44 protein-coding genes, 2 pseudogenes and 1 riboswitch (1 of these 47 cut by a window edge) are annotated in these 57671 nt (G+C 72.7%); of the genes and pseudogenes, 32 read left to right on the top strand and 14 right to left on the bottom strand.

What is annotated here, in order from left to right; all coding sequences use genetic code 11:
• On the top strand, positions 1-26 hold the 3' end of the coding sequence (locus OIE69_RS13495) for a phosphatidate cytidylyltransferase (protein ID WP_326572223.1). It extends 976 nt beyond the left edge of the window; 26 of the gene's 1002 nt are visible here — the last part of the coding sequence; its start codon lies off the left edge, out of view; the stop codon is at positions 24-26.
• A 21-nt stretch (positions 27-47) separates the two neighbouring features.
• Here OIE69_RS13495 and OIE69_RS13490 read toward each other — a convergent pair whose 3' ends face one another.
• Positions 48-887 (bottom strand): sulfurtransferase, encoded by an 840-nt coding sequence (locus OIE69_RS13490; protein ID WP_326572222.1) that lies wholly within the window; start codon positions 885-887, stop codon positions 48-50.
• A gap of 194 nt (positions 888-1081) precedes the next feature.
• On the opposite strand from OIE69_RS13490, the gene OIE69_RS13485 reads away from it, so the two are divergent.
• A complete protein-coding gene (locus OIE69_RS13485) occupies positions 1082-1459 on the top strand; it encodes a DUF6233 domain-containing protein (protein WP_326572221.1) in 378 nt (125 codons plus the stop codon).
• A 54-nt stretch (positions 1460-1513) separates the two neighbouring features.
• Positions 1514-2152, top strand: a pseudogene (locus OIE69_RS13480) (lipase family protein); the annotation flags it as partial.
• 81 nt (positions 2153-2233) lie between these two features.
• Here OIE69_RS13480 and OIE69_RS13475 read toward each other — a convergent pair.
• Together OIE69_RS13475 and OIE69_RS13470 are read right to left on the bottom strand one after the other, a co-directional pair.
• Positions 2234-3628, bottom strand: coding sequence for a vanadium-dependent haloperoxidase (locus OIE69_RS13475; protein ID WP_326572220.1), 1395 nt, complete (start codon positions 3626-3628; stop codon positions 2234-2236).
• A 252-nt stretch (positions 3629-3880) separates the two neighbouring features.
• On the bottom strand, positions 3881-4759 hold the full coding sequence (locus tag OIE69_RS13470; protein WP_326572219.1) for a hypothetical protein: 879 nt from the start codon (positions 4757-4759) through the stop codon (positions 3881-3883).
• 334 nt (positions 4760-5093) lie between these two features.
• On the opposite strand from OIE69_RS13470, the gene OIE69_RS13465 reads away from it, so the two are divergent.
• Positions 5094-6560, top strand: a complete 1467-nt coding sequence (locus OIE69_RS13465) for an APC family permease (RefSeq protein ID WP_326572218.1) — start codon at positions 5094-5096, stop codon at positions 6558-6560.
• 70 nt (positions 6561-6630) lie between these two features.
• Here the strand turns inward: OIE69_RS13465 and OIE69_RS13460 are convergent.
• Positions 6631-6871 (bottom strand): annotated as a pseudogene (locus tag OIE69_RS13460) (tyrosine-type recombinase/integrase); the annotation flags it as partial.
• Positions 6872-7148: 277 nt separating this feature from the next.
• Between OIE69_RS13460 and OIE69_RS13455 the strand changes: the two are divergent.
• The 5 genes from OIE69_RS13455 (at position 7149) to OIE69_RS13435 (ending at position 12669) form a co-directional block, all read left to right on the top strand.
• Positions 7149-7409, top strand: coding sequence for a cold shock domain-containing protein (locus OIE69_RS13455; RefSeq protein WP_326581125.1), 261 nt, complete (start codon positions 7149-7151; stop codon positions 7407-7409).
• A gap of 191 nt (positions 7410-7600) precedes the next feature.
• Entirely contained in the window at positions 7601-8707 is a 1107-nt protein-coding gene (rlmN, locus tag OIE69_RS13450; RefSeq protein ID WP_018561735.1) for a 23S rRNA (adenine(2503)-C(2))-methyltransferase RlmN, read from the top strand.
• Between the two features lie 67 nt (positions 8708-8774).
• Positions 8775-8879, top strand: a riboswitch (TPP riboswitch).
• Complete coding sequence (locus OIE69_RS13445; protein WP_326572217.1) at positions 8871-9962, top strand: thiamine ABC transporter substrate-binding protein; 1092 nt, start codon at positions 8871-8873, stop codon at positions 9960-9962. (Overlaps the previous riboswitch by 9 nt.)
• Before the next feature lie 68 nt (positions 9963-10030).
• On the top strand, positions 10031-11644 hold the full coding sequence (locus OIE69_RS13440; protein WP_326581123.1) for an ABC transporter permease: 1614 nt from the start codon (positions 10031-10033) through the stop codon (positions 11642-11644).
• The gene (locus OIE69_RS13435) at positions 11644-12669 is read left to right on the top strand and encodes an ABC transporter ATP-binding protein (RefSeq protein ID WP_326572216.1); all 1026 of its coding nucleotides are present in this window, start codon (positions 11644-11646) and stop codon (positions 12667-12669) included. The genes OIE69_RS13440 and OIE69_RS13435 overlap by 1 nt, the downstream gene beginning before the upstream one ends.
• A 681-nt stretch (positions 12670-13350) precedes the next feature.
• Here the strand turns inward: OIE69_RS13435 and OIE69_RS13430 are convergent.
• The 5 genes from OIE69_RS13430 to OIE69_RS13410 form a co-directional block, all read right to left on the bottom strand.
• Positions 13351-14472 carry an LOG family protein gene (locus OIE69_RS13430; protein WP_326581121.1) on the bottom strand — a complete coding sequence of 374 codons (1122 nt, stop codon included), beginning with the start codon at positions 14470-14472 and terminating at the stop codon, positions 13351-13353.
• A 46-nt stretch (positions 14473-14518) separates the two neighbouring features.
• Positions 14519-15673: a hypothetical protein gene (locus OIE69_RS13425; RefSeq protein WP_326572215.1), complete on the bottom strand. Its 1155-nt coding sequence runs from the start codon at positions 15671-15673 to the stop codon at positions 14519-14521.
• The gene (locus OIE69_RS13420) at positions 15655-16380 is read right to left on the bottom strand and encodes an ABC transporter ATP-binding protein (protein ID WP_326572214.1); all 726 of its coding nucleotides are present in this window, start codon (positions 16378-16380) and stop codon (positions 15655-15657) included. The genes OIE69_RS13425 and OIE69_RS13420 overlap by 19 nt, the downstream gene beginning before the upstream one ends.
• A gap of 258 nt (positions 16381-16638) precedes the next feature.
• On the bottom strand, positions 16639-18000 hold the full coding sequence (locus OIE69_RS13415) for an aspartate aminotransferase family protein (RefSeq protein ID WP_326572213.1): 1362 nt from the start codon (positions 17998-18000) through the stop codon (positions 16639-16641).
• Positions 18001-18002: 2 nt separating this feature from the next.
• Positions 18003-18446 carry an Lrp/AsnC family transcriptional regulator gene (locus tag OIE69_RS13410; protein ID WP_018561743.1) on the bottom strand — a complete coding sequence of 148 codons (444 nt, stop codon included), beginning with the start codon at positions 18444-18446 and terminating at the stop codon, positions 18003-18005.
• A gap of 225 nt (positions 18447-18671) precedes the next feature.
• On the opposite strand from OIE69_RS13410, the gene OIE69_RS13405 reads away from it, so the two are divergent.
• Positions 18672-20108, top strand: a complete 1437-nt coding sequence (locus OIE69_RS13405; protein ID WP_326572212.1) for a gamma-aminobutyraldehyde dehydrogenase — start codon at positions 18672-18674, stop codon at positions 20106-20108.
• 83 nt (positions 20109-20191) lie between these two features.
• Positions 20192-20692: a hypothetical protein gene (locus tag OIE69_RS13400; RefSeq protein ID WP_326572211.1), complete on the top strand. Its 501-nt coding sequence runs from the start codon at positions 20192-20194 to the stop codon at positions 20690-20692.
• Positions 20693-20758: 66 nt separating this feature from the next.
• Here OIE69_RS13400 and OIE69_RS13395 read toward each other — a convergent pair whose 3' ends face one another.
• Both OIE69_RS13395 and OIE69_RS13390 read right to left on the bottom strand, forming a co-directional pair.
• Positions 20759-21421 carry a glycerophosphodiester phosphodiesterase gene (locus tag OIE69_RS13395; RefSeq protein ID WP_326572210.1) on the bottom strand — a complete coding sequence of 221 codons (663 nt, stop codon included), beginning with the start codon at positions 21419-21421 and terminating at the stop codon, positions 20759-20761.
• Complete coding sequence (locus tag OIE69_RS13390) at positions 21409-22443, bottom strand: adenosine deaminase (RefSeq protein ID WP_326572209.1); 1035 nt, start codon at positions 22441-22443, stop codon at positions 21409-21411. Before OIE69_RS13390 ends, OIE69_RS13395 begins: the two co-directional genes overlap by 13 nt.
• A 114-nt stretch (positions 22444-22557) precedes the next feature.
• Between OIE69_RS13390 and OIE69_RS13385 the strand changes: the two genes are divergently transcribed.
• A complete protein-coding gene (locus tag OIE69_RS13385) occupies positions 22558-24144 on the top strand; it encodes a DUF4190 domain-containing protein (protein WP_326572208.1) in 1587 nt (528 codons plus the stop codon).
• Between the two features lie 21 nt (positions 24145-24165).
• Here OIE69_RS13385 and OIE69_RS13380 read toward each other — a convergent pair whose 3' ends face one another.
• The gene (locus tag OIE69_RS13380) at positions 24166-25863 is read right to left on the bottom strand and encodes a PucR family transcriptional regulator (protein ID WP_326572207.1); all 1698 of its coding nucleotides are present in this window, start codon (positions 25861-25863) and stop codon (positions 24166-24168) included.
• A 282-nt stretch (positions 25864-26145) separates the two neighbouring features.
• Between OIE69_RS13380 and OIE69_RS13375 the strand changes: the two genes are divergently transcribed.
• The 9 genes from OIE69_RS13375 (at position 26146) to OIE69_RS13335 (ending at position 36412) form a co-directional block, all read left to right on the top strand.
• Positions 26146-27663 carry a gamma-aminobutyraldehyde dehydrogenase gene (locus OIE69_RS13375; protein WP_326572206.1) on the top strand — a complete coding sequence of 506 codons (1518 nt, stop codon included), beginning with the start codon at positions 26146-26148 and terminating at the stop codon, positions 27661-27663.
• Positions 27664-27752: 89 nt separating this feature from the next.
• Positions 27753-28982, top strand: coding sequence for a polyamine ABC transporter substrate-binding protein (locus OIE69_RS13370; RefSeq protein WP_326572205.1), 1230 nt, complete (start codon positions 27753-27755; stop codon positions 28980-28982).
• A gap of 29 nt (positions 28983-29011) precedes the next feature.
• On the top strand, positions 29012-30196 hold the full coding sequence (locus OIE69_RS13365; protein ID WP_326572204.1) for an ABC transporter ATP-binding protein: 1185 nt from the start codon (positions 29012-29014) through the stop codon (positions 30194-30196).
• Positions 30196-31131, top strand: a complete 936-nt coding sequence (locus OIE69_RS13360; protein ID WP_018561753.1) for an ABC transporter permease — start codon at positions 30196-30198, stop codon at positions 31129-31131. The genes OIE69_RS13365 and OIE69_RS13360 overlap by 1 nt, the downstream gene beginning before the upstream one ends.
• Positions 31131-31931: an ABC transporter permease gene (locus OIE69_RS13355; RefSeq protein ID WP_089224913.1), complete on the top strand. Its 801-nt coding sequence runs from the start codon at positions 31131-31133 to the stop codon at positions 31929-31931. Before OIE69_RS13360 ends, OIE69_RS13355 begins: the two co-directional genes overlap by 1 nt.
• Before the next feature lie 34 nt (positions 31932-31965).
• Positions 31966-33360 (top strand): NAD(P)/FAD-dependent oxidoreductase, encoded by a 1395-nt coding sequence (locus OIE69_RS13350; RefSeq protein ID WP_326572203.1) that lies wholly within the window; start codon positions 31966-31968, stop codon positions 33358-33360.
• A 139-nt stretch (positions 33361-33499) separates the two neighbouring features.
• Positions 33500-33970 (top strand): hypothetical protein, encoded by a 471-nt coding sequence (locus OIE69_RS13345; RefSeq protein WP_326572202.1) that lies wholly within the window; start codon positions 33500-33502, stop codon positions 33968-33970.
• A 153-nt stretch (positions 33971-34123) separates the two neighbouring features.
• Complete coding sequence (locus tag OIE69_RS13340) at positions 34124-34816, top strand: nucleotidyl transferase AbiEii/AbiGii toxin family protein (RefSeq protein ID WP_326572201.1); 693 nt, start codon at positions 34124-34126, stop codon at positions 34814-34816.
• A 90-nt stretch (positions 34817-34906) separates the two neighbouring features.
• Positions 34907-36412, top strand: coding sequence for a CoA-acylating methylmalonate-semialdehyde dehydrogenase (locus OIE69_RS13335; RefSeq protein ID WP_326572200.1), 1506 nt, complete (start codon positions 34907-34909; stop codon positions 36410-36412).
• Here the strand turns inward: OIE69_RS13335 and OIE69_RS13330 are convergent.
• Positions 36384-37013 (bottom strand): phosphatase PAP2 family protein, encoded by a 630-nt coding sequence (locus tag OIE69_RS13330; protein ID WP_326572199.1) that lies wholly within the window; start codon positions 37011-37013, stop codon positions 36384-36386. The genes OIE69_RS13335 and OIE69_RS13330 overlap by 29 nt on opposite strands.
• A gap of 346 nt (positions 37014-37359) precedes the next feature.
• Positions 37360-38691, bottom strand: a complete 1332-nt coding sequence (gene gabT, locus OIE69_RS13325; RefSeq protein ID WP_326572198.1) for a 4-aminobutyrate--2-oxoglutarate transaminase — start codon at positions 38689-38691, stop codon at positions 37360-37362.
• A 287-nt stretch (positions 38692-38978) separates the two neighbouring features.
• On the opposite strand from gabT, the gene OIE69_RS13320 reads away from it, so the two are divergent.
• From OIE69_RS13320 to OIE69_RS13270, 11 genes are all read left to right on the top strand, one after another.
• Positions 38979-41222, top strand: a complete 2244-nt coding sequence (locus tag OIE69_RS13320) for an ATP-binding protein (protein WP_392567498.1) — start codon at positions 38979-38981, stop codon at positions 41220-41222.
• A 1239-nt stretch (positions 41223-42461) separates the two neighbouring features.
• Positions 42462-44006 (top strand): PucR family transcriptional regulator, encoded by a 1545-nt coding sequence (locus OIE69_RS13315; protein WP_326581119.1) that lies wholly within the window; start codon positions 42462-42464, stop codon positions 44004-44006.
• Positions 44007-44096: 90 nt separating this feature from the next.
• On the top strand, positions 44097-45542 hold the full coding sequence (locus OIE69_RS13310) for an aldehyde dehydrogenase family protein (protein WP_326572196.1): 1446 nt from the start codon (positions 44097-44099) through the stop codon (positions 45540-45542).
• A gap of 148 nt (positions 45543-45690) precedes the next feature.
• Complete coding sequence (locus OIE69_RS13305) at positions 45691-47883, top strand: M48 family metalloprotease (RefSeq protein WP_326572195.1); 2193 nt, start codon at positions 45691-45693, stop codon at positions 47881-47883.
• Between the two features lie 121 nt (positions 47884-48004).
• Entirely contained in the window at positions 48005-49942 is a 1938-nt protein-coding gene (locus OIE69_RS13300) for an acyl-CoA dehydrogenase family protein (protein WP_326572194.1), read from the top strand.
• Between the two features lie 89 nt (positions 49943-50031).
• Entirely contained in the window at positions 50032-51300 is a 1269-nt protein-coding gene (gene dxr, locus OIE69_RS13295) for a 1-deoxy-D-xylulose-5-phosphate reductoisomerase (RefSeq protein ID WP_326572193.1), read from the top strand.
• A complete protein-coding gene (locus OIE69_RS13290; protein WP_089224903.1) occupies positions 51297-52622 on the top strand; it encodes a M50 family metallopeptidase in 1326 nt (441 codons plus the stop codon). Before dxr ends, OIE69_RS13290 begins: the two co-directional genes overlap by 4 nt.
• A gap of 101 nt (positions 52623-52723) precedes the next feature.
• Complete coding sequence (ispG, locus tag OIE69_RS13285) at positions 52724-53878, top strand: flavodoxin-dependent (E)-4-hydroxy-3-methylbut-2-enyl-diphosphate synthase (protein WP_326572192.1); 1155 nt, start codon at positions 52724-52726, stop codon at positions 53876-53878.
• A 131-nt stretch (positions 53879-54009) separates the two neighbouring features.
• Positions 54010-54855, top strand: coding sequence for a GNAT family N-acetyltransferase (locus OIE69_RS13280; protein WP_326572191.1), 846 nt, complete (start codon positions 54010-54012; stop codon positions 54853-54855).
• 14 nt (positions 54856-54869) lie between these two features.
• Complete coding sequence (locus tag OIE69_RS13275) at positions 54870-55403, top strand: GNAT family N-acetyltransferase (protein WP_326572190.1); 534 nt, start codon at positions 54870-54872, stop codon at positions 55401-55403.
• A 71-nt stretch (positions 55404-55474) separates the two neighbouring features.
• Positions 55475-57163, top strand: coding sequence for a proline--tRNA ligase (locus OIE69_RS13270; protein ID WP_326572189.1), 1689 nt, complete (start codon positions 55475-55477; stop codon positions 57161-57163).
• Positions 57164-57671 lie beyond the last annotated feature (508 nt).

Below are 57671 nucleotides of genomic sequence, written 5' to 3'. Positions count from 1 at the left end.
TCGTCGTCTTCGTCGGCTCGGGCTGATCCTCCCGGGCCGCCCGGCGTTCAGCCCGGTTGCGGTCCCGTCGCCACGGGCCGGGTGGGATCGGCGCTCCACTCGCTCCACGAACCGACGTACAGCGCGGCGTCGATCCCGGCGACGGCAAGGGCAAGCACCTGCTGTGCCGCCGAGACGCCCGAGCCGCAGTACACGCCGACCCTGCCGCCGCCCGCGGTGACCCCCACGGCGGCGAAACGGCGGGCCAGTTCGCGGGTGGGACGGAAGATGCCGTCGGCGGTGACGTTCCCGGCGGTGGGAGCCGACACGGCCCCGGGGATGTGGCCGCCCACCGGATCCAGCGGCTCGACATCCCCCCGGTAGCGCTCGGCCGCCCGCGCGTCGAGCAGCACGCCCGTACGGGCCAGCGCCGCCGCGTCGTCGGCGCTCAGCACCGGCAGCGAGCCCGGCACGGCCTCGAAGTCGCCGGGCTCCGGTGCTGCGCCACGCGTGGTCAGTTCGCCTCCGGCAGCCGTCCAGGCGGGCAGTCCGCCGTCCAGCACCCGTACGTCCCCGTGCCCGGCCCAGCGCAGCGTCCACCAGGCCCGTGCCGCGGCCCAGCCCTGGCCGCCGTCGTGGACGACGACCCGGCTGTCCCGGCGCACGCCGGCCCGCCGCATCGCGTCTTCGAACACCCCGGTGTCCGGCAGCGGATGCCGGCCGGCCGGGCCAGGCGGTCCCGCGAGGTCCGCCTCCAGGTCGACATAGACGGCGCCTGAGATGTGGCCCGCCGCGTACGCCGCCCGCCCCGACGGCCCGCCGCGCTCGTAGCGGACGTCGAGGATCACGGGCGAGGCGCCCTGGTGCAGGTCGGCGGCGAGCTCCGGGGCGCTGATGATCGTGTCCACCGGCCCATCCTGGCGCAGCCCCGCCGGGCCGGGAAGCCGACTAGCCGACTGGGCCCACCGTCGCCGCCGCCGAGCGGGAGCGTGGTGGGCGACCTCCCTGACCTGCGCCGTCGAAGTCCGGCGTGACGGTGGTCGCAGGGTGCGGTGGGCCGCGACGCTGGTCGGCGATCCGTCTGCCGCTTACACTCGAACGTGTGTACGAGCTTCCTCCGGATCCGCAGCGCCTGCGGGTGATACGCCTCTATCTGCAGATGCAGATCGCCGCAGTCGACGCCAAGATCCAGGAGGCGGAAACCGGTTCCGCCCCCGCCGTGGCGGGCGTTGCGTCGGAGGCCGGAAGCGGCGCTCAGCGGCGGGCCAAGGGGGACGCTGCGCGCACTCCCGCCCGCGCCTGGCGGCTGCAGAGCGTCCCCGATCCGCGCGGCGCCTCGGGCCGGGGCGTCCTCCATCGCGACGACTGCCGCGTTCCCGGGGGCGGCCGGCTGAACCGGCAGGAGTTCGAGGTGGCCCTCGGCATGCCGGACGTCACGTCGTGCGAGGTCTGCCGTCCGGAAGCGGAGCCCGCCTCCTGAGGCCCGGCGGCACGTCTCGTGGACCCGCATGCGACGGACAGTCAAATTACCGAATCGGCCGAACTCCAGCCCGTCGACGCCCCCGAGATCGAACTCGCCGGCACCTACTCCGGCGCCCCGCCCGCCGAACCGACCTCGGTCACGGCTGCTATCGACGGCAGCGACCTCGCCGGCGCCCTGGGCTGGTCCGTCAACGGCTTCCTCCAGACCGGCCCCGCCCTGGGGCCCATCGCCGAGGCCCGCCTCAACGCCGCCGGAAAGGCCGCGCTCGCCGACCCGTCCACGATGTGCGTCGGCGACGCGCTCTTCGCCTAGGGCTCCGCCCACAGCACCGGCTGGACGAAGGACGGGCGCTCCAGCAACGCCGTCATCCGTGAGGAACCCGCGCTTCGCGCCTTCCTGGACGACCAGCGCATCGGCAGGCTCAAGCCCACAAGCCCCGTCCGCGTGGCGACCGGTGTCAGCGACGACCTCGTCCCGCACGCCCCGGCACGCACCCTCGCCGTCGACTGGTGCCGCAAGGGCGCCGACGTCACCTACAAGCCCGTGGTCCTGCCCGACGCGGGCCGCGCCCTGGTCAACCACTTCGTGCCTCTCCACGCCGACCAGCGCGCGGCCGTCGCCTGGCTTACCGACGGCCTGTCCGGCAGGCCCGCCGCCTCCAACTGCCGTTCGCTGCCCCTGCAGCCCTGACACCGGGCCCCTCGGACGCAAGCACGCCACGGCCCGGATCCCCGGTGCCTCGGCGGGAGGGCGCCCGGTGCTGGGGGAGTGTCAACTCGCCTCCGTCTTCGGGCACGTTCGCCGGAGTGGCGGGGTGGAGGGGGGGTGCGCCGGGCGGAGGGGCCCGAAGTAGTGCGCGAGGGCCCAGCGGGCGACGCGGGCTCCCGCGAGGCAGCCCTCGGTGTCCGCGGTACGGGTGTGGATGCCGGCCCAGACGCGCGCGTCGATCATGTCCTGGTTGAACCGCACGGCGCCGTCGTAGTGGCGGATGGTGCCTGTGGCGTCGGAGGTGAAGGTGAGATCGAGACGGGTCGTGCCGAAGAGACCCGTCAGGGTCTGGGCCACCGCGCCGGCGACCGCGGCGTGGCCGCTGATGTGGTCGGGGTGCGGGGGTGTCACGAGCAGCGGCTGCCACTGCGGATCCGGCTCGGTGGCCGGGTTGCCGTCGGTGCCGGCGAGCCGGACGGCGGTGATGGGCCGCCAGGAGCCGTAGTGGAGCTTGGCGTCCCACGCGGTGATGACGGCGTCGGTCGCCGTCGCGTTCGCCGCGGCGAACAGCCGTGCCGTGTCGGCGATGTCCAGACGGTGTCGGGCGCTGTGGTCGCGGTACGCGGCCTGGAGCTGGACGGCCAGGTTGCCCCCGAAGAACAGGGCGGTCTCGGTCTGCTGCGCGGTGCGGTGCGAACCCGCCGTCGCGCCCATGGCCCGCACCTCGTTCACGTCCCGTGCGTAGCGGGCGGAGGTGAGGGCGGGCGGCGGGCCGGGCCGGAACCGGGAGGGCGAGGTGAGCAGCAGCGGGCGCAGCCGGGCGAGCCAGGTGTCGATGAAGGGCAGGTTCCCCGGCGGGGTGGGTCGCCAGACGCCGGGCGCGGACGGGATGGTGAAGTCCACGGTCGCGAACCGGCCGTCTCCTTCCCGCAGCCGGATGACGTGGTCGGCGGCGCGCGCCCCGAAGGCCACGCCCTGCCGTTTGGCGTCGCCGTCGGGGATCCTCGCCAGGGAGCCCGCGTACGCTGCGTCGAGCAGCGCCCGGGACGCGGGGAAGTCGGAGAGCAGGACGTCGTGCGCGGCGGTTGCGGCCGCCGCTTCCGGCGACGCGCCGGCGGGTCCGCGGGCGTGCCACTTGTAGGGCGCGTAGCGGCCCTCGATGCCGACCACGGCGTTGTAGACGGCGACCGAGACGAACCCGTGCCAGACGACGGCCTGTCCGGAGGGACGGGTCGCGCCGAGGTTGGTGCCGATGACGTCCGTGGCGATGGCGTTCCACTCACGGACGGCGGCCGGATCCGCCGCCGGCCTGTGTTCCCTGCCGGCGGCCTGCGCCGGGACGAGGGCGGCGGCCGCTGTCGCGGTGACGGCGAGGGCTACGGGCACGACCGTGCCGGTGAGCCGTCCGTACCACCGCGATAGCCGCCAGGACGGAGCGGTCCTGTCTGCAGGACTCATGGGGAGACTCCTCGTCGACGTCGGGCCCGAGCCGGACCGGAGGGAATTCCCGCCCGGTTCGGGCCACATCGACGTCGTTCCTACCCATGGTCGGGCGGGGTCGCCGCCCGGTTCGTCAGGTGCGCGGCCGGTTCCCGCCGTCCGCCTCACAGGCGGTACCCGTCCGAGGACGACAGTCCCTCGTACGACCGGCCACACCGGTGCCCGCCGTCCGGCGGGCGACCACTGCGACGGGCCGTCGACTCGGGCGGGTCAGGGGACGGAGATCGGGGGCGGCGGCTGAAGGGGCCCCTGCAGCGGGTACCAGGCACCGCAGACCGGCAGGGCGCCGGCGGTGTTGCAGCGGTTCTCCGCCATGTCGCCGCGGAAGGTGACGACCTTCACCGACAGCTCCGCCGTCGAGGAGGTGCTCACGCTCGCGCCGCACACTCCGGTGACGGGGTATCCGGGGAGCCCGCTGAGGTCCTGCCAGGTGTAGGTTCCGCCGCCCACCGGGGTGGTGTCGCGCTGCCCCACGAACGTCCGGCCGCGGACCACGGCGACGGAGAAGTCGCGGTTGCTCGCATTGGCCACGCCCGCCGAGTCGATGTCGCACCCCGAGAGCCTGCCGGGGCCGGGGAAGGGGGCCACGAAGGGCCCGCGGCCGGGGCCCAGGAGAGGAGCGGCGGGGTCGAGGACAGGACCGGCACCGGTTTCGACGATGGGACTCGTAGCAGGGCCGAGGAGAGGCCCGCGACCGGGGTCGAGGAGGGGGCCGGAACCGGGGTCGAGGAGGGGGCCGGAACCGAGGAGAGGGCCCGAACCGAGGAGGGGCCCGGAACCGAGCAGCGGGCCGAGGCCGAGTCCGGGACCGGTACCGAGTCCGGGACCGCTGTCGAGTGCGGGGTCGGTGCCGAGGTCTCCGCCGGGGTACGGGTACGGGTAGTCGTTGTACGGGTCCGGCCACGGGAAGCTCGACGACGATGCCGCGGGTGTGTCCGCGCCGTCCGTGCCAACGGCCTGAGCTGCCGTCAGGGAGCCCGCGGATATCGCGGTGGCGATCAGGGCCGCCGGCACCACCGTGCGCGCGAGTCGTCCGAACCGTCGGAGGGACCGCCCGCAGGGCGGCGGGGTCCTGTCTGCAGGACGCATGGAGACACTCCTCGTCGATTTCTGGCCGGCACCGAACCGGAGGGCTTCCGGCACGGCTGGGGCCCCTGTGGACGGGATCCGTACCCGCGCCCACCGGCGTCCGGCGCCAAGGTCATCCCAGTGGCGCAGCCCGTTCCCTCCTGCCGGGCCGCACTCACCCGATCGACGCCCCGTGCCTCGACAGACCTGACCCCCCGTGAGCCGTACAGCGCTGGCCAACGTTCGCGGAGTGCGGGTGGCGCGCCCAAGGTGCAGGCAGGGCAGCATTCGTGACATACAGATGGAAAACGGAAGAGGCCCGGGCCGGGCCCCGAGCGGCGAAGAGGTGGCTGAGGTGGCGGAAGCCTCCACGGACGAGTCGGCCGGCGAGAGGTCCGTCGAGGAGGGGGGATACCGGCAGGAGCTGAAACGCACCCTGGGCTCCTTCCAGGTCTTCGCGATCTCCTTCGCGTTCATCTCCGTGGCCGTCGGCATCTTCTCGACCTACGACGACGTGCTGCAGAACGCGGGCCCCGTCGGCATCTGGCTCTGGATCCTCGTCGCGGTCGGGCAGTCCCTGGTGGCCCTGGTGGTCGCGCAGCTCGCGGGGCGCATCGCCCTCAGCGGCTCCTCGTACCAGTGGGCCTCGCGACTCGCCGACCCGAAGGTCGGCTGGGGATTCGGCTGGTTGACGTTCTGCTACCTGGCGATCGCCGTGGTCGCGATCGACAACGCCCTCGCGAGTCAGGCCTTTATGCCGCTCGCCGGCATCAGGCCGGACGAGGACACGGCGCGCGTCATCACGCTCGTGGTGCTGTTCGTCCAGGCCGTGCTCGCCGTGGCCTCGACCCGCCTCGTCAGCCTGATCAACACCGCGGCGGTCGGCCTGGAACTCGCGCTCGTCGTGGTCATGGCGGTCGCCCTGATCATCGCCGCGGCGGTCACGGGCAACGGCTCGGTCGGCAACCTCACCTCACGTGGCATCACCGAAGGCGCCCCGCACTACTTCGCCGTCGGAGGAGGGCTCATGATCGCGATGATCATGGGCCTGGCCACGCTCGTCGGCTTCGACTCCGCCGCGAACCTCGCCGAGGAGGCCAAGGACCCCTACCGCAGCGTCCCCCGCGCGATCGTCGGCTCGGTCGTGGCCGCGGGACTGCTGGGCCTGCTCTTCCTGATCACGCTCACCGTCGCCATCGAGGACGTCCCCCGCATCAGCCGCGACGGCTCCCCGGTCGCCACGATCATGCGGGACCAGCTCGGGCCGGTGACGGAACGCACGCTGCTGATCGCGATCACCTTCGCCTTCTTCGGCGCGGGGATGGTGGTGATGGTCGCGTGCTCGCGGATCATCTTCGCGATGTCGCGCGACGGGCGCTTCCCCGCGCACCGGCTGATGCGCCGGGTCAACCCGCACACGCGGACCCCGATCCCGGCCACCGTGCTGATCCTCGCCATGGGCGTGATCCTGATGGTGGCGCTGCCGGGTGCCGCACTGCTGGAGCTCATCACGGCGTCGACGATCCTCCCGGCGCTCATCTACGGCTCGACGATCGTCCTCTACCTGGCGGTCCGCCGGCGCCTGGGCCGCCGCAAGGGCGCCTTCGACCTGGGACGCCTCGAACTGCCGGTCGCGCTCGGCGCCCTGGTGTGGACGGTCGTCGCGCTCGTCGCCCTGGTGACACCGCAGGAGGCACTGGTGCCCCTGGTGATCGTGGTGGGGCTGCTCGTCGTCGGCGGGCTGTTCTTCCTCGGCATGCTGATCTTCGACCGCCGGTGCCTGGAGGCCGAGCCCGGGGACGTGGACGTCTTCAAGCACTGAGCCGCGGCGAACGCGGCGCTCCGACGGGACGCTCACCGGACCGGCGGTCAGGCGACCCATCGGGTCGGCAGGTCGCCCGGCGGAACGGCTTGCCCTTCTTCCCCACGAACAGCAGCCCGTCGGCGCCCTTCTCGGCGTACCGGTCGAGATGCCGCCGCAGCTCGATACGCATGAAGGCCGGCAGGACCACAAGCCGCCTGTCCGCTTCGGACTTGACGGGCCCCCCGGCACGCTTGCCGGTCGTCAACTCGGGGAGCGGCCTGCCGAACCCGGACCGTCAGGGTGTCGAGGTCGACGTCTCCGCGGCGGAGCGGGCGAGGGATCGGGGCCAGTAAGCTGAGGGCGATTCGGGCGGTCTGTGGACCTGACCGTGGTGCCCTGACTGACGGGGTTGAACTCAGGCCGCACGAGGAGGACCTCGCCGTACAGCACATGGTCGCCGCCGCACGGGAGTGGCCGGCCCTCGATCATCACGACGCCGCCGCCCTTCGCCGCTACCTCGACCGCCGGCACGAGATCCTCGGTTCGACTGAGGCGGCGAGCGGTCGACCGGCAACCTCGAAATCACCGCAGCAGGGGGAGAGGCAAATGAGTCGCCGCAGAGGGACCCGTAAGGTCGCCGCGGTCGTGACTGCGACTGTGCGTGAGTGGAGGGACGAGGAGGGTTGGGGTGTCCTCGACTCGCCCGAGACTCCCGGAGGGTGCTTCGGCCACTACGCCGACATCCAGGCGCCCGGCTTTCGCACGCTGTCACCAGGGCAACAGGTCGATCTCGTCTGGGAAGCGCCCGGCTTCAAGCAGGACGGGTACGACTACCGGGCGGTGAGCATCGTTCCCCGCGATGTCTGACATCCGCGGCTGACATCGACGGGTCCGCACGGCGGCATACGTCAGCGCCCCCGCACGACCGCCCAACCTGCTGACGACGGCATCCGGGCCGTGGAAGGTGGGCCGACGTTGACAGGGGACACCTGAGGGTGACGGGAGCCTCACCCATCTGACCTGGGCCCGCCTCATCCATCTGCGACACTGGACGCACCATGCCTGCACCCGGAGAACTCACATTCGTCGCGCCGCGCGGAGCCAAGAGGCCGCCGCGGCATCTTGCCGATCTTTCGCCCGAGGAGCGCCGGGAGGCGGTCGCGGAGCTCGGGGAGAAGCCGTTCCGCGCCAAGCAGCTGTCGCAGCACTACTTCGCGCGGTACGCCGACGACCCCGCCGCCTGGACGGACATCCCGGCGGCGGCGCGGGGGAAGCTGGCGGAGGGGCTGCTGCCGGACCTGATGTCCGTGGTGAGGCACAGCAGCACCGACAACGACACCACCCGCAAGACGCTGTGGCGGCTGTTCGACGGGACGCTGGTCGAGTCGGTGCTGATGCGCTACCCGGACCGCGTGACGATGTGCATCAGCTCGCAGGCGGGCTGCGGCATGAACTGCCCGTTCTGCGCCACCGGCCAGGCCGGTCTGGACCGGAACCTGTCGACCGGGGAGATCGTGCACCAGATCGTGGCGGGCATGCGCTCGCTGCGGGACGGGGAGATCCCGGGCGGACCGGCGCGGCTGTCGAACATCGTGTTCATGGGCATGGGCGAGCCGCTCGCGAACTACAAGCGCGTCATCGGCGCCATCCGCCGGCTCACCGACCCGGAGCCGGACGGGCTGGGGCTGTCCCAGCGGGGCATCACCGTGTCGACGGTGGGCCTGGTCCCGGCGATGCTGCGCTTCGCCGACGAGGGCTTCAAGTGCCGGCTCGCGGTGTCGCTGCACGCGCCCGACGACGAGCTGCGCGACACCCTCGTGCCGGTGAACACCCGCTGGAAGGTGCGCGAGGTGCTGGACGCCGCGTGGCACTACGCGGACGTGTCCGGACGCCGGGTATCGATCGAGTACGCGCTGATCCGGGACATCAACGACCAGGGATGGCGGGCCGACCTGCTGGGCCGGCTGCTCAAGGGCCGCCGCGTGCACGTCAACCTGATCCCGCTCAACCCGACCCCCGGCTCGAAGTGGACGGCCTCGCGGCCCGAGGACGAGCGGGCGTTCGTGGCGGCGCTGGAGGCGCACGGCGTGCCGGTGACCGTCCGGGACACCCGGGGGCAGGAGATCGACGGCGCCTGCGGTCAGCTGGCGGCTTCCGAGCGCTGACCAGCGCTTGCTAAGGTGACGGTCGTTTGCGGCTGTTTGCCGCGACGTCGCGCACATCACACAAAAGAACATCCGACAGGGGAGCGCGGAAAGCGCTGAGAGTGCGGCACGGCCGCAGACCCTCGGACCTGATCCGGGTCATACCGGCGTAGGGAGTCACCACATGAGCACCACTCGTCGGCGTGCGGCCGGCACCGCACTGGCCGTCGCGATCGGCGCGACCGCGCTCGCGGCCTGCGGCAGCGACAGCGGGGACACCGCCAAGGGCAAGGGCGGCACCGCCTCCAAGACCGTCACCCTGGTCAGCCACGACTCCTTCGCCGCGTCGAAGGACGTGCTGAAGGCGTTCACGAAGGAGACCGGCTACACCGTCAAGGTGCTGCGCGGCGGCGACGCCGGCGCCGCCGTCAACCAGGCCGTGCTGTCCAAGGGCAACCCGCAGGGCGACGTCTTCTTCGGTGTCGACAACACTCTGCTGTCCCGGGCCCTCGACAACGACCTGTTCGAGCCGTACGAGGCCAAGGACCTCGACAAGGTGCCCGCCGCGCTGCAGCCGGACGCCGCGAAGCACCGCGTCACCCCGATCGACTTCGGCGACGTCTGCGTCAACTACGACCGGAAGTACTTCACCGAGCACAAGCTCCCGGTGCCGGAGAGCCTCGACGACCTCGTCAAGCCCGAGTACAAGGACCTGCTGGTCACCGAGAACGCCGCCACCTCCTCCCCGGGGCTCGCCTTCCTCCTCGCCACCACCGCGAAGTACGGCGACGCGGGCTGGGAGGACTACTGGAAGAAGCTCAAGGCGAACGGCGTCCAGGTCGTCGACGGCTGGGAGCAGGCGTACTACGACAACTTCTCCGGCGCCGGCGGCGGAAAGGGCGACAGGCCGCTGGTCGTCTCGTACGCCTCCAGCCCGCCCGCCGAGGTGCTCGGGCTGAAGACGCAGCCCGAGCAGGGGCCGACCGGTGTCGCGACCGGCACCTGCTTCCGGCAGGTGGAGTACGCCGGCCTGCTGAAGGGCGCGAAGAACCCCGAGGGCGGCAAGGCGCTCGTCGACTTCCTGCTGAGCCGCCCCTTCCAGGAGGACATGCCGCTCAACATGTTCGTCAACCCCGCCCGTGACGACGCGAAGCTGCCCGAGGTCTTCACCAAGTACGCGCCGGTCGTCGCCGACCCGGCCACCGTCGCCCCGGAGAAGATCGCCGAGAACCGGGAGCAGTGGGTCAAGTCGTGGTCCTCGCTCGTGCTGAAGTAACGAAGACCGCCGGGGGAAGGCGCGCCCGGGCGGCGGCCGTCCGGCCGCTCGCCGTACGGCTCGGCCTGATGGCCGTGCCGGTCGCGTTCTTCGGGCTGTTCTTCGGGTACCCGGTCGCCGCCATCGTCGCCCGCGGGCTCCGCGAGGGCGGGCGGTGGCGGTTCGGCCGGTTCGCGGACGTCCTGGGCGAGCCCGACGTCCTGCACGTGCTGTGGTTCACCTGCTGGCAGGCGGCCGCCTCCACCGCGCTCACCCTGGCGATCGCGCTGCCCGGCGCCTACGTCTTCGCCCGCTTCGACTTCCCCGGCAAGCAGGTGCTGCGCGCGGTGGTGACCGTGCCCTTCGTGCTGCCGACGGTGGTCGTCGGCTCGGCCTTCCTCGCGCTGCTGGGGCGTGGCGGGCTCCTCGACGAACTGTGGGGGGTGCGCCTGGACACCACGGTCTGGGCGATCCTCCTCGCGCACGTCTTCTTCAACTACGCCGTGGTCGTACGCACCGTGGGCGGGCTGTGGGCGCAGCTCGACCCCCGTCAGGAGGAGGCCGCGCGGGTCCTGGGCGCGGGGCGCCTCGCGGCCTGGCGCAGGGTGACGCTGCCCGCCCTCGCCCCCGCGGTCGCCGCGGCCGCGCTGATGGTCTTCCTCTTCACCTTCACCTCCTTCGGCGTGATCCAGATCCTCGGCGGCCCCACCTTCTCCACCCTGGAGGTGGAGATCTACCGGGAGACCGCGCAGTTGCTGGACCTCCCGACGGCGGCCGTGCTGACGACCGTCCAGTTCGCCGCCGTCGCGGCGATCCTCGCCGTGCACGCCGGGACGGTACGGCGCAGGGAGAGCGCACTGCGGCTGGTGGACCCGGCCCGCACCGCGCGGCGGCCGCGCGGCGCCGGCGAGTGGGGGCTGCTGGCGGGCGTGCTCGGCGTGGCCGCGCTGCTGATCCTGCTGCCGCTGGGTGTGCTGGCCGAGCGTTCGCTGCACGGACCGGACGGCTACGGCCTCGGCTACTACCGGGCGCTGGGCTCGGTGGCCGGAAGCGGCGGGACCTTCCTGGTGGCGCCGGTCGCCGCGGTCTGGAACTCGCTCCAGTACGCGGCCGCCGCCACCGCGATCGCGCTGGTCGTCGGCGGGCTGGCCGCGGCCGCCCTCACCCGGCGGGCCGGGCGCCTCGTACGGGGCTTCGACGCCCTGCTGATGCTGCCGCTCGGCACCTCGGCGGTGACCATCGGCTTCGGCTTCCTCATCACCCTCGACGAGCCGCCGCTGGACCTGCGCTCCTCGTGGATCCTGGTGCCGCTCGCCCAGGCGCTGGTCGGGGTGCCCTTCGTGGTGCGCACCATGCTGCCGGTGCTGCGCGCAGTGGACGACCGGCTGCGCGAGGCGGCGGCGGTGCTCGGCGCCTCCCCGCTGAGGGTGTGGCGCGAGGTCGACCTGCCGCTGGTGCGGCGGGCGCTGCTGGTGGCGGCGGGCTTCGCCTTCGCCGTGTCCCTGGGCGAGTTCGGCGCCACCGTCTTCATCGCCCGCCCCGACAACCCCACCCTGCCGGTCGCGGTCGCCCGCTTCCTCGGGCGGGCCGGGGAGCTCAACCACGGCCAGGCGATGGCGCTCAGCACCGTGCTGATGCTGGTGTGCGCGGGTGCGCTGCTGGCGCTGGAACGTATCCGCATCGACAGGTCGGGGGAGTTCTGATGACCCTGCTGCGACTGGACGGCGCCACGGTGCGCTTCGGCGGCCACACCGCCCTGGACGCCGTGGGCATGGAGATCGCCGAGCACGAGACGGTCTGCGTGCTCGGGCCCAGCGGCAGCGGGAAGTCCACGCTGCTGCGGGTCGTCGCCGGGCTGCAGCAGTTGGACTCCGGGCGCGTGCTGCTGGCCGGCCGCGACCAGACGGGAGTACCCGCGCACCGGCGCGGTGTGGGTTTGATGTTCCAGGACCACCAGCTCTTCCCACAGCGCGACGTCGCCGGGAACGTCGACTTCGGTCTGCGCATGCGCGGCGCCGCCCGTGCCGAACGCGAGCGCACCGTCGAGGAGTTGCTGGAGCTCGTCGGGCTGCCCGGCGCGCAGCGGCGGGCCGTCGCGTCCCTGTCCGGTGGTGAGCAGCAGAGGGTCGCCCTGGCCCGGGCCCTGGCCCCGGGGCCGCGGCTGCTCATGCTCGACGAGCCGCTCGGCCAGCTCGACCGGGGCCTGCGCGAGCGCCTGGTGGTCGAGTTGCGCGGGCTCTTCCGGCGGCTGGGCACGACGGTGCTGGCCGTCACGCACGACCAGAGCGAGGCCTTCGCGCTGGCCGACCGGGTCGTCGTCATGCGCGAGGGCCGTGTCGAGCAGGCCGGTACCCCGCTGGAGGTGTGGCAGCGGCCCGCCTCCGAGTTCGTCGCGCGCTTCCTCGGCTTCGACAACGTGGTGCCCGCCACCGTCACCGGCGAGGCCGCCGACACCGCCTGGGGCAAGGTCCCCGTCCCCGCGGGCTCGCCGCAGGGCACCGTACGGCTGCTCGTCCGGCCCGCCGGCGTGCGGCTCGTCCCCGCCTCCGACGGGCTGCGCTGCGACGTGCTCGCGCGCACCTTCCGCGGCGACCAGGTCACCCTGCTGCTCCGCCCCGAGGAGGGCCCGCGGCTGGAGGCGGGCTGCGCCCTGCGCGACGCCCCCGCAGAGGGCGACACGGTCGGCGTCTCCTTCACGGCGGACGAGGTCGTGGTGCTGGGCGGGTAGACCCCGTTGAGCACCGGGGGCCTCCGGGGCCGGGCGAGCGGTGGTGCGAGTGGGCGGGTCCGGGGTGAGGCCGTGGTCGGCTGTCCCGCCGTCTCGCGCACTTCGGACGCAAGGATGCTGGCTGCGGAGGGGAGGGTGGGGGTCCGGGGCCGGCCGGCGGTGTGCGGGTGGCTCGGGGCCGGGGTTCAGGCGCCGGAGCGGGGCCGGTTGTCCGCGGGGTTCCGGTCTCGTCGCCGTCCGCTCGTACAGATGGCTGGTTGCCACGCCCACCGTTCGTGGGTGGCGCGCCCGCCGTAAACCCGCGTCTGCGGGTGCTTCCCCGGCATCGGGCCCTGTTCCGCCGAACATGTCGGGGAAAGCGAGCCCGATCTCTCGCCAACGGCTCGACAGCACCTCGAATCAGCCGCAGACGCCGGTCACGGCGGGCGCGCCCACCACACAGCGGAGGCATGGAAGCGGCCATCCGCACCGGCGGACGGCAACGAGAACCAAGGCACCTGAAAGGCATCCCGCTCCCGAGCCTGAACCCCCACCACGCACCTACCTGCACAGCGCCGACCAGCCCCGGACCCCCACCCTCCCCTCCGCAGCCCGCATCCTTGCGCCCGAAGGGCGCGAGACGGCGCGACAGCCGACCACGGTGCATGCCGGCTCCGGCCTGAGCGGACCCCGGAGCACGGCCTAACCCCGCGTCAGGCGCGCAAGGGCCTCCGGGGCGTCCTCGACGGAGTCGACGAGTGCGATGCGCGGCTCCATGGAGCGGCCTTCGGCCAGCGCCTGGAGAAGGGGCCAGGCCGGGAGGCGCCGGGTCCAGTGCTCGCGGTCGACCAGCACCATGGGGCGCGGGGTGCCGTGGGACTCGTAGTAGTTCGGCGTGGTGTTGTCGAAGACCTCCTGGACGGTGCCCGCGGCGCCCGGCAGGAAGACGACCCCGGCGGTGCAGCGGGCCAGCAGCCCGTCCTCGCGGGTCGCGTTGGCGAAGTACTTGGCGATGTGCTCGGCGAAGGCGTTCGGCGGCTCGTGGCCGTAGAACCACGTCGGCACGCCGATGGAGGCCCCACCGCCGGGCCGGCGGTCGCGGACGTCGAAGGCGACGCGCGCCCAGTCCGTGATGGAGGGGCGGAAGGAGGGCACCTTGGCCACTGTCTCCAGGGCCTCGGCGAGCATCGCGTCGTCGAAGGGCGCCGCGTAGGCGCCGAGGTTGGCCGCCTCCATGGCGCCCGGTCCGCCGCCCGTGGCCACGGTCAGGCCCGCGCGGGCCAGCGCCCGGCCGAGGCGGGCGGCGCCCGCGTACGCGTCGGTGCCGCGCTCCATGGCGTGACCGCCCATGACGCCCACGACGCGGGCGTCCGCGACGAGTTCGTCGAAGGCGTCGGAGACCGCGTCGTCGTGGATGCTGCGGAGCATCGACGCGTAGATGTCGCCGCTGCCCCGGGTACGCAGGAACCACTGGTAGGCGCGGGCGTCCGGCGTCGCCTCGTATCCGTCGTCGACGAGGCCCTCGTACAGGGCGTCGGGGCCGTAGAGCGAGCCCCGGTACGGGTCGAAGGGCAGATCAGGCACCGGGGGGAAGACCATGGCGCCGCCGGCGCGGACGTGGGCGGCCGCCTCCGGCTGCATCGGGCAGCCCAGGAAGACGGCCTCGGCGATGTCGGCGGACATCAGGGCGGGCGTACGGGTCGTCAGGTCGACCGACTGGACGCGGTGACCGCGCAGCGAGCCCGACGCGGCGACGCGGTCGAACTCCTCGAGGGTCTCTATCTCGTGATCGTTCGGATCGTTCGGCGACAGCACGCCCGTCACCCTAGCGCCCGCGGCGGGGGCCTCCGCCGCGGGGCTCCGCACGGCGCTACGGCAGTGGCAGCGTGCCCAGGTGGGCGACGAGCAGGGTCAGCGGCAGCACCACACCGAGGACCGCGAGGGCCCGCACGGCGGCCGCGTTGCGCAGCAGGGCGGCGGGTGCGCCGAGCCGGGTGAGGGCGGCGGTGGCCGGACGGCGGGCGCGCTTGGCGTCCACCGTCGCGGTCAGGGCGGTCGCGACCGCCGACAGGACGACCAGGAAGGCACCCAGCGCGGTGAGCGGTCCGACGGGGTGCGCCGCGGCTCCGAGCCGGTCGGTGCCGGCGAGGGCGGTGGCGGCCACCGCGCACAGCGCGCCCAGCGGGCGGCCCACGAGCGCCGCCTCCTCCTGGAGGGCCCGCCCCGCCAGGAGCCGCAGGGCACCTGGCCGGTACGACGCCAGCAGCCGTCCGCACAGGTGGACCAGGCCCGGCATGGCCAGCACCATGCCGGTGGCCGTCAGCAGCCAGCCGCCGACGACGGCCGGGGAGACGTGGCCGAGGCCGCCGGGCAGCAGGAGCGTGCCGCCGGGCGCCGGGGCGCCGGCGTCCCCGGCCGAGGAGATCTGCACGGCCAGGCCGATCGCCACGAGAGCCACGCCCCACGGCAGGCCGGACGGAGTGCGGCCCTCGCGGCCGGTGGGCTCCTCCTGACGGGACCGCCGCGGCCGCAGTACGACCGCGGCCGCGACCGCCGCGGCCAGCGGCAGCGTGGCCGACAGCGTCATCGCGCCCGCGAGCGGGAGCTCCCGGTCCGCGCCCAGCGCCTGCGCGGCACCGGTGAGGTGCGGGCCGGGCAGGTCACCGCGGAGGAAGAGGAAGCCCAGGAGCGCGATCAGGACGCCCAGGCCGCAGTTGAGGGCGGAGCTCGCCGCGGCCAGCAGGGGCAGCCCGTGCCGGCCGAGCCCGGCGGCGGCCAGGCCCGCGTGCAGCCGTCCGCTCGGCTCCGTACGGGCCACGAGCACCGACAGGTGGACGGTGGCGGCGAACGGCGCCGCGCACCACAGGAGCCGGACCAGGCCGTCCGGGGCGTCCGCGGGGTGTGCGAGGGCGTGCCCGAGTACGGCGAGCAGCAGGAACCCGGTGCCTGCGGCCGCGGCGACGACCAGCAGCCGGCGCAGCAGCACCTCCGGCCGGGAGCCGAGGGCTACACGGAGGCTGAGCACGAGTCGGCGTCCTCCCGCTCCTGTTGGGGCACGCCGGCCGTGAAGCGGCCGTCGACGAGGGTGACCACCCGGTCGGCGAGGGCGACGACCTCGGGCTCGTTGGACGCCAGCACCACGGTGATGCCGTGCGAGCGGGCGGCGCTGGTCAGTATCCGCAGCACCTGGGCGCGGTCCGCACGGTGCAGCGGGGCGGTCGGTTCGTCGGCGAAGACCACCGACGGCTGGTTGACCAGGGCGCGGGCGATCGCCACGCGCTGCCGCTCGGCCTGGAGCAGCCGGCCGGGTCGCTTGCGGGCGGCCCCGCCGATGTCCAGCCGGTCCAGCCACTCCTGCGCGTCCGCGCGGGCCGTACGGTACGGGACGCCGCACAACAGGAGCGGCAGCGCGGCGTTCTCCCGGACGGTCAGTTCGGGCAGCAACTGCGGGCTGCTGTCGATCCAGCCGAAGCGCTCACGGCGCAGCCGCTCGCGGGCGGTCGCGCCGAGGGTGTGCACGGGGGAGCTGCTGAACCACACCTCGCCCTGCTCGGGGAGCAGTTCGCCGGACAGACAGCGCAGCAAGGTGGTCTTCCCGGCGCCGTGCGGGCCGAGGACGCCGAGGATCTCGCCCTCGCGCACGCCGAGGGACACGCCGAGCAGAGCGGGTGAGCGGTCGTGCGCGTGGCGCAGGCCGCGGGCCCACAGCACGTCGTTGTCGGGTGGGTTCACGTTGGCCTCTAACGAACGCGGGGAGTCCGGGTCACTGCGGCACCGTACGCGCCCCAGGGCCCCTGCCCGCGGTCACCGGGGCGCGTTTCCCCGCCGCGGCCACTCGTGCGGCGTAGCGCACGGGGCGCGTCGTCCGGGGTTCCCGCCCGCCTCGCCGGGAACGCCGATGGGCCGGGGCACGCGGTGTGCGTGCCCCGGCCCGTGGGTGCGTTCGGCGAGTCCGCCCCGGAGGCGAACCGAGCCTTCACATGGGAAAGCTCAGAGCTTGGTCCAGGCCTCCGTGAGGACGGCGCGCAGGACGCCCTCGATCTCGTCGAACGTCGACTGGTCGGCGATCAGCGGCGGCGCGAGCTGGACGACCGGGTCGCCGCGGTCGTCGGCGCGGCAGTAGAGGCCGTTCTCGAAGAGCGCCTTGCTGAGGAAGCCGTACAGGACGCGCTCGGTCTCCTCGTCGGTGAAGGTCTCCTTGGTGACCTTGTCCTTCACGAGCTCGATGCCGTAGAAGAAGCCGTTACCGCGGATGTCGCCGACGATCGGCAGGTCGTGGAGCTTCTCCAGGGTGGCGCGGAAGGCGCCCTCGTTGTCGAGCACGTGCTGGTTGAGCTGCTCGCGCTCGAAGATGTCGAAGTTGGCCAGGGCGACCGCCGACGACACCGGGTGGCCGCCGAAGGTGTAGCCGTGCAGGAAGGTGTTGTCGCCCTTGTAGAAGGGCTCGGCGATGCGGTCGGAGATGATGCACGCGCCGATGGGGGAGTAGCCCGAGGTCATGCCCTTGGCGCAGGTGATCATGTCCGGCACGTAGCCGAACTTGTCGCAGCCGAACATCGTGCCGAGCCGGCCGAAGGCGCAGATGACCTCGTCGGAGACGAGCAGCACGTCGTACTGGTCGCAGATCTCGCGGACCCGCTGGAAGTACCCGGGCGGGGGCGGGAAGCAGCCGCCGGCGTTCTGCACCGGTTCCAGGAAGACGGCCGCGACGGTGTCGGGGCCCTCGAAGAGGATCTCCTGCTCGATCTGGTCGGCGGCCCAGCGGCCGAAGGCCTCCGGGTCGTCGCCGAAGAGCGGGGCGCGGTAGATGTTGGTGTTGGGCACCTTGTGGGCGCCGGGGACCAGCGGCTCGAAGGGGGCCTTCAGGCCGGGCAGGCCGGTGATGGACAGGGCGCCCTGCGGGGTGCCGTGGTAGGCGACGGCGCGCGAGATGACCTTGTACTTGGTCGGCTTGCCCTTGAGCTTGAAGTACTGCTTGGCGAGCTTCCAGGCGGTCTCGACGGCCTCGCCGCCGCCGGTGGTGAAGAAGACCTTGTTGAGGTCGCCGGGGGCGTAGCCGGCCAGGCGCTCGGCGAGCTCGACGGCCTTGGGGTGGGCGTAGCTCCACACCGGGAAGAAGGCGAGCTCCTGGGCCTGCTTGTAGGCGGTCTCGGCGAGCTCCACGCGGCCGTGGCCGGCGTTGACCACGAACAGCCCCGCGAGGCCGTCGATGTACCGCTTGCCCTTGTCGTCGTAGATGTACGTGCCCTCGCCGCGCACGATGGTCGGCACAGGGGCGTTCTCGTACGACGACATGCGGGTGAAGTGCATCCACAGGTGGTCGTACGCGGTCTTGGAAAGGTCCGCGCTCATGGCTATCTGGTTCCCCAGGTGTAGGTCTGCTTCCGGAGCTTGAGGTAGACGAAGCTCTCGGTGGACCGCACGCCGGGCAGCGTGCGGATCCGCTTGTTGATCGTCTCCAGGAGATGGTCGTCGTCCTCGCAGACGATCTCGATCAGCAGGTCGAAGGAGCCCGCGGTCACGACGACGTACTCGACCTCCGTCATCTCCGCGAGCGCGTCGGCGACGGGTTCGATGTCGCCCTCGACGTTGATGCCGACCATCGCCTGCCGCCGGAACCCCACGGTGAGCGGGTCGGTGACGGCGACGATCTGCATGACGCCCTGGTCGAGCAGCTTCTGGACGCGCTGGCGCACGGCCGCCTCGGACAGGCCCACGGCCTTGCCGATGGCGGCGTACGGACGCCTGCCGTCCTCCTGGAGCTGTTCGATGATCGCCTTGGAGACGGAATCGATCACGAAGGCACCGTTGGCGCCCCTGTGATCCGGAGTACGAGTGGCCACGCACCCCACTCTGCACGAGAGGTCAGCCGTCACGCAAGCCCCGATCGATGAAATCCGTGGTTTCGGGGCTCGAAACTCACGGAATCCATTGTTTCGGAGTTTCGGCTATGTCGAATACGGCAGTGCTGCAGGTAGGCTGGGGTCCGTCTCACACATCGGACAGGAACAGGGAGAGGTGCAGTGAGCGAGCTCCGTACCTTGCGCAACCACATCAACGGAGAATTCCGCGACGCCGCCGACGGGCGCACCACCGACGTGGTGAACCCCGCCAACGGCGAGGTCTACGCGACCGCGCCGCTCTCCGCCGCCGCCGATGTCGACGCGGCCATGGCCGCGGCCGCGGCCGCCTTCCCGGCCTGGCGCGACACGACGCCCTCCGAGCGCCAGAAGGCGCTGCTGAAGATCGCGGACGCCTTCGAGGCGCGCGCGGACGAGCTGGTGGCCGTCGAGAGCGAGAACACCGGCAAGCCGATCGGGCTGACGGCCAGCGAGGAGATCCCTCCGATGGTCGACCAGATCCGCTTCTTCGCGGGTGCCGCCCGCCTGCTCGAGGGGCGCTCGGCCGGCGAGTACATGGAGGGCATGACCTCGATCGTCCGCCGCGAGCCGGTCGGCGTCTGCGCCCAGGTCGCCCCGTGGAACTATCCGATGATGATGGCCGTGTGGAAGTTCGCCCCGGCGATCGCCGCGGGCAACACGGTCGTGCTGAAGCCCTCGGACACCACCCCGGCCTCCACCGTGCTGATCGCCGAGATCATCGGCGGGATCCTGCCCAAGGGCGTCTTCAACGTCGTCTGCGGCGACCGCGAGACGGGCCGGCTGATGGTCGAGCACCCGACCCCGGCGATGGCCTCCATCACCGGCTCGGTCCGCGCCGGCATCCAGGTGGCCGGCAGCGCCGCCAAGGACGTCAAGCGCGTCCACCTCGAACTCGGCGGCAAGGCCCCGGTCGTGGTCTTCCAGGACACCGACATCGCCAAGGCGGTCGAGGACATCGCCGTCGCCGGCTACTTCAACGCCGGCCAGGACTGCACCGCCGCCACCCGCGTCCTGGTCCACGAGTCGATCCACGACGAGTTCGTGGCCCAGCTCGCCAAGACCGCCGCCGACACCAAGACCGGCGCCGCGGACGACGAGGACGTGCTGTACGGCCCGCTGAACAACGCCAACCAGCTCGCCCAGGTCACCGGCTTCGTCGAGCGCCTCCCCGCGCACGCCAAGGTCGAGGCCGGCGGCCACCGCGTCGGCGAGAAGGGCTACTTCTACGCCCCGACCGTCGTGTCCGGCCTCAAGCAGGACGACGAGATCATCCAGAACGAGGTCTTCGGTCCGGTCATCACCGTCCAGTCCTTCTCCGACGAGGACCAGGCCGTCGAGTGGGCGAACGGCGTCGAGTACGCCCTGGCCTCCTCGGTGTGGACCAAGGACCACGCCCGTGCGATGCGCATGTCCAAGCGCCTCGACTTCGGCTGCGTGTGGATCAACACCCACATCCCGCTGGTCGCCGAGATGCCGCACGGCGGCTTCAAGAAGTCCGGCTACGGCAAGGACCTGTCCGCCTACGGCTTCGAGGACTACACCCGCATCAAGCACGTCATGACGTCCCTGGACGGCTGACACCGCAGGGCGCGAGCCCACGCCGCGGCCCCGGAGCGACCCCCGCGTCCGGGGCCGCGGCATGTGCGCGTACGCTCCGGGCCATGGAGGATCGAAGATCTCTTGAACAGCGCATACGTGCCTGGCTCGTTGTCTTCGTGGTGTGCCTGCTGCTGAGCGGCGTGACCGCGTTCCCGCTGGTGCACGAGGTGCGGTGGGTGGACGGCTGGGGTCTGCCCGGAGCCGTCGGCGACTGGATCTCCCACGTGCGGGAGGGGCTTGACGCCACCGATGCGAAGTACCCGTTCATGCTCTACGGCACGGACTGGCTCGCCTTCGCTCACCTGGTGATCGCCGTCGCCTTCTACGGCGTCTGGCGCGACGCGGTGCGCAACGTCTGGGTCGTGGAGTGGGCGATGATCGCCTGCGTCGGGATCATCCCGCTCGCCGCGATCTGCATCCCGCTGCGCGGCCTGCCCCTGTGGTGGATGCCGATCGACATGGCCTTCGGCGTCTTCGGCATCGTGCCGCTGCTGGTGCTGCGGCGGATGATCAAGAGGCTGGAGCACTCCGGCACGGCGTCGGCCGTGCCGGCCGGCGTGTGACGGACCGACGGCCGTCCGGCGGCGGCGCCGCCGGACACCCCGCGCCCGCCACCGAGCCGGAGAGGCTCACCGGCCGCCGAGTTCCGCACGCAGCACGTCGATGCGGTTGCTGGTGACGGCGTCGACGCCCAGCCGCTCCAGCCGCCGCATCGTCCGGCGCAGATCCACCGTCCAGGCGCCGACCAGCAGGCCCTCGCCGCGCGCCCACTCCACCAGGGGCGCGCGCACCAGCCCGAAGCGCAGGTTGATCCAGCGCGGCCGCAGCTCCGCGAGCAGCAGCGGCGGCACGGGCGCGGAGGTCTTCCAGGTCAGCGCGATCTCGGCGGCCGGGTCGCGGTCCCGGACCGCCAGGACGGCCGCCGCCTCGCCGCAGTAGTACGTACGGTCCCCGGCGCCCGCGTCCCGGACCGCGGAGAGCACCGGGCCCGCGGACTCCGGCAGGGTGAGGTCGATCAGGGCCCGGCAGCCGCCGACCGCGGCCAGCGCCTCGTGCAGCGTCGGGACGCCCGGCGGCAGCCGGTCCGCGGCGAGGCCCGCGACGGCGGACTCCACGCCCCACAGCCGCTTGAGCGTGGGGTCGTGGAGCAGCACCGGCACCCCGTCGCGGGTCAGGCGCACGTCCATCTCCACCGCGTCCGCCCCCGCGCGGGCCGCGCTGCGCAGCGAGGGCAGGGTGTTCTCGCGGTGGCGGTACGGGTCGCCGCGGTGGGCGATCGCTAGCGCTGCCATCCCGCCAGGTAGGAGTCGATCTCGGCGGTGAGCTTCGCCTTGCCGGGGGCGTCGAGGAAGGAGGCCTCGACGGCGTTCCGGGCGAGCTGGGCCAGGCCGCCCTCGTCGAGCTGCAGCAGCCGCGCGGCCACCGCGTACTCGGTGTTGAGGTCGGTGCCGAACATCGGCGGGTCGTCGCTGTTGATGGTGACGAGCACGCCCGCGGCCACCATCTCCTTGACGGGGTGCTCGTCGAGCGTGGCGACGGCGCGGGTGGCGATGTTCGAGGTCGGGCAGACCTCCAGCGGGATGCGGTGCTCGGCCAGGTGGTCCAGCAGGCGCGGGTCCTGGGTGGCGCTGGTGCCGTGGCCGATGCGCTCGGCGCCCAGCTCACGCAGGGCGTCCCAGATCGTCTGCGGGCCGGTGGTCTCGCCCGCGTGCGGCGCGCTGTGCAGGCCGGCGGCGCGGGCGCGGTCGAAGTACGGCTTGAACTGCGGGCGCGGCACGCCGATCTCGGGCCCGCCCAGCCCGAAGCTGACCAGCCCGTCCGGCTGCAGCTCGGTGGCGATGCGAGCGGTCTCCTCCGCGGAGGCCAGCCCGGCCTCGCCCGGGATGTCGAAGCACCAGCGCAGCACGATGCCGAGCTCCGCCTCGGCCGCCTTGCGGGCGTCCTCGATCGCCTCCACGAACGCCCGGTCCGGGATGCCGCGGCGGACGGAGCTGTACGGGGTCACGGTCAGCTCGGCGTAGCGGATGTTCTGCCGCACCATGTCGCGGGCGACCTCGTACGTCAGCAGGCGTACGTCCTCCGCGTCGCGGATCAGGTCCACGACGGACAGGTAGACCTCGATGAAGTGGGCGAAGTCCCGGAAGCTGAAGTACTCGGCGAGGGCGGCGGGGTCGGTGGGCACCTTGGAATCCGGGTGCCGCGCGGCCAGCTCCGCCACGATGCGGGGCGAGGCCGAGCCGACGTGGTGCACGTGGAGTTCGGCCTTCGGGAGCCCCGCGATGAAGGCGTCGAGGGGTGACGCGGTGTCGGACATGGGGTGATCCTCCTGCGGGGTGGTCGGCAACGGCCATCGTAAACACGAAATTGCCTCCGTCCGGTGTCTTCGCAGGCCATAGCATTGCCCGACGTAGCCACCAGGAAGGCAGCGATGTCCCACGACCCCGAGCACCCGACGCCGCGCGACGCCGCGAGCGAGAACCCCGCAGCGGCGGCCCCGTCGTCCTCGGAGGCCCCGGCGGACGCAAATCCCGCCCCCGACTTCGAGCTGCCCGCCCCGGCGCCCGTGGCGCCGCACGACGCCCCGGACCCGGCGCCTGCGGACGCCGTGCCTGCGGACGCCGTGCCTGCGGACGCCGTGCCTGCGGACGCCGTGCCTGCGGACGCCGGGTCCGGCGCCGACTCGGCCGGGGATGTCGCAGTGGATGCCGATGCGGCGGTCGCCGATGCCGGGCCCGGTGACGGTGCGCGGGCCGAGGCTGCGGCGGCTGACGCCCCGGCCGCCCCGGCAGGGGACGAGGGTACGAAGGTGCCGGGAACAGTGGCTCCCGCGGATGCCGCGGCGCCCGGCGAGGCTGCGGCGGTGAGCGATACTCCCCCCGTCCACAGCGCCTACCCCGCGCCCGCCGCGCCGCCGGTCGGGGTGCCCGGGCCACCGGATCCGTGGGCGCCGCCGGTGCCCGTCGCCCCCGGGTACGGGCAGCCCGGCGCGTACGCCGGGTACAACCCCTGGGCGCCGCCGATCCCGCAGCCGCCGCAGGAGCAGGTGACGCTGACCAAGCGCCCGGTGCCCGAGGACGCGCAGGCGCCCGGGCCGGCGCAGCAGCCGCGCGATCCGTGGGCGCCGCCCGTCCCGGACGCGGCGGCGACCGTGCCCCCGCAGCCGCCGCACGCCACGTTCCCCGGCCACCCCGGCCACCCCGGGCCGCCCGGGTACCCCGCGTATCCGGCTCACCCCGGCTACCCGGGTTACCCCGGCCACCCGGGCTACCCCGGTTACGGGATGGGCCCGTACGGCGGGTGGGCGCCGCCCGTCGCCCGCAACGGCGTCGGTCTGACGGCGATGATCCTGGGGATCGTGGGCGCCGTCCTGGCCATCTCCTGCTTCGGGGCCTTCCTGGGCCTCCCGCTGGGCATCGCCGCCGTCGTCTGCGGCATCGTCGGTCTGCGGATCGCCCGGCGCGGCGAGGCGACCAACCGCCCGCAGGCCTTGACCGGCCTGATCCTCGGGATCATCTCCGTCGTCCTGGCGGGCGGCATGATCGCCCTGGTGGTCGGCGGGATCGACGAGGGCTGGTTCGACGGGCCGGGCGGTGACGACCTGGTCACCTCCCGGAACGCCGACTGGGAGACACCGCTGGACGCCGACGGCACCGCGCTCTACGACGACGGGGTGCACGTCACGCTGTCGGACGTACAGCGGACGACCGACCTCCCGGACAGCATGCTCGAGGGCGGCACCGCCGTCACGTTCTCCATCGAGTTGGAGAACACCGGCGACGGCATCGCCGACCTGAGCGAGAGCGAGATCACGGCCTACGGGGACGACTTCGAGGACGAGAGCCTGCGCGACCTGACCACCGGCGTGGGCCTGCCCGACGAACTGGCCCCGGGCGAGCGCGCGACAAGGGAGATCACCGTGGTCGTGCCGGAGGGCGACGATGACGGCACCTTCCAGGTCGAGGTCGCACCCGGCTACGAGTACGACTACACCTACTGGAACCTGGACGTGCCGTAGCCCCGGCACGGCCGCGGGGCCTCAGCGCCGCACCGCGTCCAGCGCCAGCAGCGCCACGTGCAGCGAGAGGCAGGACTCGACCTGGTCCAGGTCGATGCCGAGGACGCGCTCGACGCGGTGCAGGCGGTCGTAGAAGGAGGGCCGCGACAGGTGCGCGGCGTCGGCCGCGGCCGACTTGTTGCGGCCGGCGTCCAGGTAGACGGTGAGGATCCGGACGAGGTCCGTACCGTGCTCGGCGTCGTACGTGAGCAGCGGGCCGAGCTCGCGCTCGACGTACGTCTGCAGCCGCGCGTCGTCGCGCAGGAGGTGGAGCAGGCCGCGCAGCCGGACGTCCGGCAGCCGGTAGTAGGCCCGCCCGCCCCCCGCCGGCACCCTCTTCTCGGAGGGCTGCGCCCGGCCCCCCTCGCTGCGGCCGCCGTGCATCGCGGCGTCCGCGACCTGTGCCGCCTCCAGCAGGGTGCGGCGCGCGTCGCGCAGGGAGCCGACCGAGGAGCCGGCCGCCATGACGAAGGCGGGGCCGCCGTCGGGGGCGGGCTCGGTCAGCCGGGTGAGCGCGGCGGCGAACTCCTCCAGCGCGGTGTGCTCGTGGTCGGACGGGCCGAGGGAGACCAGCACGCCGACGCCGCCGTCGTCGAGGGTGCCGGTGAGCGCGGTCAGCCCCCGCTCGCGTACGGCCTGGGCCGCCGTCTCGGTGAAGTCCCGCAGCCGGGCCTGTGCCTCCAGGGCGGCCGAGGCCGGTCCGCCGCGCAGCCGCAGCATGACGCCGACCAGCCGCCGGCCCTCCAGCGGCACGCCCAGCGCCCGGGCGCGCAGCGCCACGTCGGAGACGGTCAGGGCGTGGGTGAGGATGCCGGAGAGCAGGGTGCGGTGGGTCTGCCGTTCCAGGGACTCCCGGTCGCGTTCCAGCAGCCGGTTGAGCGCGAGGGTGGCCGCGCCCCGCTCCAGCAGCACGCTGTGGCGGTGCGGGCGCTCGCCCGGTTCCTGCCCGGCGCCGGGGGCGGGCTCGCCGACGACCACCAGCCTGCCCCAGTCCCGGCCGCGCGCCCCGACCGCGGTGACCAGCCAGCCGGTGCGCGGGTCGTGGCCGGTGCGGCCGGCCGGGTGGACGCCGCGGCTGCGCCGTTCCCAGCCGTCGAGCAGTGCCTCGGGGTCGTGTCCCGCCGGGTCGAAGGCGAGCACCTGGTGCGAGAGGTTCTCCAGTACGACGGGCGCGCCCGCCATCCGGGCCACCTCGCGGACGACCTCGTCGGGCTCCGCGCCCTCCACGGACAGTTCGTTGAAGGTCTGGTGCACCGCCTCCGAGGCCCGCAGCTCGGTCAGCTGCGCGTCGACGACGTGGGCGTGCACGGCCTCGGTCACCGCGACGAAGCGCACCTCGGTGCGGAGGGCCACCAGCGGCAGTCCGCGCCGTTCCGCGGCGCGGACCAGGGGGCGGGGGAGGACGTCCGCGTAGCGCCGGCCCAGCTCGACGACGAGGCCCGCGGCGCCGACGTCGGCGAGACCGTCGATGTAGCGGGCCAGGGACTCCTTGTCGTCGGGCAGCATCACGCCGGTGGTGAGGACCAGCTCGCCCCCGTGGAGCATGCCCGCGATGTCGGCCAGCTCGCTGATGTGCACCCAGCGGACCGGGCGCTGCAGCCCGCCGGAGCCCGCGACGACCTGCGGCGAACCCCGTCTGAGCACGTCCAGTTCCAGGACCTCGGCGACGGTGGGGAACACGGCTGACCTCCGGGGCGGAACGGGGCGGTACGTCGTGCCACCGTAACTCCAGGGTGTAAAGGCCCCGGTGGCACGGCTTGCGATGTGTCGGTTGCCCGGTGTGCGCGGCGCCGGGCATCGTCCACCGTGACGATCTGCTGCCGGCCGACGGGCGAACACAGAATTCGTCGCGTAACCAAAAGGCAACAACGGAATCACTTGTTGGGGCGAGCCTACTCTGTCAGGATCGTCCACCAATCCAAGCTTTGGCCACGCCGCCGAGCGGAGTGCTAGGAGAAGACGATGGACCTCAGCGCGAACGGCGGGTTCGATGTGCGGGAGCGTTTCGCCGAGGGGGCCCAGTACGTCGGTGGAACCCTGCGCGGCGGCACCTCCGGCCGGCTGCACCCCGTGGTCGACCCGGCCACCGGCGAGAGCGTGTACTCCTACGAACTCGCGGGCACCGCCGACGTGGACGCCGCCGTCGCCGCCGCCGCGCGGGCACTGCCCGGCTGGGCCGGCGCCACACCCGGTGAGCGCTCCGACGCCATGCACCGCTTCGCCGCCGTCCTCTCGGGGCGGGCCGCCGAGTTCGCCTACGCCGAGTCGCTGCAGTGCGGCAAGCCGCTGCGTCTGACCACGGAGTTCGACGTCCCGGGCACGGTCGACAACACCGCCTTCTTCGCGGGCGCCGCACGCCACCTGGAGGGCAGGGCGGCGGGGGAGTACTCCGGCGACCACACCTCCTATGTGCGGCGCGAGCCCGTCGGCATCGTGGGCTCCATCGCGCCGTGGAACTACCCGCTGCAGATGGCCGCCTGGAAGGTCCTCCCGGCGATCGCCGCGGGCAACACCATCGTGCTCAAGCCGGCCGAGCTGACCCCGCTGACCTCGCTGATGTTCGCCCAGGCGGCGGCCGAGGCGGGTATCCCCGCGGGCGTGGTCAACGTCGTCACCGGCGCGGGGAAGGAGGCGGGGGAGCATCTGGTGGGTCACCCGGACGTCGCGATGACCTCCTTCACCGGCTCCACCGCGGTCGGCAGGCGCGTCGCGGAGATCGCCACCGCCACCGTCAAGCGCCTCCATCTGGAGCTCGGCGGCAAGGCACCCTTCGTCGTCTTCGACGACGCCGACCTGGAGGCGGCCGTCCACGGCGCGGTCGCCGGCGCCCTGATCAACACCGGCCAGGACTGCACCGCCGCCACCCGCGCCTATGTGCAGCGCCCCCTCTACGACGCCTTCGTCGCCGGGGTCGCCGACCTCTTCTCGGGCCTCCGGGTGGGCGACCCGTTCGACGCCAAGACCGACCTCGGCCCGCTCATCTCCCACACCCAGCGCGACCGCGTCGCCGGCTTCGTGGAGCGTGCCCGCTCATACGCCACGATCGTCACGGGAGGAGAGGCGCCCGCCTCGCCGGGCGCCTTCTACCGGCCCACGCTGGTGACCGGCGCCGCACAGGACAGTGAGATCGTCCAGTCGGAGATCTTCGGGCCGGTACTGGTCGTGCTGCCGTTCGACGGCGATGATGAAGGCCTGGCCCTGGCCAACGACACACCGTACGGCCTGGCCGCGTCCGCATGGACCCGTGACGTCTTCCGCGCGGGCCGTGCCACCCGTGAGATCAAGGCGGGGTGCGTCTGGGTCAACGACCACATCCCGATCATCAGCGAGATGCCGCACGGTGGATACAAGGCCTCCGGGTACGGCAAGGACATGTCGGCGTACTCCCTGGAGGAGTACACGCAGGTCAAGCACGTGATGTACGACAACACCGCGGTCGCCAGGAAGAGCTGGCACCGCACGATCTTCGGCGACCGCTGACCCCGGCCGCCCGCCCCTCCGGGACCGCCCCCCACCGGCCCGACAGTCCGTCCGTCCCACGCACGACCGCCCCTGGAGGCTGCACCGCAATGGAGATGTTCGAGGGCCTGTCCGAGCCCGTACGCAAAGCGTGGGAACGCAGCCTGACCAACGGGAGGGCCTCCCTGAGCCGGCGCCGGGTGCTCGGCGCCGGTCTCGGTGTCGCGGGCGCCGGGGCACTGTCCGCCTGCGGCATCCCGGCCGCCACCAACAACCAGGGCGGCGTCAAGAGCGACGACCTGTCCGACAAGGACAAGTCGCTGGTCTTCTCGAACTGGCAGCTCTACATCGACATGAGCGACGACGAGAAGCACATGCCGACCCTGGAGGCCTTCGAGAAGAAGACCGGGATCAAGGTCAAGTACAGCGACGACATCACCGACAACGTCGAGTTCTTCGCCAAGATCAAGCCGCAGCTCGCCGCCGGCCAGTCGACCGGCCGCGACCTGGTCGTCCTCACCGACTGGATGGCCGCCCGGATGATCCGCCTGGGCTGGGCCCAGCCGCTGGACCCCACGTACCTGCCGCACGCCTTCACCAACCTGGAGCAACGTTTCCGCAACCCCGACTGGGACCCCGGACGCGCCCACTCCTACCCCTGGCAGGGCATCGCCACCGTCATCGCGTACAACGAGAAGGCCACCAAGGGCAAGAAGGTCGGCAGCGTCTCCCAGCTGCTGGACGACCCCGACCTCAAGGGCCGCGTCGCCATGCTCAGCGAGATGCGCGACACCATAGGCATGACCCTGCTCGACATGGGCAAGCAGCCCGAGTCCTTCACCGCGGACGACTTCGACGCGGCCGTGGCCCGCGTCCAGAAGGCCGTGGACGGCAAGCAGATCCGCCAGTTCACCGGCAACGAGTACACCGACGGCCTCGCTTCGGGGAACATCGCCGCCTGCGTCGCCTGGGCCGGCGACCTGGTGCAGCTCCAGGCCGACAACCCCGAGATCAAGTTCGTGATCCCGCCCGCCGGCTACATCTACTCCACGGACAACATGCTCGTCCCGGCGGGCTCCAAGCACCGCAAGAACGCCGAGCTGCTGATCGACTGGTACTACCAGCCGGAGATCGCGGCCGAACTCTCGGCATGGGTCAACTACATCACGCCCTGCACGGGCGTCTACGAGGAACTCCTCAAGATCGACGAGGACGTGGCCAACAACCCGCTGATCATTCCCAACGCGGAGATGAAGGCGAAGGCCCATCCCTTCCGGTCGCTCTCCTCCAAGGAGGAGACCGCCTTCGAGGACAAGTTCGCCAAGCTCATCGGCGCCTGACCGGCCACCGCAGTTAGGGATCTGACGACATGACCCAGCAGACCGCACCGCTCGCCGACGAGCCGGCCGGAGCCAGGAACCCCGCCTCCGCGGGAGGCGCCGTGACCCTCACCGGCCTCGGCAAGGAATACGGCGACTTCACCGCCGTCCACCCACTCGACCTGACCATCCCCGAGGGCTCCTTCTTCGCGCTCCTGGGCGCCTCCGGCTGCGGCAAGACCACCACGCTGCGCATGATCGCGGGCCTGGAGGACCCCAGCGGCGGCACCGTCCGCATCGGCGACCAGGACGTCACCGGCCTGCCGCCGTACAAGCGCCCGGTCAACACCGTCTTCCAGAACTACGCGCTCTTCCCGCACCTCGACATCTACGAGAACGTCGCCTTCGGCCTGCGCCGACGCGGCGTCAAGTCCGTCAAGGGCCAGGTCGAGGAGATGCTCGACCTCGTGGAGCTGGGCCACCTCGCCCGCCGCAAGCCGCACCAGCTCTCCGGCGGCCAGCAGCAGCGCGTCGCCGTCGCCCGCGCCCTGATCAACCACCCCAAGGTGCTCCTCCTCGACGAACCGCTGGGCGCCCTGGACCTGAAGCTGCGGCGCCAGATGCAGCTGGAGCTCAAGCGCATCCAGACCGAGGTCGGCATCACCTTCGTGCACGTCACGCACGACCAGGAGGAGGCCATGACCATGGCCGACACCATCGCCGTGATGAACGCGGGCCGCATAGAGCAGCTCGGCGCGCCCACCGACCTGTACGAGAACCCGCGGACGACCTTCGTCGCCAACTTCCTCGGCCAGTCCAACCTCATCGAGGCCGAGGTCGCCGGCACCAGCGGCGACGACCTGCTGCTCAGCGTCGGCGACGGCCGCCTGGCGATGCCCACCGCCCGGTGCGTCCCCTCCGTGCGGGCGGGCGACAAGCTCCTCGCCGGGGTGCGCCCGGAGAAGATATCCATCGTCCACGCCGACGACGCGGCCGAGGTCCCCGAGGGCCGCAACAAGATCACCGGGCGGATCGTCGACGCCAGCTTCATCGGCGTCTCCACCCAGTACGTCGTCAACAGCCCCTGGTGCCCGGAGCTCGCCGTCTTCGCGCAGAACGTGGAGCGCGACGGCCGCCTCGTCCCCGGCGCCGAGGTGGTGCTGCACTGGAGCCCCGCGCACACCTTCGGTCTCGACGCCGCGCAGGACATCGAGGCCGGGGAGGTCAACGCGTAATGGCCGCCCTCTCCACCGCCCCCGCCGGGGCACCGGCGGAGGTACCGCCGGTACCGCCCGGCGCCGCCGCCCGGCGGCGCAGACTCGTCCCGTACTGGCTGCTGCTGCCCGGCATCCTGTGGCTGCTGGTCTTCTTCGCGGCCCCCATGGTCTACCAGGCCTCGACCTCGGTGCAGACCGGCTCCCTGGAGACCGGCTACCAGGTCACCTGGCACTTCGCGACCTACTGGGACGCGTTCAGGGAGTACGACGTCTTCTACCTGCGGTCGCTGATCTACGCCGGCATCGCCACCGTGCTCTGCCTGGCGATCGGCTACCCGCTGGCGTACACCATCGCCTTCAAGGCGGGCCGCTGGCGCAACGTGCTGCTGGTCATGGTCATCGCGCCGTTCTTCACCAGCTTCCTGATCCGCACCCTGGCCTGGAAGACGATCCTCGCCGACGACGGCTACGTCGTGACCGTGCTGGACAAGCTGCACATCCTCAATGTCACCGCGTCCCTCGGCATCACCGCCGACGACCGCGTACTCGCCACCCCGCTGGCGGTGGTGTGCGGTCTGACGTACAACTTCCTGCCCTTCATGATCCTGCCGCTGTACAGCTCGCTGGAGCGCATCGACCCGCGGCTGCACGAGGCGGCGGGCGACCTGTACGCCCGGCCCTTCACCACCTTCCGCAAGGTGACCTTCCCGATCTCGCTGCCCGGCGTCGTGGCCGGCACGCTGCTCACCTTCATCCCGGCCTCCGGCGACTACATAAACGCCGAACTGCTGGGCAGCCCCAGCGAGCAGATGATCGGCAACGTCATCCAGTCCAAGTTCCTGACGGTGCTCGACTACCCGACCGCCGCCGCACTGTCCTTCATGCTCATGGCCGCGATCCTGGTGATCGTGTCCGTCTACATCCGCAAGGCGGGGACGGAGGAACTGGTCTGATGCCCGTGCTGAACTGGGTGCGACGACACCTCGTCGTCTTCGCCGGCGTGGCCGCCCTCGCCTACATGACGATCCCCAACGTGATCGTCCTGATCTTCTCCTTCAACCAGCCCAAGGGCCGCTTCAACTACTCCTGGAACCACTTCTCGCTCGACGCCTGGAAGAACCCCTGCGGCGTCGGCGACATGTGCGACTCGGTGTCGCTGTCCCTGCAGATCGCCGTCCTCGCCACCCTCGGCGCCACCGTCCTCGGCACCATGGTCGCCTTCGCGCTCGGCCGCTACCGCTTCCGCGGCCGCGGCCCGGTGACCGGCCTGATCTGGCTGCCGATGGCGATGCCCGAGATCGTCATGGGCGCCTCGCTCGGCACCCTGTTCCTCAACATGCGCATCCAGTTCGGCTTCCTGACCATCCTCATCGCGCACATCATGTTCTGCCTCAGCTTCGTGGTGACGGCGGTCAAGGCGCGCGTGATGAGCATGGACCCGCGGCTGGAGCAGGCCGCCCAGGACCTCTACGCCACCCCGTGGTCGACGTTCTGGCGGATCACCTTCCCGATCGCCGCGCCCGGCATCGCGGCGGGCGCGCTGCTGAGCTTCGCGATCTCCATCGACGACTTCATCATCACGCAGTTCAACGCCGGCCCGGCGACCGTGACCTTCCCGATGTTCGTCTGGGGCGCCGCCCAGAAGGGCCTGCCCGTCCAGGTGAACGTCATCGGCACGCTGATGTTCGTCGCGGCGGTGCTGTGCGTCGTCGTCGGACAGCTGCTCAGCCGCCGCAGGAAAGCCCATAGTTGATCCGCCGACCGCATCCGCAAAGGTGTGAGACCCCATGGACCCAGCCCGTTCGCTCGCCGACGCGCAGCCGACACCGTTCTGGCTGGAGGACCCCGGCAGGCCGCGGGCCGGTTCCGCCCTCGTCGGCGACGAGCACTGCGACCTGCTGGTGGTCGGCGGCGGCTACACCGGGCTGTGGACCGCGCTGCTGGCCAAGGAGCGCGACCCGCGCCGCGACGTCGTCCTGATCGAGGGCAGGGAGGTGGGCTGGGCGGCGTCCGGCCGCAACGGCGGATTCTGCGCCGCCAGCCTCACCCACGGGCTCGCCAACGGGCTCGCCCGCTGGCCCGAGGAGTTCGGGCGGCTGGAGGAGCTCGGCAACCGCAACCTCGACGGGATCGAGGAGACGGTGGCCCGCCACTCCATCGACTGCGACTTCGAACGCTCCGGTGAGATCGACGTCGCCACCGAGCCCTACCAGCTCGACGACCTGCGGGCGTCCGCCGAGGAGGCCGCCCGGCACGGCGTCGAACTGGAGCTGCTCGACCGCGACCAGGTCCGCGCCGAGGTCGACTCGCCGACCTTCGTCGGCGGCCTGTGGGACCGCAGGGGCGTCGCCATGCTGCACCCGGCGAAGCTCGCCTGGGGCCTGCGGCGGGCCTGCGAGGAGCTGGGCGTACGCGTCTACGAGCACACCCGCGCCACCCGGCTCGCCCGCAACGGCTCCGGCATGGCCGTGCGCACCCCGTACGGGCGCGTCTTCGCCCGGCACGTCGCGCTCGGCACCAACGTCTTCCCCTCACTGGTGCGCCGGGTGCGCCCCTACATCGTCCCCGTGTACGACTACGCGCTGGTGACCGAGCCGCTGACGCCGCAGCAGCTCGGCGCGATCGGCTGGAAGAAGCGCCAGGGACTCGGCGACAGCGCCAACCAGTTCCACTACTTCCGGCTCACCGCCGACAACCGCATCCTGTGGGGCGGTTACGACGCCATCTACCCGTACGGCGGCCGCCTGGACGCCTCCCACGACGAACGCCCGGAGACCTACCTGAAGCTCGCAGGGCACTTCTTCCGCTGCTTCCCGCAGCTGGAGGGCGTGCGCTTCACCCACTCCTGGGGCGGCGCGATCGACACCTGCTCGCGCTTCTCCGCCTTCTACGGCACGGCCCACGACGGGAAGGTCGCCTACGCCGCCGGCTACACCGGCCTCGGTGTCGGCGCCACCCGCTTCGGCGCCGACGTCATGCTCGATCTGCTCTCCGGCGAGCGCACCGAGCGCACCGATCTGCGGATGGTGCGCACCAAGCCGCTGCCCTTCCCGCCCGAGCCCCTGGCGTGGGCGGGGATCGGCCTCACCAAGTGGTCCCTGGACCGCGCCGACCGCAACGCCGGGCGGCGCAACCTGTGGCTCAAGGCGATGGACCGGCTCGGCCTCGGCTTCGACAGCTGACCGGGCCCCCGGCCCCCGCGGCCGCCCTGTGGTCCGGATCACCCCATCGGGCGTGGTGAAACCCGCGTAATGATCCGTCACCGGCCTCCTCTCTCCACGTGACAGCACGACAGCGCACACACGGAACGGAGGAACCGGCATGGTGGGCACAGACGCGCGGGGCGCGGTCGAATGGCTGGTTTCCGTGTCACCCGACCCCGACGCCACCCGGTGGGAATGGGAGCGCCACCCCCTCGGGGTGACGCTGCTGCCCGCCGGGAGGCTGTGGGACGTCCTCATCCTCACCGGCGAACTGGGCTACCCGACGCTCGACGTCCTCACCCGTCTCGTCGACCGCCCGGGCCCGGTCCTGGCCGACTTCGGCGACTCCCGCATGGGCTACTTCGTGCCCCCCGGCACCGCCGCCCGCTGGATCGGCACCGGGGTCCGCACCGCGGGGCCCGGCACCTGGATCGTGGTCCCCTACCCCGGGCGCGCCACGGGCGGCGTCCGCTGGCTCGTGCCGCCGGACGGCACCGGCAACCTCACGGACCCCGGCGTCCTGGAACTGGCCATGCACGAGGCGGCGGCCCATCTGGCCGGATGGCGCGGACGTGATCCGGGCGAGTGATCCCGCGACCGGGGGCCCGCCCGCCGTACGCCCCCGTGCGCGACACTGGAGCCATGATCCCGACGGAACGCGGCCGGCCCCGGAGCGGCCGCGGATACCCGGGCGCGCGACGGCGCGCCCCCGTTTCCGCGCCCCCCGCCGCGGCGGGCTGACATGACCCTCGCACCCGGCCTCGCGCACCTCGTCGAGACCGCCCTGCCCGTCTGCGGGCGCCACGGCCTCGCCGTGGCGGGCGGCCTCGCGCTGATCGCGCACGGCTTCGAGCGCCGCCCGTCCCGCCACCTCGACCTGGTGACCTTCAGCTCCACCCCGGCCGGCGACATCGGCGCCGCGCTCGCCTCCGCGTACACCGGGGCCGGCTACGAGGTCGCCCCGCTGCCCGGCACGCCGCTCGGCGCCCACCTCGGGGTCACCCCGCCGGGCGAGGCCGGCCGTACGGTCCACGTCGCCAAGCAGCCGCTCACCCGCCCCCCGGTCCCCGTCGGGCTCGGCCTGTCCGCGCCCGTGCCGGTGGTGGCCCTGGAGGACTGCGCCGCGCTGAAGGTGGCCGCCGTCGCCGACCGCGCCACGGTGCGCGACCTGGTCGACGTGCATGCCCTGACCGCCTGGTTCACGCCGGGGGAGCTGCTCACGATGGCCGTCCACCTGGACGAGGACCTCCAGCCGCGCCTGCTCGCCGACCGCCTCGACAAGCTCGTCGAGGCCGACGACGCGGCGTACGCCGCGCAGGGACTCGACGGCGCGGCCGTCGCCGACGTCAAACGCTGGGCCTTCGACTGGGCGCAGGACATCCGCCTGGACCTCATGGAGGGCATGGAGCACCCCGACGAGCTGTACGACCTGTAAAGCTCCCGGCTCCGGCGCCGACACCTTGGTGCTTGAGGGCGCCCCGCCCGCTGGCGACACTGGCAGGAGACGAGGAGAGGAAGGTCCGCCGTGACCGACAAGCACATCACGCACTGGATCGCCGGGCAGTCGTGGACCGGCACCACGGAGCGGCACGGGGATGTGTACGACCCCGCCACCGGCGCCGTGACCGGGCGGGTGGACTTCGCGTCGATCGCCGAGGTCGACCAGGCCGTCGGCGCGGCCGCCACCGCGTTCAAGGAGTGGCGCCACGCCTCTGTCGCCAAGCGCGCCACGGTGCTCTTCGCCTTCCGCGAGCTGCTCAACGCCAAGCGCGAGGAGCTGGCCGCGATCATCGTCTCCGAGCACGGCAAGGTGCACTCGGACGCGCTCGGCGAGATCGCCCGCGGCCTGGAGGTCGTCGAGTACGCCTGCGGCATCCCGCAGCTGATCAAGGGCGGCTTCACCGAGCAGGCCTCGACCGGCATCGACGTCTACTCGATCCGCCAGCCGCTCGGCCCGGTCGCGATCATCTCGCCCTTCAACTTCCCGGCGATGGTGCCGATGTGGTTCTTCCCCATCGCCATCGCCGCGGGCAACACCGTCGTCGTCAAGCCCTCGGAGAAGGACCCGTCCGCCGCCAACTTCCTCGCGGAGCTGTGGAAGCAGGCCGGGCTGCCGGACGGCGTCTTCAACGTCGTGCACGGCGACAAGGTCGCCGTCGACCGCCTGCTGGAGCACCCGGACGTCAAGTCCGTCTCCTTCGTCGGCTCCACCCCGATCGCCCGCTACGTCTACGAGACCGGCACCCGCTACGGCAAGCGCGTCCAGGCCCTGGGCGGCGCCAAGAACCACATGCTGGTGCTGCCGGACGCGGACCTGGACCTCGCCGCCGACGCCGCCGTCAACGCCGGGTTCGGTGCGGCGGGTGAGCGCTGCATGGCCGTGTCCGTCCTCGTCGTGGTCGACCCGATCGGCGACACGCTGGTCGAGAAGATCAAGGAGCGGATGGCCGGTCTCACGGTCGGCCCCGGGTGCAACGCCGCCTCCGAGATGGGCCCGCTGGTCACCGGCGCCCACCGCGACAAGGTGACGTCCTACCTCGACGCGGGCCTCGCCGACGGCGCGACCCTCGCCGTGGACGGCCGCACCCACTCCGTCACCGGCGAGGACACCGAGAAGGGCTTCTGGCTCGGCCCGACCCTCTTCGACGACGTCAAGCCCGGCATGTCCGTCTACAACGACGAGATCTTCGGCCCGGTCCTGTCGGTGGTCCGCGTGGGCTCGTACGACGAGGGCCTGGAGCTGATCAACTCCAACCCGTACGGCAACGGCACGGCCATCTTCACCAACGACGGCGGCGCCGCCCGCCGCTTCCAGCACGACGTCGAGGTCGGCATGGTCGGCATCAACGTGCCGATCCCGGTGCCGGTCGCCTACTACTCCTTCGGCGGCTGGAAGGCCTCGCTGTTCGGCGACACGCACGCCTACGGCCCGGACGGCGTCCACTTCTTCACTCGCGGCAAGGCCGTCACCCAGCGGTGGCTCGACCCGAGCCACGGCGGCATCAACCTCGGTTTCCCGACCAACAACTGACCGCAAGGGCGGCGCCCGCGAGCAGGGCGCCGCACAGCAGCCAGCTCCCCACGACGTCGAGCGGCCAGTGATAGCCGCAGAGGACGAGGGCGACCCCCACCGCACCGTTGAGCAGCACGGCGGCCGCGACCAGCAGCCGCCGTGCCGCCGCGCGCACCAGCCACGGCAGCAGCAGGAGCACGGCGCCGCCGTACGCGGCGGCCGCCGTGGCCGCGTGGCCGGAGGGGTAGAGCCCGGGATAACCGGGGGAGAGGGTCAGCGAACCCGGGCCGGCCCGGCCGATCAGCGGCTTCACCAGGGCGACCAGCAGCGGTGCGGCGACCATCACGAGCGCGTACGCCGACGCCGGCAGCCAGGGGCGGGGCAGCGCGTACCGGCGGGCGCGCCAGGTGGCGCAGACCGTCGCAAGCAGCAGCACGGGCACGGCGACCTGCCAGTTGCCCAGATCGGCGAGGAAGCGGGCCGCGGCGGAGCGGTCTGCGGGGTGGGGGGATGATCCCGCAAGGGCGGCGCGCACCGGCCCGTCCAGAGCCAGCAGGCGCCCTCGTAGTGCCTCCTGCCAGGTCAGCAGTCCGAAGAGCGCCGTGCACACCACGGCCACCAGAGAAGTTGGCCGCCCCGGAACAGGGGGGAGAGTTCCGGGGCGGCCAGAACGATCGCCGTACCGCCCGCCCCGGGGGGTTTGGGGCAAGCGGCCGACCGATCGGCGAGGATTGCCGGAGCCTTCGGCTTCGGCGCTGTGCGCGAGGGCACTGCTGTGCCGGTGATGGGGATTCACCGGCAAAGTGTCGCCCGCGGACTTCCGCAGACGGGGTGTTTCATCCATCTGCCGAAACCGTACGTCACCAGGAGCCCGCCGGGCAGGGGTTGCACCCTCCCGCCATCAGGCCCGCACACCTTCTTCACGCTGTGTGTCGTACGCGCACGGTCACAGGCGAAGCACCTGGTCACAGCCGCGCGAGCGCGCCCTCGATGATGTCCAGGCCCTCGTTCAGCAGGTCCTCCCCGATGACCAGCGGCGGCAGGAAGCGCAGCACGTTGCCGTAGGTGCCACAGGTCAGGACCACCAGGCCCTCCGCGTGGCAGGCCTTGGCCACGGCGGCGGTGGCGGCGGCGTTCGGGGTCTTGCCCCCCGGCTCCACCAGCTCGATCGCGATCATGGCGCCGCGGCCGCGGACCTCACCGATGATCTCGAACTTCTCCTGCATGCCGCGCAGCCGGGCGAGCATGATCTCGCCGATGCGGCGCGCCTTGGCGTTGAGGTCCTGCTCCTTCATCGTCTCGATGGCGCCGAGCGCACCGGCGCACGCCACCGGGTTGCCGCCGTACGTGCCGCCCAGACCGCCGGAGTGTGCGGCGTCCATGATCTCGGCGCGGCCGGTCACCGCGGCCAGCGGCAGACCGCCGGCGATGCCCTTGGCGGTGGTGATCAGGTCCGGGACGACGCCCTCGTCCTCGCACGCGAACCACTGGCCGGTGCGGCAGAAGCCGGTCTGGATCTCGTCCGCGACGAACACGATGCCGTTCTCCCGCGCGAACTCCGCCAGCTTCGGCAGGAAGCCCTTGGCCGGCTCGATGAAGCCGCCCTCGCCCTGGATCGGCTCGATCACGATCGCCGCCACGTTCTCGGCCCCGACCTGCTTGGTGATCATGTCGATCGCCTGGGCCGCCGCCTCCTGCGCGCAGTTCTCCGGACCGGTCAGCCAGCGGTAGGGGTAGGCCAGCGGCATGCGGTAGACCTCGGGCGCGAACGGGCCGAACGAGTGCTTGTACGGCATGTTCTTCGCCGTCAGCGCCATCGTGAGGTTGGTGCGGCCGTGGTAGCCGTGGTCGAAGACGACCACGGCCTGGCGCTTGGTGTACGCGCGGGCGATCTTCACCGCGTTCTCGACGGCCTCGGCACCGGAGTTGAACAGCGCGGTGCGCTTCTCGTGGTCGCCCGGGGTCAGCTCGTTGAGGGCCTCGGCGACCTCCACGTACCCCTCGTACGGCGTCACCATGAAACAGGTGTGGGTGAAGTCGGCCAGCTGCGCCGACGCGCGGCGCACCACGGCCTCGGCGCTGTTGCCGACCGAGGTCACCGCGATGCCCGAACCGAAGTCGATCAGGGAGTTGCCGTCCACGTCCTCCAGCACGCCGCCGCCGGCACGGGTGACGAAGACGGGCAGGGTCACGCCGACACCGCTCGGGACCGCCGCCGTCTTGCGCGCCAGCAGCTCCTGCGACTTGGGGCCGGGGATCGGGGTGACGAGTCGACGCTCCTGGGCCAGTTCGGTCATGGCGGACGTACTCCTTCGAACCGTGGTCTTTTCTCGCAGGTTAAGCCCGTACGGCGGAGCCCCGCACACTCCGATAGGGCGCACTGCGGAACGCCTCTTCGACGTGGCGGACATGAGCGTGCCAAGATCCTTCAGACTCCGGTGGCCGCTCGACTACATTGAGTGCGGACCTGCGAGGGGTGGCACACGCGATGGAACGCGACGGTACGCACGAGAAGCCCGCGGCGCCTCCGCCCGGAGGCCCCGGCCCGCAGCCGGGCACACCGCCGGTACCCGGTGCCCGGCCGATGCCGGGTGCCCCGACCGCGCACCCGGGACCGCCCCCCGTGCCCGGCGCCCGGCCCGGCCCCGCCGACCCCGGCCGCGGCGAGCGGGACGCCCGGCGCGACGCCGCCCCCGCCGCCTTCGCGGCGCCCCCGCTGCCCCCAGGACCCCCGCCGCAGCCGGGGACCCGCCCGGGCGCGGGCACCTGGCACGCCCCCGCGGAGTCCGCGCCGTCCGGCACGCCCGACGGCTCCGGCCTCCTCGCCTGGCTGCGCGCCCCGCGCCCCGCCGCCGCCCCCGGCGTGTGGCGCCTCGGTCACCGCCCCCGCCCCGCCGCCGACCCGGACGCCGTGCCCGGCCGCCAGCTCGTCGCCGGCGCCCTGATCTCCTTCCTCGGCGGCTGGCTGCTGTGGTCCCTGCTGTGGAACGGCTACCTCGGCAGCTACTGGCTCTGGCCGCTGCTCGCCCTGACCCCCGACTCCTGGCGGCAGGCCGGCGGCAACCAGACCGCATACCTGTGGGCCTCGTACCTCTACTACGCGCTCATCGGCGGCGCCCTGCTGGTCTTCTTCGCCCGCGTCGGCCGCTGGGCAGAACTGTGGCGCCGCTGGATCACCGCGCCGCTCCGGCGCGCCCGCGAGGAGGAGCGCACGGCCGCGGGCCGCGAACCCGCCGACCCCGCCCAGGACCCGGCCGCCTTCCCCGCGCTCCGCCAGGGCGGCGCCGCCGACGCCGCGGACCGGCTCGCCGAGGACGCCCGCGCCGGGCTGATGAACGACGTCGACTTCACCCGCCTCTCCCGCGCCTGGCAGTCGGTACGCTCCGAACCCGGCCGGCTGACCGCCTTCACCGACACCGTCCTGCGGTACGGGGCCGCCGCCTGCGCCCACCCCTCCGGCGCCCGCGACCTGCCCGCCCGCACCGCCCGGCACGACCTGCTCGCCGGACAGGTCCGCATCGGCGCCGCCCCCGACGACGAGCGCAACCCCCGCACCCACCGCGGCGCCGACTACGCCCTCGACCCGTCCGTCCTCGGCACGTCCCTGCTGGCGGTCGGGCCGCCCGGCTCCGGCAAGACCGTGCGCTTCGTGCGGCCCGCCCTGGAACTCATGTGCCTTCAGGCACTCGCCGGGCGGGCGGCCGTCGTCGTGGTCGGCACCGACGGGGCACGGCTCGCGCCGGACGAGTCCTTCGACGTCGTCGTCAAGATCGGCCAGCCCGACTCCGCGTACGACCTCGACCTCTACGGCGGCACCGCCGACCCCGACGAGGCGGCGGGCTTCCTCGCCGAGGCCCTGGTCGGCGACCTCGCCGCGGCGCTGCCCGGCGGCGACAGCCGGCGCGCCGCCACCGCCCTCGCCCAGCTCCTCGGTCCCTTCCACGCCGCCCACGGCCGCTTCCCGTCCGTCCCCGAGCTGCGCGAACTCCTCGACGGCACGCCCTCCGCGCTGGCCGCGCTCCGCTCCGCCCTGCAGGCCCGCGGCGCGGCCGCCCAGGGCCAGCTGCGCGAACTCGACGCACGGGAACGGCAGTCCGCCCGGCCCGGCGACGCGGGCCCCCTGCTCGCCGACCGCATCGCCCTGCTCGACCGGCCCGCGTTCGCCGGGTTCTTCGACACCACGGGCGGCAGCCACCCGTTCTCGCTGCGGGGCCTGGAACACCCGCTGCGGGTCCGCATCGACCTCCCGGAACGGGGCCACGCCGAGGTCTCCCGGATGCTGGCGCGGCTCGTCCTCGCCCAGTTCGCGGAGTGCGCCGCGGCCCGGCAGGACCGCTCCCTGTTCGCCTGCCTCGTCCTCGACGACGCCTCCCACACGGTGACCGCCGAATCCGTGCGCGGCCTGCAGCGCATGCGCTCCGCCAACGCCGGCGCGGTGCTCACGCTGCGCACGCTGGACGACGTCCCCGAAACGCTCCGGGGTGCCCTGCTGGGCGCCGTCGGCTGCCGGGCGGCCCTCGCCGGGGTCACCGCCTGGGACGGCGCCCGGTTCGCGGAGGTGTGGGGCAAGGAATGGGTGGACGTCCAGGACGTCACGAACCGTCAGATCATCGCGGACGAGCCGCTCACGCGGGTGCTGCACGCCGTGCGGCGGCTGGTCACGGGGAAGGCGGTCACGGCGGAGTCGGTGACGGTGCGCCGGGTCGAGCGCGAGCGGTGGTCCGCGTCCGACCTCGCGCACGGGGTCCCTGCGGGGCACGCCGTCGTCTCGCTCACCGCGGTCGACGGGGAACCGGCGGCGCCGGTGCTTGTGGATTTGCGCGCGTAATTCCTGTGTGCGGCCCGGTTGTCGTGTGCGGGTTGGTTGCGCCTGCGGTCCGGGTGCCCCGGGCTGCCGGGTGGTTGTGTGCGGGTTGTTTGCGCCTGCGGGCGGCTGCGCCGGGCTGCCCGGTTGTTGTGTGCGGGTTGTTTGCGCCTGCGGCGGGCGGTTCTCCCGCCCTCCCGCCCGATTGCCCCGGATGGTTGGTGCGGGCCTCGCGCGTGCGTGGTGGGCCGGGGGCGGGGCCTCCGGGGCTGCACGTCCTGGACTGGGTTATTTACGTGCATGGCGGGCGGTATTTGTTGTGCCCCGGATGCTGCACACAAATATCCCGCAGCGTCCAGAACATCCACCCCTACGACCCCGCCCCCTCCGTATCGCGGGCGACTGACGGCCGGAGGGGGGTAGAGGGCGGTCCGGGGTTGCCGCACGCGTCCTACTGAACGCCCATGGTCATGGGGGTGGTGGCTGAGGCCCGCGCCGGTTCCGGCGCGATCGGACCGTAAGGGGGTGTTCGGGCCGATGCCCGGCGGTATGGCGCCCTGCTGAGCGGCCCGTTGCCATGTGGGCGTTCCCGCCCTCCCTCAGCCTTCGGCCAGAGGCGGCCCGATGCGGTGCGGTCGGTGTGGTTCCAAGACTGAACCTGGTTGCGGGTCGGCCGCCCGCCGGAGGTCAGGGTGCGTCCCCACATCGGCGCTCGTCGTGATCTGCCACCTGGCAGCCTTCGGCGTCGCCGTGACGTAGGCAAAGCTCTGGAGCGCCGGTGGGTGGGGTGCGCCAGTCGTCCCGTGGGAGGTGCCGCCCCGGCCACCGCTGCACGCACCCCGTCTCGACTTCCGGCCGGGGGACCCCCTGGTGGGGGCAGCTCCCGGCGGTGCTGGGAGGGGTGCCCCCCCATCACCCCCACCGGCCGTTGGTCGCCCAACGAAACGGAGGGGGCGGGGTCGTAGGGGTGGGCGTTCTGGACGCTGACGTGTATTTGTTGTGCGGCATCCGGGGCACCGAGCGCAGGTGCCCGCCATGCACATAAATATGCGGTACAGAATGCCCAGCCCCGGAGGCCCCGCCCCCGGCCCACCACGCACGCGCGCAGGCCCGCACCAACCGCGCCGGGCAATCGGGAGGGAGGGCGGGGGAGAAACCGCAACCGCAACCACGACGGACCCGCACACGAAGACGGCCCGGCACCGCAGGTATACGGTGAGGCAGAATCGGATGTGAACGCACTCCGAGATGGAGAAAAAGCCCGTGCCGCCCACGCTCGCCTCGCTGCTGCGGAACCCCGCCCTGAAGCTGGCCGTCCTCGCCGGAGGCGACCGCCTGGAGGAGGCCGCCGTCCGCTGGGTGCACACCAGCGAGCTGGACGACCCCGCGCCGTACCTGGAGGGCGGGGAGCTGCTGCTCACGACGGGCCTCAAGCTGGACGTCGGCTCGCCCGAGGCACTCGGCCAGTACGTGGCGCGACTGGCCGGCGCCGGTGTCGTGGGCCTCGGGTTCGGCGTGGGGGTGAGCCACGATGCCGTGCCGCAGGCGCTCGTGGACGCGGCGGCCGCGCACCGGCTGCCGTTGCTGGAGGTGCCGCACAGGACCCCGTTCATCGCGATCAGCAAGGCCGTCTCCGCGGAGATCGCCGCCGACCGGTACAAGGCGGTGACCGCGGGGTTCGAGGCGCAGCGGGAGCTGACCCGGGCGGCGCTGGCGCCGGACGGGACGACGGCGCTGCTGTCGCGGCTGGCGGCGCATCTGAACGGCTGGGCGGCGCTGTACGACGCGTCGGGCGCCGTGGTGGCCGCGGCGCCGGAGTGGGCGGGGCGGCGGGCGGCGCGGCTCGCCGGGGAGGTGGAGCGGTTGCGCGGCAGGCCCGCCCCGGCCAGCGCGGCGGTCGCGGGCCCGGCCGGCACGGAGGACCGCGTCGAGCTGCAGTCACTGGGCACGGGCCGGCGCCCCCGCGGGTTCCTCGCGGTCGGCACGGAGGAGCGGCCCGACACCTCCGCCCGGTACCTCGTGCACGCTGCCGTCGCGCTGCTGACGCTGTCGCTGGAGCAGTCCCGCGCGCTGCAGGACACGCAGCAGCGCCTGGGCGCCGCACTGCTGCGGATGCTGCTGGCCGGGGAGCCCGAGCACGCCCGCACCGTGGCCGGCCGGCTGTACGGCGGGCTGTTCGACGCCCCCGTGCGTGTCCTGGTCGCGGAGGCCGCGGAGCGCGGGGAGGCCGCGGGGGACGCGGTGGGGCTGCTGGCCGAACGGGTGGAGACGGCCGGGATGCGGTCCGCGGAGCCCGTGCTGGCGGTCCGGGACGAGGACCGGCTGACGGTGCTCGCGGCCGCGGACGGCGAAGTGACGCCGGCCTGCGTGGCGGCCGTCGACGGGAGCGACGACCTGGTGGCGGGGCTGTCCGCCGCGGTGGGTGCCGCGGGTGTCCCGGCCGCGCACGAGCAGGCCGAGCGCGCGCTGGCGGTCGCCCGGCGGCGTGGCCGCAGTCTGGTCGAGCACGACGAGGTCGGTTCCGGTTCGGTGCTGCCGCTGCTGAGCGACGACGCCGTACGGGCTTTCTCCGACGGCCTGTTGCGGCCGCTGCGCGAGCACGATGCCACCGCCCGGGGTGATCTGGTCGCGTCGCTGCGGGCGTGGCTGTCCCGGCACGGGCAGTGGGACGCCGCCGCGGCGGACCTGGGGGTCCACCGGCACACACTGCGCTACCGGATGCGGCGCGTGGAGGAGATCCTTGGGCGCTCGCTGGACGACCCGGACGTCCGCATGGAGCTGTGGCTGGCCCTGAAATCCAGCGGCTGAGCAGGGTCTGCCAAAACGTCGCATCGGGTGAGGTGCGCAGGACGCGCTGGACAAGACCGGCCGGGTGCCGCCCGCCCTACCGTGGTCCGCATGAGCACCCCCACCGCCTTCTGGCTCGCCGGCCGCCCCGCCACCGGCGAGGACACCTTCGATGTCGTGAACCCGTACGACGGCAGCGTCGTGGCCTCCGTCGGCGTGCCGACCCCCGCCCAGGTGGAGGAGGCGGTCGCCGCGGCGAAGTCCGTCGAGGCGGAGTTCGCCGCGACCCCCGCCCACGTGCGGGCCGCAGCCCTGGACCACGTGTCGAAGCGGCTGGCCGAGCGCACGGAGGAGATCGCCCGGCTGATCACCGCGGAGAACGGCAAGCCGGTCAAGTGGGCGCGCGGCGAGGTCGGCCGTGCCGTGTCCGTCTTCCGCTGGGCGGCGGAGGAGGCGCGCCGCTTCAACAGCGGCGAGGCCCAGCGCCTGGACACCGACGCGGGCGGCACGGGCCGTCTCGCGCTGACCCGGCGCTTCCCGCGCGGCAGCGTGCTCGGCATCGCGCCGTTCAACTTCCCGCTGAACCTGGTGGCCCACAAGGTGGCCCCGGCGATCGCGGTCGGCACCCCGATCATCCTCAAGCCGGCCCCGGCGACCCCGCTGTCCGCGCTGCTCCTGGGCGAGATCCTGGCCGAGACCGACCTGCCCGCCGGTTCGTGGAGCGTGCTCACCGTCCCGAACGACCGCATGCCAGCCCTGGTCCGGGACGAGCGGCTGCCGGTCATCTCCTTCACCGGCTCCGACCGGGTCGGCTACCAGATCATGGACTCGGTGCCGCGCAAGCACACCACCCTGGAACTGGGCGGCAACGCCGCCGCCGTCGTCCTGGCCGACTGGTCCTCCGAGGAGGACCTGGAGTGGGCGGCGAACCGCATCGCCACCTTCTCCAACTACCAGGGCGGCCAGTCCTGCATCTCCGTCCAGCGGGTCGTCGCCGACGCGTCCGTGTACGACCGGCTGGTGGAGAAGGTCGTCGCCAAGGTCCGCGCGCAGGTCACCGGCGACCCCTCGGACGACGCCACCGACGTCGGCCCGCTCGTCGACGAGAAGGCCGCCGAGCGCGTGGAGTCGTGGGTCGAGGACGCGCTGGGCAAGGGCGCCAAGCTGCTCACCGGCGGCCGGCGCGACGGCGCCGCCTACGAGCCGACCGTGCTCGCCGACCTTCCGGCGGACGCGATCATCGCCACCGAGGAGGTCTTCGGCCCCGTCCTGTCCCTGCACAAGGTGGACGGCGCCGACGAGGCCTTCGCGGTCGTCAACGACTCCCGTTTCGGCCTGCAGTGCGGTGTGTTCACCCACGACCTGCAGACCGCCTTCCGTGCCCACCGCGAGCTGGAGGTCGGCGGCGTCGTCATCGGCGACGCGCCCTCCTACCGCGCGGACCAGATGCCCTACGGCGGCGTGAAGGACTCCGGAGTGGGCCGCGAGGGAGTCAAGTACGCCATGGAGGACTACACCTACGAGCGGGTCCTGGTCCTGACCGGTCTCGCCCTGTAGTCACCACGGCAGGAGGAGCCACCCCTTCCAGCGGCCGGGGCGCATGTGCGGTGCGTCCCGGCCGCGCTGTGCGCACTGTCAGCATGCGCACGTAAAGTGTCGCTCTCGTGCACGGCGCCGGGGAGGCGCCAGGGAGGGGAAACACAAGGTGGCAACGTATGCGGTGGTCTGCACGGCGGAGGCCGGGGCGACCGCGGAGGCCGTGGCCGGGGGACCGGTCGGCGGATGGGTCGTCGGAGGCGACGGCGGTACCGGAGTGCTCTTCGACGCGCCGGTGACCGAGGGTGAGGGCATCGGGATCGGTGACGTGGTGCCGGCCGGCCGTGAGCTGGCCCGGCGGCTGGACGCACCGGCCCTGGTACTGGTGGGGACGCCGCAGGTCGCGTACGCGGTGTTCGTGCGCCCGGACGGCGAGGGCAGCCAGAGCATGGTGTGGGCCGCGGACTGGGAGCCGCCCACCGACCCGCAGGAGTACGCGGAGCACCGCGCCCAGTGGGACGCCCTGGCCGCTCGCTGCGCGCAGTGGTTCGGTCGCCCCGAGGCGGCCGCCGCCCTCGCGGAGGTCCGCAACGACCCGCGCCCCGGCGAGGCCAAGCCGGGCACGGACGAACTGCTGCGCCGGGTGTGCGCGGCACTCGGCGTCCCGGCCGCGACGGTCGGCGCCTCCTCCCTCACCTCCCCGGACGGCGTGGCCGACGACGGGGTGCCGCAGGGCGCGGTGCGCGCCGAGGCCGCGCCGCCCGCCGGAAGCGGGTCCGCCCCCGCCGGCGGCTCCACGCTGCGTGCCGTGCGCGCCCTGGTGCTGCTCGCGGGCTTCTACCTGCTGGGCGTGGTGCTGCTCGCGGTGCTGGCCGGGATCGACGTCCTGGTCGCCTCCTGGGGCGCGGGCGGACTCACCGGCAAGGTCGTCATCGTCAGCGCGGTCCTCGCCATCCCCATCGTCCGCGGCATGTTCATGCTGCGCCGCCCGCAGGACGACGGCCCCTCAGGCGTCCCCGTCACCGAGCGGCAGCAGCCCGAGCTGTGGGCGGCCGTCCGTGACCTGGCCGCGCGCTACGGCACCCGCGCGCCGGACGAGATCGTCCTCGTCGGCGAGGTCAACGCCGCCGTGTCCGAGAAGTCCCGCCTCCTCGGCCTGGTCGGCGGCCGCCGCCGCATGTACATCGGCGTGCCGCTGCTCGCCGGGCTGACCGAGCGCCAGCTGCACGCCGTCCTCACCCACGAACTGGGCCACTACGGCAACAGCGACACACGGCTGTCCGCGATCACCCTGCGCGGCCAGGAGCGGATGCTGCGCACGATCGCCCACTTCGAGGAGCGCGCCGCCCGGACCCAGGGCCGCGAGCAGGCACGCCAGGAGGAGCGGGCCGCGAAGGCTCTGGCCAAGGGCCGCAAGGCCAAGGAGGTCGACGCCTCGGGCGCCGGCATCACCTACCGCGCCATGGCGGCGATCTACACGGCCTACGCCAAGTTCTACCTCCGCGCCTCGCACAGCGTCGGCCGCGCCCAGGAGCTCGCCGCCGACCAGGCCGCCGTACGGCTCGCCGGGCGGGACGCCACCGCCTCCGCGCTGCGCGAGATCCCGGTCCTGGACGCCGCCTTCGACCACTACATGCGGCAGTACGCCGCCTTCGGGGCCCCGGCCCGGCTGCTGCCGCCCGCCGGGCAGGTCTACGGCGGCCTGCCCCGCTTCCTGTCCGCCCCCGCGCGCCGCGCGGAGCTGGACCGGCTGCGCGCCCGGCTGCCGCGGGAGCAGCGCTCCCCGTACGACTCGCACCCCCCGATCGCCGAGCGCGTCCGCCTCGTCGAGACGGCGCCCGCCGACGAGCCGGGCACGGTACCCGCCGGGCAGGACCGGCCGGCCCTGGAGCTGCTGCACGACCGGGACCAGGTGCTGATCGCCCTGGAAGGGGCCACCCTCAGCCCCGAGAGCCAGGCGTTCACCCGAGTGGAGTGGAGCGCCCTGGCGGATCCGGCGGTGCGTCTGGTGCTCGCCGAGAACGCCGCGCCGCTGCGTGGCGCGCTGTCGGCCGCGGGCGTCGAGCCGACGGTGACCGCCCTGCTCGACGCCGCCGACCAGGACCGCCTCCCGGCCGTGGCGCAGGGACTGCCCGAGGGCGCGCTGCACGCGGGCGCCGCCGCGCTCGCCGGTCTCGCTCTCGCGGAATCCGGCGCGGCGCACTGGGAACTGACGTGGGATCAGGGAGTGCGGCTGGTGCTGGCCGACGGCACCGACGAGACGGAGTTCGGCTCCGCCGTCGACGCCCTCGCCGACCCCGTCACCGAGGGCGGCTCCGCCCCGGACACCGCGCCGCTGCGCAAGCTGCTCGCGTCGGCCTGAACCGCCGTCGGAAGGTCGCCGGCCCTCCGCGCCCCGTGCGCGAGGGCTGGTGACCATGCCGGAACCGGGGTACTAACGAACAAGTAGCACCGGTCGGTAACCGACGCGAGGTGACGCCCCCATGTCCGCAGCATCCGCCCGCCCCACCGTTTCCGAACGCGAAGCGCGCCAGGTCGCAGAGGCCGCCCGCGAACAGGAATGGCGAAAGCCGAGCTTCGCCAAGGAACTGTTCCTGGGCCGCTTCCGGCTCGACCTGATCCATCCCCACCCCACACCGTCGACCGAGCAGGTCCAGCGCGGCGAGGAGTTCCTCGCCAAGCTGCGCGACTTCGTCGAGACGAAGGTGGACGGGGGCCTGATCGAGCGTGAGGCGAGGATCCCCGACGAGGTCGTCGCCGGGCTGAAGGAGCTCGGCGCCCTCGGCATGAAGATCGACCCCAAGTACGGCGGCCTCGGCCTCACCCAGGTGTACTACAACAAGGCGCTGGCCCTCGTCGGCTCCGCCAGCCCCGCCATCGGCGTGCTGCTCTCCGCCCACCAGTCGATCGGCGTGCCCCAGCCGCTGAAGATGTTCGGCACCCCGGAGCAGAAGGAGCGGTTCCTGCCGCGCTGCGCCCGCACCGACATCTCGGCCTTCCTGCTCACCGAGCCCGACGTGGGGTCCGACCCCGCGCGCCTGGCGACCACGGCCGTCCCCGACGGGGACTCCTACGTCCTCGACGGGGTGAAGCTGTGGACCACCAACGGCGTCGTCGCCGACCTGCTGGTCGTCATGGCGCGGGTGCCGAGGAGCGAGGGCCACAAGGGCGGCATCACCGCCTTCGTCGTCGAGGCCGGCTCCGAGGGCATCACCGTCGAGAACCGCAACTCCTTCATGGGGCTGCGCGGCATCGAGAACGGCGTCACCCGCTTCCACCAGGTGCGGGTCCCCGCGGAGAACCGTGTCGGCCCCGAGGGCTCCGGGCTGAAGATCGCCCTCACCACCCTCAACACCGGCCGCCTGTCGCTGCCCGCGTCCTGCGTCGCGGCCGGCAAGTGGTGCCTGAAGATCGCCCGCGAGTGGTCGGCCGCCCGGGAGCAGTGGGGCAGGCCGGTCGCCCGCCACGAGGCCGTCGGCGCGAAGATCTCCTTCATCGCGGCGACCACCTTCGCGCTCGAAGCCGTCATGGAGCTGTCCAGCCAGATGGCCGACGAGGACCGCAACGACATCCGCATCGAGGGCGCGCTGGCCAAGCTCATCGCGTCCGAGATGAGCTGGACCATGGCCGACGAACTGATCCAGATCCGCGGCGGCCGCGGCTTCGAGACCGCCGACTCCCTCGCCGCCCGCGGCGAACGGGGAGTCCCGGCCGAGCAGTTGCTGCGCGACCTGCGGATCAACCGGATCTTCGAAGGCTCCACGGAGATCATGCACCTGCTGATCGCCCGTGAGGCCGTCGATGCCCATCTGTCGGTCGCCGGGGACCTCATCGACCCCGACAAGGCGCTCGGCGACAAGGCCAGGGCCGGCGTGAAGGCGGGCGGCTTCTACGCCCGCTGGCTGCCGAAGCTGGTGGCCGGCCCCGGCCACATCCCCGGTGCGTACTCCTCCTTCCACCCGGCGGGCCACCCCGACCTCGCCGCCCACCTGCGCTACGTCGAGCGCAACGCCCGCAAGCTCGCCCGCTCCACCTTCTACGCCATGTCGCGCTGGCAGGGCCGGATGGAGACCAAGCAGGGCTTCCTGGGCCGCGTCGTCGACATCGGCGCCGAACTGTTCGCCATGAGCGCCAGCTGCGTCCGCGCCGAGATGCTCCGCACCAGGGGCGAGAACGGACGCGAGGCCTACCAGCTCGCCGACGCCTTCTGCCGCCAGTCGCGGATCCGTGTCGAGGAGCTCTTCGGCCGCCTGTGGACCAACACCGACGCCATCGACCGCAAGGTCGTCGACGGGGTCCTGGGCGGCGCCTACACCTGGCTCGAGTCCGGCATCGTCGACCCCTCCAGCGACGGTCCGTGGATCGCCGACACCACCCCGGGCGCCTCCGGCAAGGAGAACGTCCACCGGCCGATCCGCTGACCGGACCCGGGACGCGCCCCCGGCGCGCGGGGCACCGCCTTCCCGGAGGCGGTGCCCCCGCCGTGCCGGCGACCGGACACAATGGGGGGATGACGGACTCTCTCGCCGACCCCCACCTGCGGCAGCCCGGACCGGACGCGGCCGGCGGCGCCCACGACGGCCCCCGCGACATCGTCGTCCTGGGCTCGACCGGATCGATCGGCACCCAGGCCATCGACGTCGTCCTGCGCAACCCCGACCGCTTCCGGGTGGTGGCCCTGTCCGCCGCGGGCGGCCGCGTCGGGCTCCTCGCCGACCAGGCGCTGCAGCTCGGCGTCCAGGCGGTCGCCGTCGCGGACGAGAACGCGGAGGGACCGCTGCGGGAGGCGCTGGCCGAGCGCTACGGCACCGAGCCCCTGCCGGAGATCCTCGTCGGACCGGACGCCGCGACCGAGCTGGCCGGCCGTCCGTGCCACTCCGTCCTCAACGGCATCACCGGCTCGATCGGGCTGCGCCCCACGCTGGCCGCCCTGGAGGCGGGGCGGATCCTGATCCTCGCCAACAAGGAGTCGCTGATCGTCGGCGGCCCCCTGGTCAAGGCCGTGGCCAAGCCGGGCCAGATCGTGCCCGTCGACTCCGAGCACTCCGCGCTCTTCCAGGCCCTCATGGGCGGCTCCCGCGCCGAGGTCCGCAAGCTCGTCGTGACCGCCTCCGGCGGCCCCTTCCGCGGCCGGGGCAAGGAGGAGCTGGCCGGGGTCACCCCCGAGCAGGCACTGGCCCACCCCACCTGGGACATGGGCCCGGTGGTGACGATCAACTCGGCCACCCTGGTGAACAAGGGTCTGGAGGTCATCGAGGCCCACCTGCTCTTCGACATTCCCTTCGACCGCATTGAGGTCGTCGTCCACCCTCAGTCGTATATCCACTCGATGGTGGAATTCACGGATGGCTCCACGCTGGCCCAGGTCAGCCCGCCCGACATGCGGATGCCGATCTCGCTGGGCCTCGGCTGGCCCGAGCGGGTACCCGACGCCGCGCCCGGGTGCGACTGGAGCAAGGCGGCCACGTGGACCTTCTTCCCGCTCGACGACGAGGCGTTCCCGGCGGTGGCGCTCGCGCGCCACGTCGGTAGCCTCGGGGGTACCGCCCCCGCGGTGTTCAACGCGGCCAACGAGGAGTGCGTGGCCGCGTTCCTCGCGGGCACGCTGCCCTTCACGGGCATCGTGGACACCGTCGCACGGGTGGTCGAGGAGCACGGAACTCCCACCGAGGGAACCTCCCTCACCGTGGAGGACGTCCTCGAGGCGGAGAACTGGGCGCGCTCCCGTGCCCGGGAACTGGCTGCGGAACAGGCGACGACGGAGGCGGCACACGTATGACGGGACTCATGTGGGGACTGGGAATCGCCGTCTTCCTGGTCGGTCTCCTCTTCTCCATCGCCTGGCACGAGCTCGGCCACCTCTCCACGGCCAAGCTGTTCAAGATCCGGGTGCCGCAGTACATGGTCGGCTTCGGGGCGACCATCTGGTCCCGCCACAAGGGTGAGACCGAGTACGGCATCAAGGCGATCCCGCTGGGCGGCTACATCCGCATGATCGGCATGTTCCCGCCCGGCGACGACGGCCGGGTCGCCGCCCGGTCCACCTCGCCCTTCCGCGGCATGATCGAGGACGCCCGCTCCGCGGCGTACGAAGAGCTGAAGCCCGGCGACGAGACCCGCATGTTCTACACGCGCAAGCCCTGGAAGCGCGTGATCGTCATGTTCGCCGGCCCGTTCATGAACCTGATCCTGGCGTTCGTGCTCTTCCTGACGGTCCTCATGGGCTTCGGCCTGCAGATGCAGACCACCACGGTCGGCGAGGTCTCGGACTGCGTCATCTCCCAGTCCGACACGGCCGCGCTCAAGGCCAAGGACCCCTGCGCCAGCAAGAAGTATCCCGAGACCCCGGCCAAGAAGGCCGGCCTCCGGGCGGGCGACCGGATCGTCGCCTTCAACGGCGTCCGGGTCGACGACAGCCAGTGGTCCGTCCTCCAGCAGGAGATCCGCAAGACCACCGGCCCCGCCACCGTCACCGTGCTCCGCGACGGCAGGACCATCGACCTGCGCGCCGACCTGATCGAGAACAAGGTCACCAAGACCGACGGCAACGGCGGCTACACCGAGGGCCAGTACGTCACCGCCGGCTTCCTCGGCTTCACCCCGGCCAGCGGTGTGATCCGGCTGGACTTCGCCCAGTCCATCGACCGCATGGGCGAGATGGCCCAGAGCGGCGTCGAGTCCCTGGCGGCCCTGCCCTCCAAGGTCCCCGACCTGTGGAACGCCGTCTTCAACGGCGCCGAACGCAAGCAGGACTCCCCGGTCGGCATGATCGGCGCCGCCCGCATCGGCGGCGAGGTCTTCGCCATGGACATCCCGGCCACCTGGCGGGTGGCGTTCTTCCTCAACCTGCTGGCCGGCATCAACCTCTCGCTCTTCCTCTTCAACATGCTCCCGCTGCTGCCGCTCGACGGCGGCCACATCGCGGGCGCGCTGTGGGAGTCCGTCCGCCGGACCGTCGCCCGGATCTTCCGGCGACCCGACCCCGGTCCCTTCGACGTGGCGAAGCTGATGCCGGTCGCCTACGTCGTCGCGGGCATCTTCATCTGCTTCACGGCACTGGTGATGGCCGCGGATCTCATCAATCCGGTGCGTTTGACCTAGGCGCGATGTCGGAGGCGTGGGTGGGGTGACGTAGTCTCGTTCAACGGAGCCCGCCCACGCCGCCGGGACCTCGATCCGCGTACTTTGGGGATGCCACGCACATGACCGCGATTTCGCTCGGGATGCCGTCCGTGCCGATCAAGCTCGCCGACCGCCGCAAGAGCCGCCAGATCCAGGTCGGGTCGGTCGCGGTCGGCGGCGACGCCCCCGTCTCGGTCCAGTCGATGACCACCACCGTCACGGCCGACATCGGCGCCACGCTGCAGCAGATCGCCGAGCTCACCGCGTCCGGCTGCCAGATCGTCCGCGTGGCCTGCCCCTCGCAGGACGACGCCGACGCCCTCGCCACCATCGCCAGGAAGTCGCAGATCCCGGTGATCGCGGACATCCACTTCCAGCCGAAGTACGTGTTCGCGGCGATCGACGCGGGGTGTGCGGCGGTGCGGGTGAACCCGGGGAACATCCGGCAGTTCGACGACAAGGTGAAGGAGATCGCCAGGGCGGCCTCCGACGCCGGCACCCCGATCCGGATCGGGGTGAACGCCGGGTCGCTGGACAGGCGGCTGCTGGAGAAGTACGGCAAGGCCACCCCGGAGGCGCTGGTGGAGTCGGCGTTGTGGGAGTGCTCGCTGTTCGAGGAGCACGGGTTCCGGGACATCAAGATCTCGGTGAAGCACAACGACCCGGTGGTGATGGTCAACGCGTACCGGTTGCTGGCGGCGCAGTGCGACTATCCGCTGCACCTGGGTGTGACGGAGGCGGGTCCGGCGTTCCAGGGGACGATCAAGTCGGCGGTGGCGTTCGGTGCGCTGCTGAGCGAGGGGATCGGTGACACGATCCGGGTGTCGTTGTCGGCGCCTCCGGCGGAGGAGGTCAAGGTCGGTATCCAGATCCTGGAGTCGCTGAATCTGCGGCAGCGGCGGCTGGAGATCGTCTCGTGTCCGTCGTGCGGGCGTGCGCAGGTGGATGTGTACAAGCTGGCGGACCAGGTGACGGCGGGCCTTGAGGGCATGGAGGTTCCGCTGCGGGTCGCGGTGATGGGCTGTGTCGTCAACGGTCCCGGTGAGGCGCGTGAGGCGGACCTGGGGGTGGCCTCGGGCAACGGCAAGGGGCAGATCTTCGTCAAGGGCGAGGTCATCAAGACCGTGCCGGAGTCGAAGATCGTGGAGACCCTCATCGAGGAGGCCATGAAGCTCGCCGAGCAGATGGAGGCCGACGGCGTCACCTCCGGCGAGCCCTCCGTCTCCGTGAGCTGACTCACAGGCCTCCCCGTGTCCCGGACCCCCGCGGTCCGGGATAAGGGCGGGCCCGGGCGGAACACGCGTTCGCGAGGTAAGGTTCGGGGACTTCCCCCGACCGCTGCGGCCCGTACGGTGAGGCGCCCCACGTGTTGACGACCACGACGACCAAGGTCATGGAGCCCGGCGAACTCGATGCCGCCCTCGCGGTGCTCGACCGCGACCCGGTGGCCAACGCGTTCGTGGCGTCCCGGGTCGCCGTCGCCGGACTCGACCCCTGGCGCCTCGGCGGCGAGATGTGGGGCTGGTACTCCGGGGGCCGCCTCGAGGCGCTCTGCTACGCCGGCGCCAACCTCGTCCCGATCTGCGCCGGTCCCGAGGCCGTCCGCGCCTTCGCCGAGCGGGCACTGCGCGCCGGGCGCCGCTGCTCCTCCATCGTCGGCCCCTCCGCCGCCACCTCCGCACTGTGGTCGCTGCTCGAACCGAGCTGGGGCCCGGCCCGCGAGGTCCGCGCCCACCAGCCGCTGATGGTCACCCGCGCGCTGCCCGCCAAGGTCGAGCCCGACCCCTGTGTACGGCGCGTCCGTCGCGACGAGATGGACGCGATCATGCCGGCCTGCGTCGCCATGTTCACCGAGGAGGTCGGCGTCTCCCCCCTCGCCGGTGACGGCGGGCTGATCTACCAGGCCCGTGTCGCCGAACTCGTCGGCGCGGGCCGCGCGTTCGCCCGTATCGAGGACGGCAAGGTCGTCTTCAAGGCGGAGATCGGCGCCGTCACCCGCCACGCCTGCCAGATCCAGGGCGTCTGGGTCGCCCCCGAGTACCGCGGCCGCGGCCTCTCCGAGACCGGCATGGCCGCCGTCCTGCACTACGCGCTGCGCGACGTGGCCCCCGTGGCCAGCCTCTACGTCAACGACTTCAACGCACCGGCGCGGGCGGCCTACCGCCGCGTCGGCTTCACCGAGGTCGGCGCCTTCATGAGCGTCCTGTTCTAGTAGTGTCGCCGCCCATGGAGGACGTGGCGGTCGAGCCGATCGACCTGGCGGCACGGGTGGACGAGGCACTGGCCGTTCAGGCGGTCGCCTTCGGACTGGGCGCGGAGGAGGTCGCCATCCGGCGGCAGATCGTGCTGCGGCACCTCTGCTTCCCCGGCGTCCGCGCGCTCGGCGCCCTCACCCCCGACGGACGGCTCACCGGCTTCGTGTACGGCATGCCCAACAGCCGCATCCACTGGTGGTCCACGGTCGTCGAGCCCTACCTGCGGCGCACCGGAAACGACGAGTGGCTCGACGACTCCTTCACCATCACCGAACTGCACGTCCACCCCGACTTCCAGGGCCGCGGCATCGGCCGCGCCCTCATCACCACCATCACCGACGGCGCGGACGAGCCCCGCAGCATCCTGTCCGCCATCGACACCGAGAGCCGGGCCCGGCGGCTCTACCGCGCCCTCGGCTACACCGACCTGGCCCGCCCCGTGCACTTCCCCAGCGCGGCCAGCCCCTACGCGGTCATGGGCGCCCCGCTCCCGCTCGCGCGGTAAACGCGTTTCCGGCAGCGCGCCACGGCTCGATATCCTCGGCGGAACGGTACGAAACCCCCTGGAGAGCCCCCATGGTCCTGCGCATGTCCCGGCTGATGCTCAAGACGCTGCGCGACGACCCGGCCGATGCCGAGACCGCGAGCCACAAGCTCCTGGTCCGGGCCGGATACGTCCGCCGCTCATCGGCGGGGGTGTGGACCTGGCTGCCGCTCGGCAAGCGCGTGCTGGAGAACGTCGCCCGCGTCGTCCGCGAGGAGATGGACGCCATCGGCGGCCAGGAGGTCCTGCTGCCCGCACTGCTCCCGAGGGAGAACTACGAGGTCACCGGGCGCGCCGGCGAGTACGGCGACCTGCTCTTCCAGCTCCGCGACCGCAAGGGCGCGGATTATGTGCTCGGTCCCACGCACGAGGAGATCTTCACCCAGGTGGTGAAGGACCAGTGCACGTCCTACAAGGACCTGCCGGTGATCCTCTACCAGATCCAGACCAAGTACCGCGACGAGGCCCGGCCCCGGTCCGGCGTGCTGCGCGGCCGCGAGTTCCAGATGAAGGACTCGTACTCCTTCGACACCACCGACGAGGGCCTCGCCGAGGCCTACCGGCTGCACCGCGAGGCCTACATCAAGATCTTCTCGCGGCTCGGCTTCGACTACCGCATCGTCTCCGCCGTCTCCGGCGCGATGGGCGGCTCGGCCTCCGAGGAGTTCCTCGCCCCCGCCGCGGCCGGCGAGGACACCTTCGTGGACTGCCCCGCGTGCGACTACGCGGCCAACACCGAGGCCGTCACCATCGTGATGCCCCCGGTCGAGGGCGCCGCGCACCCGCCGCTGGAGGAGGTCGACACCCCCGACACCCCCACCATCGAGACCCTCGCGGCCCACCTCGGCGTGCCGGCCTCGGCCACCCTGAAGAACCTGCTCGTCAAGGTCGACGGCGAGATCGTCGCCGTCGGCGTCCCCGGCGACCGAGAGGTCGACCTCGGCAAGCTCGCCGAGCACCTTGCTCCCGCCGAGGTCGAACTCGTCACCGCCGAGGACTTCACCGGCCGCCCCGACCTCGTCCGCGGCTACGTCGGCCCGCAGGGCCTCACCGGCGTCCGCTACCTCGCCGACCCGCGCATCGCCCCCGGCACGGCCTGGGTCACCGGCGCCAACAAGCCCGACACGCACGCCCGCAACGTCGTCTGCGGCCGCGACTTCGAGGTCGACGAGTACCTCGACGTCGTCACCGTCGAGCCCGGCGACCCCTGCCCCCGCTGCGGCGCCGGCCTCAAGCTGGACCGCGCCATCGAGATCGGCCACATCTTCCAGCTGGGCCGCAAGTACGCCGACGCCTTCGGGCTCGACGTCCTCGGCCAGAACGGCAAGCCCGCCCGGGTCACCATGGGCTCCTACGGCATCGGCGTCTCCCGCGCCGTCGCCGCGCTCGCCGAGCAGACCGCCGACGGCCAGGGCCTGTGCTGGCCGCGCGAGGTCGCCCCGGCGGACGTCCACGTCGTGGCGGCGGGCAAGGCGCTGCAGACGGAACTGGCCCTCGAGGTCGCGGAGAAGCTGCACGCCGCCGGGGTCCGGGTCATCGTCGACGACCGCGCGGGCGTCTCGCCGGGCGTGAAGTTCACCGACGCGGAACTGCTCGGAGTGCCGACGATCCTCGTCGTGGGACGGGGCGCGGCGGACGGGGTCGTCGAGGTCAAGGACCGCCGGTCCGGGGAGCGCGAGGAACTTTCGGTGGCCGACGCGGTCTCCCGCCTTTCCGCTTAGCGGGTGCGGGGGGTGCGGGGGTGCGGGGGTGCCCCTTGCGGCCTGTTGTTGTGTGCGGCGCCGTTGTGGTTGCGGTTGCGGTTTCTCCCCCGCCCTCCCTCCCGATTGCCCCGGATGGTTGGTGCGGGTCTGCGCGCGTGCGTGGTGGGCCGGGGGCGGGGCCTCCGGGGCTGCACGTCCTGGACTGGGTTATTTACGTGCATGGCGGGCGGTCCAATTGGTGCCGTCTGTGCCGCACACAAATATCCCGCAGCGTCCAGAACATCCACCCTCCCCCAGCCTTCGGCCGGGGGTGCCCCCACCTCCCCCGCCCCCTCCGTTTCGTTGGGCGGCCAACGGCCGGTGGGGGGTGATGGGGGGCGCCCCTCCCCACACCGCTGGGAACTGCCCCCAGCAGGGGGTCCCCCGGCCGCAGGCCGCGCAAGCGTGCGCGCATCGCTGGCCCGCGGCACGGCGAGCGCGGCGGGTGGGGGCGCACTCTGCCTTCCGGTGAGTGGCCGACCCGCAA

It is taken from the genome of Actinacidiphila glaucinigra (assembly GCF_035918135.1).
Lineage (GTDB): Bacteria > Actinomycetota > Actinomycetes > Streptomycetales > Streptomycetaceae > Actinacidiphila > Actinacidiphila glaucinigra.
Note: the sequence above shows the minus strand (reverse complement) of the source record. Positions and strands in the feature narration are given on the sequence as shown.

Excerpts from the sequence above, each read along its gene's own strand:
- OIE69_RS13470 (WP_326572219.1), bottom strand. The coding sequence starts at position 4,759 with ATGCGTCCTGCAGACAGGACCCCGCCGCCCTGCGGGCGGTCCCTCCGA.
- OIE69_RS13300 (WP_326572194.1), top strand. The coding sequence starts at position 48,005 with ATGTCCGCAGCATCCGCCCGCCCCACCGTTTCCGAACGCGAAGCGCGC.
- OIE69_RS13400 (WP_326572211.1), top strand. The coding sequence starts at position 20,192 with ATGGAGGATCGAAGATCTCTTGAACAGCGCATACGTGCCTGGCTCGTT.
- dxr (WP_326572193.1), top strand. The coding sequence starts at position 50,032 with ATGACGGACTCTCTCGCCGACCCCCACCTGCGGCAGCCCGGACCGGAC.
- OIE69_RS13340 (WP_326572201.1), top strand. The coding sequence starts at position 34,124 with ATGACCCTCGCACCCGGCCTCGCGCACCTCGTCGAGACCGCCCTGCCC.
- OIE69_RS13275 (WP_326572190.1), top strand. The coding sequence starts at position 54,870 with ATGGAGGACGTGGCGGTCGAGCCGATCGACCTGGCGGCACGGGTGGAC.
- OIE69_RS13320 (WP_392567498.1), top strand. The coding sequence starts at position 38,979 with ATGCCGGGTGCCCCGACCGCGCACCCGGGACCGCCCCCCGTGCCCGGC.
- OIE69_RS13360 (WP_018561753.1), top strand. The coding sequence starts at position 30,196 with ATGGCCGCCCTCTCCACCGCCCCCGCCGGGGCACCGGCGGAGGTACCG.
- OIE69_RS13350 (WP_326572203.1), top strand. The coding sequence starts at position 31,966 with ATGGACCCAGCCCGTTCGCTCGCCGACGCGCAGCCGACACCGTTCTGG.
- OIE69_RS13290 (WP_089224903.1), top strand. The coding sequence starts at position 51,297 with ATGACGGGACTCATGTGGGGACTGGGAATCGCCGTCTTCCTGGTCGGT.
- OIE69_RS13355 (WP_089224913.1), top strand. The coding sequence starts at position 31,131 with ATGCCCGTGCTGAACTGGGTGCGACGACACCTCGTCGTCTTCGCCGGC.
- rlmN (WP_018561735.1), top strand. The coding sequence starts at position 7,601 with ATGCCTGCACCCGGAGAACTCACATTCGTCGCGCCGCGCGGAGCCAAG.
- OIE69_RS13475 (WP_326572220.1), bottom strand. The coding sequence starts at position 3,628 with ATGAGTCCTGCAGACAGGACCGCTCCGTCCTGGCGGCTATCGCGGTGG.
- OIE69_RS13345 (WP_326572202.1), top strand. The coding sequence starts at position 33,500 with ATGGTGGGCACAGACGCGCGGGGCGCGGTCGAATGGCTGGTTTCCGTG.
- OIE69_RS13365 (WP_326572204.1), top strand. The coding sequence starts at position 29,012 with ATGACCCAGCAGACCGCACCGCTCGCCGACGAGCCGGCCGGAGCCAGG.
- OIE69_RS13390 (WP_326572209.1), bottom strand. The coding sequence starts at position 22,443 with ATGTCCGACACCGCGTCACCCCTCGACGCCTTCATCGCGGGGCTCCCG.
- OIE69_RS13415 (WP_326572213.1), bottom strand. The coding sequence starts at position 18,000 with ATGAGCGCGGACCTTTCCAAGACCGCGTACGACCACCTGTGGATGCAC.
- OIE69_RS13375 (WP_326572206.1), top strand. The coding sequence starts at position 26,146 with ATGGACCTCAGCGCGAACGGCGGGTTCGATGTGCGGGAGCGTTTCGCC.
- OIE69_RS13435 (WP_326572216.1), top strand. The coding sequence starts at position 11,644 with ATGACCCTGCTGCGACTGGACGGCGCCACGGTGCGCTTCGGCGGCCAC.
- OIE69_RS13395 (WP_326572210.1), bottom strand. The coding sequence starts at position 21,421 with ATGGCAGCGCTAGCGATCGCCCACCGCGGCGACCCGTACCGCCACCGC.
- OIE69_RS13445 (WP_326572217.1), top strand. The coding sequence starts at position 8,871 with ATGAGCACCACTCGTCGGCGTGCGGCCGGCACCGCACTGGCCGTCGCG.
- ispG (WP_326572192.1), top strand. The coding sequence starts at position 52,724 with ATGACCGCGATTTCGCTCGGGATGCCGTCCGTGCCGATCAAGCTCGCC.
- OIE69_RS13455 (WP_326581125.1), top strand. The coding sequence starts at position 7,149 with ATGAGTCGCCGCAGAGGGACCCGTAAGGTCGCCGCGGTCGTGACTGCG.
- OIE69_RS13385 (WP_326572208.1), top strand. The coding sequence starts at position 22,558 with ATGTCCCACGACCCCGAGCACCCGACGCCGCGCGACGCCGCGAGCGAG.
- gabT (WP_326572198.1), bottom strand. The coding sequence starts at position 38,691 with ATGACCGAACTGGCCCAGGAGCGTCGACTCGTCACCCCGATCCCCGGC.
- OIE69_RS13310 (WP_326572196.1), top strand. The coding sequence starts at position 44,097 with ATGAGCACCCCCACCGCCTTCTGGCTCGCCGGCCGCCCCGCCACCGGC.
- OIE69_RS13440 (WP_326581123.1), top strand. The coding sequence starts at position 10,031 with ATGGCCGTGCCGGTCGCGTTCTTCGGGCTGTTCTTCGGGTACCCGGTC.
- OIE69_RS13270 (WP_326572189.1), top strand. The coding sequence starts at position 55,475 with ATGGTCCTGCGCATGTCCCGGCTGATGCTCAAGACGCTGCGCGACGAC.
- OIE69_RS13370 (WP_326572205.1), top strand. The coding sequence starts at position 27,753 with ATGGAGATGTTCGAGGGCCTGTCCGAGCCCGTACGCAAAGCGTGGGAA.